Origin of the sequence: Hamadaea sp. NPDC051192 (genome assembly GCF_040682475.1) — a bacterium.
Classification (GTDB): Bacteria; Actinomycetota; Actinomycetes; order Mycobacteriales; family Micromonosporaceae; genus Hamadaea; species Hamadaea flava.
Window position 1 is genome coordinate 1 of sequence record NZ_JBFBAZ010000059.1, and the last position, 47626, is coordinate 47626.

Below are 47626 nucleotides of genomic sequence, written 5' to 3' on the forward strand. Positions count from 1 at the left end.
GTCTCCGCGGCGTACACGGAGGCCAACGTCGGCGGCGTACACGTGCCGCGCAACACCCTGCTGCTGCTGGCCGTCGTCCTCATGCTGGCGCCTCGATGTCCAGCGCCAGCGAGGACGCGTCCTCCAGGCTCATCGTGAAACCGCGCGCCCAGGCCGCGTCGAACGCCGCGTCGCCCAGGGCCGCCCGGCAGGCCGCCTGCTGCGTGGTCCAATAGGCGCCGAAGATCCCCGGTCCGCGGCACAACCGGGCCTTCGCGGAAGCTGCGGCTCCGAAGAGGGTCGCGGCGATCTCATTCTCACCACCGAGTACGCACCGCGCCGCCATCGCGCTCACCGCCACGCAGGCCCGCGAATGGAAGCCGTAGGACATCCGGGATCGCAGGGCGATGGACAGGTGATCGTGCGCCGCGACCAGGTCCCGGCGGCCCAACGCCGCCATGCCCAGGAGTAGGTCCACAGTGCGGCGTCCACGTTCGGCCGGACGCAGCGCCTCGACTGGGCGGGCCGTCGCGAGCAGTTCCGCGGCTTCGGCGTACGCCTCGCGCAGCCACAGCAGTTCGGCGAGGTTGTAGATGGCGAACAGGGCGTCGGCGGTGACCTCGCGCGGCCCGGCCCAGGCCAGCAGGTCCCGGCAGAGCTGCTCCGCCTCGGTCGCCTTGCCCAGGGAGACCAGCGGGCCGGGCTGACCGGCCAGCACCCGGGCGACCGTCCCGGCGTCCCCGCTGCGGCGCGCGGCGACCTCGGCGCGCTGGGCGAACCGGATCTCCTCGCTGGTCTCGCCGTCGGCGCAGGCGTGCATCGAATGCGAGTAGTACACGAGGGCCAGTTCGCGGTCGGGCACATGCTCACCCGTCTCGGCGAGCCGGGAGTACAGCCGGAAATGCCAGAGCCGGCCTTCCCGCGCCAGCCCGCGTTCACGCCACCACTGGTCCAGTCCACTCGCGATACGCAGCCCGAGGCGGGCGCTGCCACCGGTGACGCACCAGCGCAGGGCCGCCCGCAGTTCGCCGGCCAGCGGATCGAGGGAGTACATCGACAGCGTCACGGGACGCCCGTCGGCGCCCTGTTGCGCCCGCTCCAGCCGGTGCAGCGCCCAGCGAAGGTGGCGGTCGCGAACGGCCCGCTCCTCGCCCTCCGCGGTCAGGCAGCGCGCCGCGAACGCCCGGATCGGATCGAGCATCCGGTACTCCGACCGGCCGGTGTCCCGGCCGACCTGCAGCAACGACTTGTCGACCAACGTGGCCAAGGTGTCCAGCGGATCACCGTCCACCCACCACTCCACAGTCTGGAGATCGACCGGGCCGGCGAAGACGGACAGGCCCCGGAGCAGCGAGGCGGCGGCGGGCGGCAGCGTTCGGTAGGACCACTCCACAGTGGCCTGCAACGTCGCATGCCGGCCGCTCGGCTCGCCCAGCGCCAGCGCGGTGCCGTCGATCGCGCCCAGCGGATCGGGCGCCTTGCCGTCCAGTTCGTTCTCCAGCCGGTCGGCCAGCTCGCCCGCCGACAGCACACGCAACCGCGCCGCCGCCAGTTCGAGCGCCAGGGGCAGGCCGTCGAGGCGCGTGGCGACCCGGCCCAGCGACCGGATCTCCGACTCGGCCGGTACGCGTCCGCCGCGCGCCGCGGTCGTGCGCTCGATGAGCAGCGTGACGGCGTCGGCGCGTTCGGCGCCCGGCCCGGGTTCGAGGCCGAGCGGCGGAATCCGCCACACCACCTCGCCCGGTACGCTCAGCGGCTCCCGGCTGGTCGCGAGGACGTGCACGCCCCGGCCCGCCGTCAGCAGCTGAGCCAGGACCGCGCGTACGCCGGTGAGCTGCGCCTCGCACGTGTCGAGCACCAGCAGCATGCGGCGGCCGGCGGCGTACTCGACGAGGGTGTCCAGCACCGGCTTGCCCGGTTCGGGGCGCAGCCCGAGCGTGTTCATCAGGGTGAAGGCGACCAGGCCCGGGTCGCTGATGGTGGCCAGGTCGAGCAGCCACACCCCGTCGGGGAACTGTCCGACCAGGTCACCGGCGACCTCGACGGCGAGCCGGGTCTTGCCGGCGCCACCCGATCCGACGACCGTCACGAGCCGCTGGCGAGCGGCGAGATCGGACAGTTCGGCCCGTTCCCCGGCCCGCCCGACGAACGGCGTTATCGCCGACGGCAGGTTGTGCGCGGGCGCCTCGGAGGTCCGCAGTCGCGGGAAATGCCGGGCCAGTCCTGGTGCTACCAGCTGGAACAGCCGTTCCTGGCCGTCGAAGCCACGCAGTTTGTGCAAGCCGAGGTCCAGCAGCCAGGTCTGGTCGGGCAGCTGTCGCGTACGCGTGGCGGTCGCCTCCGACAGCAAGATCTGCCCGCCGTGGGCGGCATTGGCGACGCGGGCCGCCCGATGCACCTCGGCGCTCGCGTACTCCCCGGCATGGGCCTGGGCGAAGCCGGTGTGCAGTCCCATCCGGACGCGCGGCATGGCCTGCTCGCTCGGCCAGGCGTACGCCGCCAGCGCTCGCTGACCCTCGGCACAGGCCAGGACGGCCGCCGCGGGATCGGTGAACACGAAGAAGTAGGAGTCGCCCTCGGTGAACAGCTCGACGCCGTCGGCCTGCCGGAGAGCGGACCGCAGCAATCGCCGGTGCTCGGCGAGCACCGGACGATAGCCGTTTCCGAGCATCTGAGCCAGTCGGGTGGAACCTTCGATGTCCGTGAACAGGAAGGTCACCAAACCGCTGGGCAGACGCCGATCTGCCGACACGAAAACCTCCGCCCCCCTGGAAGTCGGTTCATGCTGTCCGACGCCGAGGTCATCGCGCCATCGCCGGAACGGACGGCAACTGATCCATCCAAGGTCCTACCCAGTTCGAGTGCGGTGGAGGCGAAGGCGACGCGTCGGTGGGATGGCGGCGGCGTGCATCTCACAAAACGAGGACCAGAGCGGCCGGATGTGGGCCGAACGGCCAGATCTGGCCGCATAGGCCATACTCGACGGCGTGACGACCCCTGAACCCACCCGCGAACCCGAGACCCCTCCGGCCGCGCCCGTCTCCGGGGAACCGGCCGGGGACCAGGTCGGGAAGCACGCCGGGAAGCACGTCGCCGACGAGTCCGCCCAACAGTCCGCCCAGCAGTCCGTGCCGAAGCTCCGGCCGGCGGTCGCGGCGGCCGGGCGCAAGGTCGCCGCCGGTGGGCGTACGGCGATCGGGGCGGCCCGGCGGCCGCAGGGCCGGCTCGTCGCGGGCGGCCTGTTCGTCACCGCCATCGTCACCGGGGTCGTGCTGGTGGCCGTCTGGCTCGCCCCCACCGGCGGCGTACCGGTGGCGCAGGAAAGCTCGGCGTCCACCGCGCCCACCTCGGCCGCGCCGAGCGGCACCGGCGAGGCGAGCTTCAGCCCCTTCCCGACCACCACGACCTCGCCGCTGCCGCCGAACTCCGGGCTCACCGAGTGGGCGGACAAGCTGGCCGTCAAGGTGGAGATCCCGCCGGTGGCACTGCGCGCGTACGCGTACGCCGAGTACGTGCTGACGAGCCGGAAGCCGAGCTGCAACCTGCGGTGGTCGACGATCGCCGCGATCGGCAAGATCGAGACGAACCACGGCCGGGTGGGCGCCTCCACGCTGGGTCCGGACGGGCGCGTACTGCCCCCGATCGTCGGCCCGGCGCTGGACGGCAAGGCGGGCCGCGCGAAGGTCGCCGACACCGACGCGGGCGCGTTGGACAACGACCGCGCTTGGGATCACGCCGTCGGACCCCTGCAATTCATGCCGACCGCGTGGCGCGCGTATGCCGTGGATGCGGACAGTGATGGGCTCGTCGATCCGAACGACATCGACGATGCGGCATTGGCAGCCGCCACGAAACTTTGCGAGGCCAATAAGGACCTCTCGCAAGCAGCGAATTGGAACGCCGCGATAAAGACGTTCCCCGATCTCTCGGCCAAGGTTCAGCAGGTTTTCGACGCTGCGAACACGTACGGCCAGAAGAGCCGGGCATGACATTGAGTAGTCGAGCATGCACTGTGGAGAAAACTTAGGCCTTCCCAAGGCACCTTGCAGCGTGCAAGCTGAACAGGTGAAGGTTCGCGAGTGGGATCCCCGAGTCGCGACGGCCACCGAGATATCCACCGTGGTAGAGACGCTCAATGCCGTGATGAGCGTCGACCTCCCCGATGATCCGCCGTGGCGCGATGTACTGATGCGTGAATATCTCTCGGTCACCATGCCGGGCGAGCGCAAGATCACCTGGATCGCCGAGAAAGAGGAAGGCGATCTCGCCCGGGGCGTCCCGCTGCTGGGCTTCGCGAGCATTCTGCTGCTCGGCGACATCGGCGTGGTCGAGTGCATCGTGCACCCCGAAATGCGCAAGCGGGGACTCGGCCGGACACTTCTGCACGCGGTGGTCAGCCGCGCCCATTCCGAGGGCTTCCAGGCGATCGGCGTCGAGGTGCCGGGGGGCACGCCCGGCGTCGAGTTCTACGCCGGCCTCGGCTTCCGCAAGGCCTTCACCGAGCAGCGCAGCGTGCTCGACCTCGACACCGTCGACTGGTACGCCCTGGGCGAGCTGGCCAACGGCGTCGCCACCGGCTACTCCATCCGGTTCTTCCCGGACTCGCCGCCCGACGAGCTGATCGAGGCGTACGCGACGGCCAAGGCCGAGGTGCAGGACGTCGATCTCGGCGATCTCGACCTGCGGCCCAGCTCCTACGAGCCGGACCGGTTGCGGGCGAGCCTGTCCTGCCTCCACGCGCGCGGGCTGCGCCCCTACATCGTCGTGGCCGTGCACGAGAGCACCGGCGTGGTCGCCGGGCTCACCGAGGTCGTGGTGCCCGAGCAGCGTCCGACGCGGGCCGATCAATACGACACCGTGGTGGTGCCGGAGCACCGGGGCTACGGCGTCGGCCGGGCGATCAAGGCCCGGATGCTGTTCGAGCTGCGCTCGGCGGTGCCGTCGCTGCGACAGGTGCAGACCTGGAACGCGGCGGTCAACGAACCGCTGCTCAAGGTCAACGCCGAGCTGGGCTTCGGCGCGGACCGCGACTGGCTCGAATTCGAAGCCGACGTGCCCGACCTGGCCGTCGCCCTCGGCATCGCCTGACCCGTCACCCGCCTCACCCCGCCGCTGCGGCGACCACCGGATTCTGCGGCGGCCACCGGATTCTGCGGCGGATCAGGGTTCCGTGTCGAATCTTGGGTCAAGATTCGACCTGGAACCCTGATCCAGTGCTCAACTAACGCGGCGAGCGGCGTCTACGGCCCAGTAGGTCAGGATCATCGAGGCGCCGGCCCGCTTGATCGAGTGCAGCGTCTCCATCATGACCCGGTCCCGGTCCAGCCAGCCGTTCGCCGCGGCCGCCTCGACCATGGCGTACTCGCCGCTGACCTGATAGGCCGCCACGGGCACGTCGACGCGCTGCCGGACGGCGGACACGACGTCGAGGTAGGGCAACGCCGGCTTCACCATCACCATGTCGGCACCCTCGGCGACGTCCAGCTCCACCTCGCGCAGCGACTCCCGCAGGTTCGCCGGGTCCTGCTGATAGCTACGCCGATCGCCCTCGAGCGACGACTCCACCGCGTCGCGGAACGGCCCGAAGAACGCGGACGCGTACTTGACGGCGTACGCGAGGATCGCGACGTCGGCGTACCCGGCCTCGTCCAGCGCCCGGCGTACCACGCCGACCTGGCCGTCCATCATCCCCGAAGGCCCCACCACGTGTACGCCCGCCGCCGCCTGCGCGACCGCCATCTGCGCGTACGCGTCCAGGGTGGCGTCGTTGTCGACCGATCCGTCCGCCGCCAGCACGCCGCAGTGCCCGTGCGAGGTGAACTCGTCGAGGCACAGGTCGCTCATGACCACCGTCGACGAGCCGACCTCGGAGACGACGTCGCGGACGGCGACGTTGAGGATGCCGCCCGGGTCGATCCCACCCGACCCGGTGGCGTCCTTGGCCTGCGGGATGCCGAACAGCATGATGCCGCCGACGCCCGCCTCGACCGCCTCGGCGGCGGCCTTCCGCAGGGACTCCCGGGAGTGCTGCACGACCCCGGGCATCGAGGCGATCGGCCGAGGTTCGGTCAAGCCCTCCTTGACGAACATCGGCAAGATCAGCTCGGCCGGATGCAGCCGCGTCTCACTGACCAGCCGCCGCATGGCGGGAGTGGTCCGCAGCCGGCGCGGCCGGATCTCCGGAAAGCCCATGATCTCCTCCTCCGAGGATCAGCGGAAGCGCAGTGCCGTCGGCCCCTGGACCTTGGAACCGCGACGGCTCTTGGCCGGCATGGTGGCGAGCTTCTCGCGCAGCTCGACCGCGTACGAGGCGAGCGCCTCGACGAGGTCCGGCACCGAGGCGTGCTCGGGCTGGACGTCGACCCGGAGACCGAACTCGATCGCCGTGTCGTGCGTCTTCGGCCCGATCACCGCGACGACGGTTCGCTGATGCGGCTTGCCCGCGATGCCGACCAGGTTCCGGACGGTCGACGACGAGGTGAACAGGACCGCGTCGAACCCGCCCTGCTTGATGGCGTTGCGGATCTCCTCCGGCGGCGGGGCGGCCCGGACGGTCCGGTACGCCGTCACGTCGTCGACCTCCCAGCCCATCTCGGTCAGCCCGGCGACCAGGGTCTCCGTCGCGATGTCGGCCCGCGGCAGCAGGATGCGGCCCACCGGGTCGAGCATCTCGTCGTGCGGGGCGAACTCGGCGAGCAGGCCTTCGGAGGTCTGCTCGGTGCCGGGGATCAGCTCCGGCTGGATGCCGAAGGACCGGACCGCTTCCGCGGTGGCCTCACCGATGCAGGCGATCTTCACGCCGCCGAAGTGGCGCGCGTCCAGCCCGTGCTCGGCGAACTTCTCCCAGACCGCCTTGACGGCGTTCACGCTGGTGAAGATCGTCCAGGCGTACCGGCCGTCGACCAGGCCCTTGATGGCGCGTTCCATCTGCGCCGGCGTACGCGGCGGCTCGACCGCGATGGTCGGCACCTCGCACGGGATCGCCCCGTACGCCCGCAGCCGCTCGCTCATCGCGCCGGCCTGCTCCTTGGTCCGCGGTACGAGGACACGCCAGCCGTAGAGCGGGCGGTTCTCCCACCAGCCGAGCTTGTCCCGCAGCTGGACGCCGGAGCCGACGGAGAGCACCGCCCGGCCGCTGAAGCCGAGCGCGGCGGCGACGAAGCTGTCGACGGTCGACACCGTCGTGTACTGCGTCTCACCGGTTCCGTCGCCGGTGATCGCGACCGGCGTCGACCCCTCGACGCCACTGGCCAGCAGCCCGTCGCGTACCGACGCGAGATCGCCGGCGTCGACGCTGAGCGCGATCGACCCACGGCGCAGGCCCGCCGCGAGGGCCGGGAAGTCGACCTCGGCGATGTCCTCGATGTCCGCGGTCGTGCGCACCCCGGCGAGCGGGACGCCCGAGTAGGTCGCGACGCCCGCGGCCTGGCTCACCCCCGGGACGACGGCGAAGCGGACGGCGGTCCGGGCCACCGCCTGGACCTCGCGGACCACGGACTCGTGGCCGAACGGGTCGCCGGAGACGAGGTGGACCGCGTTGCGGCCGGACTTGGCCTCGTTGAGGAGCACCTTCGCGACGTCGCCGGGCGCGCCCTCGGCGGGCGACCACTCGGCCTCGGCCGGGACCACCTCCCGCAGCGCGGTGAGGAGCGTGTCGGGCACGCCCCGGTCGTAGACGACGTGGTCGGCGTCGGCCAAGGCGTCGTAGGCCCGGCGGGTGACCAGGCCGGGATCGCCCGGTCCGGCTCCGACGAAGGCGATGTGGCCGGCCGGTTTACGGGTGCGGGTCATTGTGCACTCCCAGGTACAGCATCATTCTCATCCGTCTCCCCATCCCCCGACGGCACGCCGCCGCCGACGGAGAAGAGGCGATCTGCGCCCGCCGCGAGCAGGTCCGCGGCGAGAAGCCGGCCGATCTGATCGGCGTCGGCGATGGTGCCCGTGCGCGACAGCCGGATGGCGTGACGGCCGTCTTCGCTGAAGACCGCGCCGCGCAGGTAGATCTCGTCTTCACTTATCTCCGCCAGGCCCGCGATCGGCGCGGAGCAGCCGGCCTCGAGCTGGGCGAGCAGACCACGCTCGGCGGCGACGGCCGCCCGCGTGGCCGGGTGGTCGAGCGCGCTCAGCGCCGCCACCAGGTCGTTGTCGTCGGCCCGGCACTCCACCGCCAGCGCGCCCTGAGCGGGAGCGGGCAGCATCAGCATCGGGTCGAGCGCCTCGGTCGCCTCGGCGGACCGGCCGAGCCGATCGAGACCGGCCTTGGCCAGCACGATCGCGTCCAGCTCACCGCTCGCGACACGTCGCAACCGAGAATCCACGTTGCCCCGGATCGGGGTCGTCCGCAAGCCCAGTCCGAGCGCCTGGAGCTGGGCGATCCGCCGCAGGGCTCCGGTGCCGACGACCGAGCTGGGCGGGAGCTCGGCCAGGGTCAGCCCGTCCCGGGCGACCAGGACGTCCCGTGGGTCCGCCCGCTCCGGGACGGCCGCGATGATCAGGTCGTCCACCGGCGCGGTCGGCAGGTCCTTGTAGGAGTGGACGGCGAAGTCGATCTCCTTGGCCTGCAAGGCGTCCCGCAGCGCCGAGACGAACACTCCGACGCCGAGGCGCTGCACCGGCGCCGCCGACCGGTCGCCCGGCGTGACGATCTCCACGAGTTCCACGGTCCGGCCGGTCGCCGCGGTCACCGCGTCGGCGACCATCTGCGACTGGGCCGTCGCCAGGGCGGAACCCCGGGTCCCCAGACGAAGCTTCACTTCGCACCATCCTCTTGCCGGCTCGTGGCTCCCAGCCACCGCCCGGCTTCTTGCTCGACGGCCTCGGGCAGGCCCGCTTCCTGCGGGTCCGCGGGCGGTACGGCCTCGAAGATCACCGCGACGTTCTCCCCCTTGGGCATCGCGGTGCCGGTCGGCGCGGTCTCGCCGAACTGCGCGCCCGACGGCTCGCCCAGGCTTCCCGCCGGCACCGACAGACCGAACAAGTCCCGCAACAGCTTCGGGTACGCCTCTCCGCCCGGACCGGCAGCGAGCTGGCGGACGCGTACGGTCGGCTCGTGCAGCAGGCGCTGGACGATGCGGTGCATCGCGTGGGCGACCTCGGCGCGCTGCTCGGCGGTCAGGTCGGAGCGCCGCGCCAGGCGGCTCATCTCGGCCTCGACGAGTTCGTCGGCGCGCGCCCGGAGAGCGGCCACCGTCGGAGCCACCTGCGAACCGCGCAGCCAGGTGAGGAACGCCTCGACCTCGGCGGCGACGATCGCCTCGGCCTCCTCGACGATGTGCGCCGCGTGCCCGTGCGCCCCACCGGCTTCGGCGAGGTGCTCGATGTCGATCACGGTCACCCCGGGCAGCTGCTTCACGGCCGGTTCGACGTCGCGCGGCACGGCGAGGTCGACGATGATCGGCGTGGCGTCCGCCTCGGCGACCATGGACGCCGTCAGGACGTGCCCGATCGAGGCGGTCGCGGTCACCACGATGTCGGCCTCGGCCAGCAGCCTCGGCAGCTGATCGAACGGGGCCGCGTCGACGGCGTACAGCTCGGCGAGGCGCTCGGCGCGCTCCTGGCCGCGATTGACCACGGTCACCTTGTCGACCGAGGCCCGGGTCAGCGCCGAAACGGCGAGCGAACCCATCGCCCCGGCCCCGATGACGAGCGCCCGGGCGCCGGTGAGCGTGCCGGCCTGAGCCAGCGCCGCGGTCACCATGCTGCGCGGAGCCTGGTCGATGCCGGTCTCGGCGTGCGCCCGCTTGCCGACGCGCAGCGCCTGCTGAAGCAGTTCGTGCAACAGCCGGCCGACCGCCTCGGCTTCGGTGGCGGTGGCGTATGAATCGCGTAGCTGGCCGAGGATCTGGGCCTCGCCGACGACCATGGAGTCCAGGCCGGCGGCGACGCGATAGACATGCGAGACCGCGTCCGCACCGTGGTGGACGTAAAGACTTCCGGCGAGTTCGTCCGCGCTCACGCCGGACTGCTCGGCCAGGGCGGCGACGACCTGGCTGAGCCCGGGGTGGAAGGCGGGGACGGCCGCGTACACCTCGACGCGGTTGCACGTCGAGACGAGGGCGACCTCGGCGACGTGCGGTCCGGCGACGAGCCCGCGCAACAGCCGGTGCTGCTCGGCGGGCGGTACGCTCAGCCGCTCCAGCAGCGGCACGCTCGCACTGCGATGGGACGCGCCGACGACGATCAGGTTCACGCTGCCACCTCCCCAGGCCGGGCCGCGGATCCGCGCGCAACGCCATTGGCCTGTCCGTTGCCGTTGGCCTTGCGATGCTCGTGGAACGACAGGATCTGCAGCTCGACCGCGAGGTCGACCTTGCGCACGTCGACGCCCTCCGGCACCGAGAGCACACACGGGGCGAAGTTCAGGATGCTGGTGACTCCGGCCGCCACAAGCTGGTCCGCGACGCTCTGAGCGGCCCGCGCCGGGGTGGCGATCACTCCGATCGCGATCCGCTCCTCAGTCACCGTAACGGCAAGTTGGTCGATGTGCCGCACGGCGAGTCCGTGGACCATCTCACCTACGCGGGCGGGATCGGCGTCGAAGAGGGCGACTATCTCGAAGCCCCGGCTGGCGAATCCGGCGTACCCGGCGAGCGCGTGCCCGAGGTTGCCCAGACCGACCAGCGCGACGCCCCGGTGGATCGTGAGCCCCAGGACGTGCTCGATCTGCTCGACGAGGCGGGCGATGTCGTAGCCGACGCCGCGGGTGCCGTAAGAACCCAGGTGGGAGAGATCTTTGCGCAGCTTGGCCGAGTTCACGCCGGCCGCCGCGGCCAGCCCCTCACTGGAGGTGGTGTCCTGGCCGGCCTCGAGCATTTGGTGCAAAGACCGCAGGTACTCCGGCAGCCGAGCGACCGTAGCGTCCGGCAGATCCGGAAAGTCCGGACCCGCTCCGTTACGGGTACTCAGTCCGGCTTCTCCGCCGGAACGCTGCTGGCTCATGTGACTCCGTGCCGACTCGGCTTGCTTTCCCAGGACCCCACCACACGCACGCCGATCGGCTGTGCTATCGGGGGCCGTCGCGGTAACAGAGTAGGCGCTTGTGAAGACGTGCACAAATCGCGATCTTGATAGATCGCCCGGGTGAGGCGACGCAGCCAGCGCCCACCCGCGACATGGATGATCCCGAGAGATGCCCCCGCGGCACACATGCCCTCCATTCTCGAGATCGCGCATGCGGCAGGTGGGCGCTGCGAGTGCGATTATTTCGCAAGCAGGGATATTTCGGCCCGCGCCGCGCCGCCCCTCCATCCTGCGGTGCCGCATCCTCTCGATGTCACGCGCAGTGACGAAAGTCGCGTCCCGGAAGCCCCGTACGCCCACCGTGACGAGCGTTACGCCGAGCGCTCCGCGCCTCCCGTCGCCACTACGCTGTGCGACGTGAAGCACCTCGTCTGGGACTGGAACGGCACCCTCCTCAACGACTTGGGCCTGGTCGTCGCGGCCACCAATGTGGCGCTGACCTCCTCCGGCGGACAGCCGGTCACCGAGGACGAACATCGGCGCGACTTCCGCCGCCCGATCATCGACTACTACGGCTCCCTGCTGGGCCGGACCGTGGCGGCGGAGGAGTTCGCCCGGATGGACACGATCTTCCACGACGAGTACCGGATCGGGCTCCTGACGGTGGAGCTGGCCGCCGACGCCCGTGACGCGATCGCGACATGGACCGGTACGCAGTCCCTGCTGAGCATGTGGTTCCACCACGAACTCGTGCCGACCGTCGACCGCTTCGGCCTGACGCCGCACTTCGCCCGGGTCGACGGCCTGCGCGACCCGATCGGCGGCGGGTTCAAGGCCGGCCACCTCGCGGCCCACCTGGAGGCGCTCGGCATCGAAGGCACCGAGACGGTGCTCATCGGCGACTCGGTGGACGACGCGCACGCGGCCGCCTCGGTCGGAGCCCACTGTGTTCTCTACGGCGGCGGCTTCACCGATCCGGCGAAGCTGCGGGAGGTCGGCGTACCCGTGGCGAGGTCGCTGACCGAGGCGATCGCGCTCGCCTCCCGCTAACTGCGGGGGGTGCGTGGTTCCCGGCGTTGATCATGGACTTTGCCCCCTCGACACACCGCCGAGACCGCAGTTAACTCCATGATCAACGCGGAGCGGGCGCGGGGGTGGCGAGGTCGCGGAGCAGGCGCGCGCCTTCGACCCGCCAGTACCCGTGTTCCTTGCCGTCCAGCATGACCACCGGAATCCGGTCTCCGTACTCGGCTTCCAGCTCCCGATCGCCGGTAATGTCCACCTCGGTGAACGGCACGCCCAGCTCGCCCAGCGCGGTGACGGCGTCGGCGCAGAGGTGACAGCCGGGCCGGGTGTACAAGGTGACGCGGGGCTGCTCAGGCATCCCGCAAGACTACTTTGCGGACCTTGCCGATCGCCGAGTGCGGCAGTTCCGGGACGAACGAGATCTGCGTGGGGCACTTGAACCGGGCCAGGTTGCGTTCGCAGTGGCGGACCAGTTCCTCGTCGGTGACCGTGCTGCCCGCCGCGCGTACGACGAACGCCCGCACGGTCTGGCCACGGACCGGATCGGGCGCGCCGAGGACGGCTGCCTCGGCAACACCTGGGTGCATGCCGAGCACCAGCTCGACCTCGTACGGGTAGACGTTGAAGCCGTTGACGATGATCAGCTCGCCGATGCGGTCCACGAGGAACAGGTCGCCGTCCCCGTCGGCGTACGCGACGTCGCCGGTCGCCCACCAGCCGTCGGCGTCGGGGCCGCCGCGTCCGTCGGGCCAGTAGCCGGAGAAGAGGTTGTCGCCGCGCACGACGATCTCGCCGGGGTCGCTGCCGGGGCTGTCCGGAGACTCGTGTTCGAGGCCGTGGCCGTCGCCGTCGTCTTCCAGCGAGGTGTTGCCCGCCCGCCAGACGTCGTCGCTGGTGGAGGAGACCAGGCGCAGTTCGATGCCGGGCAGCGGCCGGCCGATCGAGCCGACTTTCAGCGCCGGGGCGGCCAGGGTCGAGGACACCACCGGCGCGGTCTCGGTCAGCCCGTACCCGATGTGCACGTCGACTCCGGTGATCGCCGTGAACTTGCGCGCGGTGACGGCTTCCAGCGGCGCCGCGCCGCACACCGCGACACGGACCGAGGACATCGGCGCGGCCGAGGTCAGGCTCGCCGCCCACAGCGTGTACATCGACGGCACGCCCACCACCACGCTGACACCCTCGTCGGCGATCAGCCGGAGCGACTCCTCGGCGTCGAAACGGTCGGTGAGCACGCCGCACGCGCCGTGGTAGGCCACCGCGCCGAGTCCGGAGTTCAGCCCGTAGGCATGGAACATCGGCAGCCCGAGCAGGGCCACGTCCGAACCGTCCAGCACCGGCGGGTCGACCGCGGCGAGCTGCACGTGGTTGGCGATCAACGCCCGGTGGGTCAGCATCGCGCCCTTCGGCGCGCCCTCGGTGCCCGAGGTGTAGAGCAACACCGCCAGGTCACTCGCCGCGGGTTGGCGCGGGTTCGGGGCCGAGTCCCGGGCGAGCGCGCGGGCCAGCGCCCGGCCCGCGTCCTCATTTCCACTGCACGTGTACGCCCAGCGCAGCGACTCGAGTTCGCTGCCGATGCCGGCGACGGCCGCGGCGACCGTGTCGGTCGCGATGAGCACACTGGCGCCGGAGTCGGCCAGCACATGGCGGAGTTCCCGGGGCGTGTAGCCGGGGTTGACCGGGACGGCGACGAGACCGGCCCGCAGCGCGCCGAAGAAGGACACCGCGAACTCGGGAATGTTCGGCAACGCGATCGCGACCCGGGCCGGGTGCCCGCCGCTGTCCGGCGCGCCGAGATTGCGCAGTCCGCCCGCGACCGAGTCCACTTGCGAGTCCAATTCGGACCAGGTCAGCGTACGCCCGTTGTGCCGCAACGCCGGCCGCTCCGGGCTCCGGCGAGCGGCGCGCTGGACATAGCCCGCGAGGGTGGCGTACTCGGCGACATCGGCGGCGATCGCATCCTGCACGTTCGGGAGTCTTCCACACGACGAAATTTCGCGGCACCCCCGCGAATGTCGTTCGTTGTAGAGATCAGATCCCCGTCTAGTCACCGCACGGTCACCCGGCGGGGTGAAACGCCGAGCCCGACGATCGCCCCCGATCTGCGATTTGTCTGAATCTTCTTGCAGCTCTAAGTATCTGGGAACGTGACCACGGCGTGTCTCGCAGGACACGCCGTGTAATCGACGAAGTAAAAACCGCACACGATGTGCGACGTCCGTGCGAAAGCAGCGGAAATACTCCCCCCGATGGCCGGACAGTTTTCGTGAACACGCACACCAGGGTGGGTTTGGCCCTATCATTCCGAGGGTCGGCTCACCCGTTTTGGCATGATCCGACACCCCTCAACCAGAGGAGGCCGCTGTGCCCGTTATTGCGCCGCACCCGTGCTTAGTGGGTGTTTGTCGGCTTATGGTGAGAGATGCCCCGTCTGCCGCCGCCTGCCCCTGCGGCTCCGCACACGGGCGCTCGGAGGTGACGGCATGACAACCAGTGCGTACTACGGCGTAAGCCCCGAAGTGTCCGCCGCACGGCAGGCACTTACCGAGGGTCTGGACGCCCTTCGCACTTCACTCAACGAACTACTTCTGAATCCGCTACTGAGCGTCACCTCGCGCGGCGAAGGCGCTACCGTCCGCCCGCGTACCCGGACCAAGACCGGCAACGACAGCGGCCACCACAATCCGGCCGCCAAGACCCCCGCCACGAAACCGATCGGCGGCCGGGTCAACGGGCGGCCAGTCGCGCCCGCCCAGGGCGGCGCGGTCACCGTGCCCGAATCGGAGACGACGCTGCTCCCGGTGCTCCCGGACGAGGACACCCAGCGCGTGGACCCGCCGGGGACCGGGCAGCCGCCCGTCTACCCGAGCCGGCCCGATCCGAGCGACGCCGCCGCCGAGGTCTGGGCGCTCGTCGAGCGGGCGCAGGCGGGCGAGGCCGCGGCATTCGGCCTGATCTACGACCGGTACGTCGACACCGTCTTCCGGTTCATCTACTTCCGGGTGGGCAACCGGCCGCTGGCCGAGGACCTGACGAGTGACACCTTCCTGCGGGCGCTCAAGCGCATCGGCAGCTTCACCTGGCAGGGCCGTGATCTCGGCGCCTGGCTGGTCACCATCGCCCGCAACCTGGTCGCCGACCACTTCAAGTCCGGCCGCTACCGCCTCGAGGTCACCACCGGCGACGTCCTGGACGCCGACCGCGAGGACCGGGGACCGGAGGGCAGCCCGGAAGCGGCCGTCGTCGACCACATCACCAATGTCGCATTGCTGACCGCGGTCAAACAGCTCAACCCGGAACAGCAGGAGTGCATCGTCCTCCGCTTCCTCCAGGGGTTCTCCGTCGCGGAGACCGCTCAGGCGATGGGCAAGAACGAAGGCGCCATCAAAGCACTCCAGTACCGAGCCGTCCGCGCGCTCGCCCGACTGCTTCCGGAGGGCTTCCAGCCGTGACCCCGCTCACCGCCCCCGCAGTGAGCCGAGTCACGCCCCGGCTCTCCGTAACCGAAGACCCCCCGCGGCCGTTTGACCGAGTACGACCGGAGCTCGTGGACACACTCCGGCAGTCCGCCGCGACCAGCGAAGGGGGGTGCCCGCTATGAACGCAGTCTTCGACCGGCGGCGCGCCGAGCGCTTCGCCCGACTCCTGGACGAGGCCAACGGCGGCCGACGTCACCATTCCCACTCCCGTCTAGACGCGCAGCTCGCGGAGTTCGTGACGCTCGGCGACCAGCTACGGGGCACGCATGTGCCCGGCCCGTCGCCGGACTTCCGGAGCGACCTGCGTGCCCAGCTGATGGCGACCGCCGAACGCGAGGGCATCGGGGTCACCGCGACCGAGCCGGAACCCATTCTGGTGAAGCCGGCCCGGTCGCGTACGCGCATCGCGATCGTCGCGGGCGTGGCGACCGGCACCCTCGCCGTCTCCGGCATCTCCATGGCCAGTGGCGACGCCAATCCCGGCGACGCGCTCTATCAGGTCAAGCGATCGACCGAGCGGGCGCAGCTGGCGCTGGCCAGCTCCGATCTGTCCCGAGGGCAGCTCTACCTGGAGTTCGCCCGTACGCGACTGACCGAGGCCAGTGCCGTCCGGTCCAACGGGGACGGCTTCGCCGCCGCCCTGGGCGACATGGACAAGGACACGATCGAGGGCGTACGCCTGCTGACCACGTCGGCGATGGGGCAGGGTGGCACCGCCGCACTCGACACCGTCGACCGGTTCGCCGCCGACCAGAAATCCTTGATGGGCCGGCTCACGGCGCTGGTCGATGGGCCGTCCCGGCAGCGGGCCGACGCGTCGACGACGCTGCTGGACGCCATCTCGGATCGCTCGCACTCGCTGCGCGCCGCGCTGGCCTGTGGGGCGAAGACGTCGACAGCGGACGCGCTGGGCCCGGCAGCGTCGCCGTGCCCGGCACCCGCTGGTCAGCAACCCGAGACCAACTTGCCGCGAAGCACCACGACCGTCACCCCGCGACCGGCGACGACGCCGACCGTGGGGACGAGCGGCGAGGCGACGACGCCGGCACAGATCGCTCCGTCCGCCTCGGCGACGCCGCAGCCGTCGGCGAGCACCGAGGGCGACGAGGGCCTGCTCGGCGAACTCGGCCGAATCCTGGGCGATCTACTCGGGAACTGATCACCGAACGGCCGTTCGGGATTCACCTTCGAGATTCGGGGGCGTCACCGCAGGGTGGCGCCCCCGATCGCATCCACCCGCTACGCTCGGAAGCGTGTTGCCGGAAACAGGAGGCGAAGCGGTCGTGACGGAGCCACGCGAGCGCGTCAAGGCGGCTGCCTTCTTCGATCTGGACAACACCCTCATGCAGGGCGCCTCGCTGTACTACTTCGCGCGCGGTCTCGCCGCCCGGAAGTACTTCACCACCACCGATCTGCTCAGGTTCGGCTGGAGCCAGGTGAAGTTCCGGCTGCTGGCGGCCGAGCACGCCGGAGACATCGCCGAGGCGCGACAGGCGGCGCTGGCCTTCATCGAGGGCTGGCGAGTCGAGGACGTCCGCCGGCTCAGCGAGGAGATCTTCGACGAGCTGATGGCGGAACGGATCTGGGCCGGCACCCGGGCCATCGCCGAGCAGCACATCGCCGACGGCGATCGGGTCTGGCTGGTCACCGCCGCCCCGGTCGAGCTGGGTGAGGTGATCTCCCGGCGACTCGGGCTGACCGGGGCGCTCGGCACGGTGGCGGAGATCCGCGACGGCGTCTACACCGGACGGCTGGTCGGCGAGATGCTGCATGGGCCGGCGAAGGAGACCGCCGTCCGGGCGATGGCCGCCGCCGAGGGCTTCGACCTCGCCGACTGCTACGCGTACTCGGACTCGGTGAACGACCTGCCGATGCTCAGCTCGGTCGGGCACCCCACCGCGGTCAACCCGGACGGCGCGTTGCGCCGGCACGCCCGGGCGCGTTCGTGGCAGATCCGCGACTTCCGCACCGGCCGCAAGGCGGCGAAGGTGGCGGTTCCGGCGACGCTGGCGGCCGGCGTCCTCGCCGGTGCGGTCGCGGCCGGCTTGGCGATCCGCGCCCGCCGCGACTGACCCGCCCCATTCGCTGCGGATCAGGGATCTCGGTCGAATCTTGGTGCAAGATTCGACCCGGAACCCTGATCCAGCGCCGGAAGCGTCAGCGGAGCGAGTGTAGATCCAGGACGTGCCAGGTCACGTCGTCACCAGTGCCGCTGCCCCACCAGACGAAGCCGCCCCGGCCCATGATCTGACCCACCCCGTCGGCGAGGTTGATCGTCCGGCGTTCGTGGACGTCGTACAGCAGGACCTGTTGGCGGGCCAGCACGGACGCACCAGCACCCTGTCGCGAGTAGACCTCCCAGCGGTCGAGCAGTCCTACGTCGACGAGCGCCGCGGTCACCGAGCCTGACGCCGCCCGCTGCCGATCGCCGCCGTCGGTACGCATCACGTCGATCCGGGTCGCGCCGCCGTCCCCGCCGAGCACCAGTACGCGGCACAGCACCGAACTGCAGCTGACCAGCTCCGAAGGCTGGTTCGGGATGGGGGTGCGGCGCCCCGTCTTCCAGTTGACCAGGGCGGTCGCTCCCCCACCGGCGGTCATCGCGCTGACCAGCCAGTCGCCGCCGACCGACTGCCAGCCGCCGTCGATGCGGCGTACCGAGACGTCGCCGCCGGACACCGGAATCGAGCGGATCTCCGAGGCCAGGGCATCGCCGGGCACCGCCGCCACCCAGTGGACCCAGCCGTCCCGGATGTGCAGGTCGTACTGCGAGTTGAAGAACGCGAAGTCACCCAGATCGCGCGTGAGGACTCGGGCGTTCGAGCCGTCCCGGCCGGCGATCCAGATCGCGGCGTCGCCCTGCCCGTCGTCCCCGGCGGTCTGCTCCAGCCAGGCGATCCGGTCGTCGCCCGAAGCGAAGCCGCCGAACTGGGGCGCCTCGTCCGCGCCGAGCGTGCGTACCGTGCTGATCCGGCCGTCCGGCCCGAGGATCACCAGGGCGCTCTGCCGGTCGTCGGACGGGGTGGCCGTGCCCAGGGAAGTCTGCTCGTCGAGGAACAACATCGGCTCGTACGCCCAGTCGCCGTCGACGTAGCCGGGCACGTCCACCACGGCGGCCGACGGGAAGGCCTCGGTCAGCGTCCAGTCCGTCCCCGGCGCGTGTGGTGCCGGGAGGGTGAGCAGGCGGACGGCGGCGGCCAGAGCGACGACGAGACCCGCCACTCCGCCGATCCGCAGCGTCGACCGCCGGCGGTGCTGACCATGGGGCACTTGAGACAAGCTACTGCTTACTGGGCGAAGGGATCCGGCCGCCGCTCCAGCAGCCCGTGGATCATCTCCTGGATGGTCTCCCGAACCTGGTCGGCCAGGTTGAAGACGACCATGGGATCGTCCGCCTGGTCGACGAGATCCTCGGTCGGGATCGGCTGGCCGAACTCGATCAGCCACTTGCTCGGCAAGGGGACAAGGCCCAGCGGTCCCAGCCACGGGAAGGTCGGCGTCACCGGGAAGTAGGGCGCGCCCAGCACCCGGGCCAGCGGCTTGATGTTGCCGATCAGGGGGTAGATCTCCTCCGCGCCCACGATCGCGACGGGGATGATCGGCACCCCGGTACGCAGCGCGGCGGACACGAAGCCACCTCGGCCGAACCGTTGCAGCTTGTAACGGTCGCGGAAGGGCTTGCCGACGCCCTTGAACCCCTCGGGGAAGACGCCGACGAGTTCGCCGCTCGAGAGCAGGCGCTCGGCGTCCGGCGTACAGGCCAGCGTCGCGCCCGACTTGCGGGCCAGCTCACTCAGGCCGGGCAGCTTGAAGACGAAGTCCGCGCCGAGCAGCCGCAGGTGGCGGTTGCCCTCCGACTCGTCGTGGCAGGCGATCGACAGCATCAGCGCGTCCATCGCCACGGTGCCGGAGTGGTTGCCGACGAGCAGCGCGCCGCTGTCGACCGGGATGTGCTTCGCGCCGAGGATCTCGGTCCGGAACCAGTCCCGCTGCAACAGGCGCAGCATCGGGTGGAAGACACCCTCGGTCAGCTCCGCGTCGAAGCCGAACTCGTCGACCTCGTACGCCCCGGACAACCGGCGGCGCAGGAAGGACAGCCCGGAGGCGACCCGCCGATCCCAGACGTCTTCCTGCTCGGGCAGATTCTCAGGAGAGGTCATTCACCGCACCTCCTGGCGTACCCGTTGGATCATGTCGAGGAAGGATTCCTCGGCCGCCGCCAGCCGTTCGGGGGTGACCAGCGCGCCGGCCTGGTGCGTGCGGACGAAGTCCGCGAAGGCGTCGGGAGTGGAGCGCGGCGTGAAGCCGAACTCGCGGACCAGGCGCGTGGTGTCGACGACGCGGCCGTGCACGAACAGGTCGATCTGGTCGTTGCTGATGAGCCCGCGGCCGGTCGCGGCGCTGACCGCGAGGGCCTGCTCGACGATCGGCAGCGCGATCCGACCCGCGCGGCGGATGGCCTGCGACAGCGTAATGACGCCGGGACCGGCCACATTGAAGGTGCCCGGGTGGTTTTCCAGCACCGAGCGTTCGATGATCTCCAGTGCGTCGTCCACGTGGACGAACTGCATCCGGGGATCGCGCCCGAGCACGGTCGGCACGGTGGGCCGGGCGAGGTAGCGCAGCAGCGCGGTCTCGGCGGTGGCCCCGATGAACGGAGCGAAGCGCAGGACCGTCGCGGTGACGTCGGGCCGACGGCGACGGAACCCGCGCACGTAGCTCTCGATGTCGAGGATGTCGCGGGCGTAGCCGCCGCGCGGCACCTCGCGCGGCTCGGTGTCCTCGGTGAAGACCGCGGGGTCGCGGAAGGACGCGCCGTACGCCGCGGTCGACGACCGCACCACCAACCGGCGCAGCGAATCGGCCTGCTGGCAGGCGGCGAGCAGCTGCATCGTGCCGATGACGTTCTGCTCTTTCATCGCCGCGCGACCACCCCGCGCCTGATCGGGCGAGGAGATGACGGCGAGGTGCACCACGGCTTCGACGCCCTGGTCGGCGATGACCTCGCCGGAGGCACGCAGATCCGCCTGGACGACCTCGACGGAGCTGTCCGCGAGCAGGTGTTCGACTTCGCCCTGAGGTGCGAACGAGTCGAGCCCGATCACCCGGCCGACCCCGGTACGCGTGGCGAGGGTAGCCGCGATCCGCGCGCCGAGGAACCGGCTCACGCCGGTGACCAGGACCACCTCGGGTCTCGTGGGTCTCGTCGCCATGCTCCCCCACCTAAGCCGAGCCCGGCCGTTGCTGGTCGGCAACGCACCGGGCTCAGGCACCCGCTTCAAGACGCCGGCGAGCCGGCGCGGGTCACTTGCCGAGACGGCGACGCTGGACGCGGGTCTTGCGCAGCAGCTTGCGGTGCTTCTTCTTAGCCATGCGCTTGCGGCGCTTCTTGACCACGGAGCCCATACGGCAGCCCTCTCATCACATGCTTCGGTTTCGCCCGGCGCGTATGCGCCACGGCGGAAGTTGGACATCTCGCTCCGCCCTCGGTCCGCGAATGCGCGAACGGGGCCGGAGCCGCTGTCCAGGGTAACCGCACGCATGTGTGTTCGTGAAACCGGGCGGTCATCCTCATGCGGCTTGGGAGAACGCGCCCCTCAAGTATTCGTGGACCGCGTGCTCGGGCACCCGGAAGGAGCGCCCGACCCGGACCGCGGTCAGGTCACCGGAGTGGACCAGCCGATAGACGGTCATCTTCGACACCCGCATCAGCGTCGCGACCTCGGCGACCGTGAGGAAGCGCACCTCCGCCAGCTCGTTGTCTTGTGGCGTCCCGCGCGAATTCATGCCTTTCCCCCATCCAGCGTGTAAGTAGAACGTTAGCGGGGCTCATGTGGCTAACGCGACAGCTTTCAGTAATCGCCCGAACACCCCCTGTCGCCATCACGGCGCCGCTAGGCCACTGCTAGGCATTGGATCAGGGATCGCGGTCGAATCTTGGGCCAAGATTCGACGCAGATCCGTGATCCGGGGGCTTAAACCAGACAGCGCGAAACGGTCATCCGGCGCGCGAAGGCTTATTCAGTGCGCAGGGCGACTACCGGGTCGAGCCGCCCGGCTCGCTGCGCGGGCACGACGCCGAAGATGATCCCGACGCCGGCCGATACGCCGAACGCGAGCGCGAGCGACCACCACGTGACCGTCGCGGGCACCGGCGAGAGAGCCGCCGTGATCAGCGAGGCGCCGACGCCGAGCGCCATCCCGAGTACGCCGCCGATGGTGGTCAGCAGCACCGCTTCCAGCAGGAACTGCACGCCGATGTCGCGGGGTTTCGCGCCGACCGCCTTCCGCAGCCCGATCTCCTTGGTCCGTTCCCGGACCGACACCAGCATGATGTTGGAGACGCCGACTCCGCCGACCAGCAGGGAGATCCCGGCGATCGCGGCGAGCACGGTCGTCAGCACGCCGAGGATGTCCGCCAGTACACCGAGGATCTGATCCTGGGTGACGGCGCTGAACTCGGTGTCCGGGTGACGTTTGCGCAGTTCGGCCAGGACCCGGTCGCCGAGTGGGCCGACCGACTCCGCGTCCGGCGCCTTGATCGCGAAGGCGTCGATCCGGTTCGTCCCGAACAGCCGCTGCGCCGTGCTGATCGGGATGTGCACCTCGGTGTCCCGGTCGACGCCGAGGCTCTGCCCGAGCGGCGCGAAGACCCCGATGACGCGGAAGCGTACGCCCGCGATCGTGATCTGGCGGCCGACCGCGTCCCGGTCGCCGAACAGCAGCCGGGCCGTCTTCGCGCCCAGCACGGCGACCCGCCGCCCGGTGTCGACATCCGTACGCGCCAGGTACGTCCCGCTGTGCAGGGTGCGTACGAACACCTTCGGGGTGGTCTCCATGACGCCGAGCACCGAGGTGAAGGTGGAGTTGCGCCCGGCTCGCACGGTTTCGCCGGAGGTGAGCGACACCGTCACCCGGTCCCGGTCGCCGACCGTCCGGATGACCGCGTTGAGATCGCCCGTGTCCAGCGGCGACGCGGTCGGCGCGGAGTTGAAGTCCACCTTGCCGGGCACCACGAACATCAGGTTCGCGCCGAGCCCCTCGACCTGCGACTCGACCTCGTTCTTCGTTCCGGTGCCGAGCGCGACCAGCACCACGACCGCGGCGACCCCGATCACCATGCCCAGCATGGTCAGGCCGCTGCGCAGCCGGTTGGCCCGCAACGCGTCCAGCGCGACCCGCCACGCCTCCGCCAGCCTCACGCCGCCCCGCCCTCGTCCGCCTCGATGACGCCGTCCCGCATGTGGATCCGGCGTTTGGCCCGCGCGGCCACCTCCCGGTCGTGGGTGACCAGGACCAGGGCCGCGCTCGACTCGGCGTTCAGCCGCTCCAGCAGCTCCATCACGGCTAGTCCGGTCGTGGTGTCGAGGTTGCCGGTCGGCTCGTCGGCCAGCAGCACGGTCGGTTCGGTCACGAGCGCCCGCGCGATCGCCACCCGCTGCTGCTCGCCGCCCGACAGCTGGTTCGGGCGATGATCCACGCGGTGCTCCAGGCCGACGCGCGCCAGCATCTCGCGGGCCCGCGCCCGGCGCTCGCGGGCGTTCAGGCCGCGATAGACGAGCGGCAACGCGACATTGTCCAAAGCGGTGGTACGCGCAAGGAGGTGGAACGACTGGAAGACGAAGCCGATGGTCTCGTTGCGGAGCTGAGCGAGTTCCGCGGGCGTCAGTGCGGCGACGTCGCGGCCGTCGATCCGCAAGGTGCCCGCCGTGGGCCGATCCAGCCCGCCGAGCAGGTGCATCAGCGTCGACTTGCCGGAGCCGGACGGGCCGACGATGGCCACATACGCGGCGCGCTCGACGGTGAAGGAGACACCCCGCAGCGCCGGAACGGTGACTCCGCCCAGGTCGTAGGTCCGCTCGATGTTCACCGCCGCGACGGCCGGGCTCACCTCGGCGGCCGTCACGGCAGTTCGTCTCCGGGATGGACCTTGTCCGTACCCCGGACGACCACGCGGTCGCCGGGCTGAAGTCCGTCGGTGATCTGCACCAGGTCCTCGCCGGAGACGCCGACGCTCACCGGTCGCCGCTCGGCTTTGCCGTCCGGGCCGCGTACCCAGGTCAGGACTTGGCCCTCGGCGGTGAAGACGGCGGCCGCCGGCACCGCGACGGCCGAGTTCGCCTGGCGTACGCGCAGGTGGGCGACCGCGTTCATGCCCGGCCGCGGCGTCGGGGCGCCGGCCGGCGGGGTGAGCGTCAACCGCACCCGGTACGCCACGCCACCGCGCGCGTTCGCCGTCGGCAGCACGTCGATGCTGGCCACCCGGGACGGGTAGCGGACGTCGGTCGCGGCGTCGAGTTCGACCTCGGCGTCCAGCCCCGGCTTGACCAGCAGGATGTCGGTCTCGTCCACCTCGGCCACCAGACCGAGTTCGCTGACGTCGACGACGGTGAGGATCGCCGTGCCCGCCGTCACCAGGCCGCCCTCGGGGACCGTCTGCGACACGCCGGGGATCGATGCGGTGCCACCGGTCGACGGAGTCTGCCCGCCGCCCGCCGCCCCCAACAGGGAGGACAGGTCGATTCCGCTCGTCGCCGGGGCGCTCGCGCCGCCGAGCTGGACGACGCCCGCGATCGGCGCACGCAGGGTCAGCGCGTCCACCGTGGCCTTGGCCAGGTCGTACGCCTGCTGCGCCTGAAGTTTCTGGGCGGCGCCCAGGGCGCTCATGGCGCTGCCGATGGACTGGAGACCGCGCTGCACACCGCGTACCGCCGAGGTCACCGCCTTAGACGCGGCGGCGTACTGCTGCTCGGCCGCGTCGACCTGAGCGAGCAGCGCCTTCTTCAGCGCCGGGTCGGCGATGTACGCCACCGCCGCCCGCGCCTGGTCGAACGCCTTGGCGGCGGCCTCGTCGAGGTGTTTGGCCGAACCGCTGAGGTCCACTCGGACCCCGCCGCCGCCCGTCGACCGCTTCGCCAGATCCAGCGCCTTCTTCGCGTCCCGCAGCCGCTGCTGGGCTGTCGGCGAGTCGACGACCGCCACGACCTGCCCCTTGGCGACCTGATCACCGGCCGTGACCGCGAGCCGGGCCAGCGTGCCCTCGGCCGGCGCGGTCAGCGTCGCGGCCGCCCGCGCCACCACCGAGGCGGGCGCGTCGACGATCTCGACGACGTCGGCCCGGCCCACCTCCGCCGTCGCGATGCCCTCGTCGTCGTTGCCGCAGGACGCGGCACTCAAGGCCACGAGGACGGTCACCGCCCCTGCCAACACCATCGGTCGCCGCACTCGCGTGATGGTAGTCAACTCGAGCATGTTTCACAGCGGGGCGAACGGTGGTCACACCGAGGAACGGATGAACTCCACGCAGCCGGCCTCCACTGTGGTCCACGACTCGCCGAAGATCGCCGGAGCGGCCTGGGCTTCCGTCTTGTGGTCGTGCACCACGGCGTCGAAGAACTCGCGCATCCGCTGCTCGCCGTACTTTTCGGCGAGGTGGCGTACGGCCAGGAAGGCGACCCCGTAAGCGGCGGCCGCCTTCGCGTCCCCGTCGCTGTCGCCCGGTGCGCTCACGGCCACCTTGCCGTCCCAGGAGCCCTCGACGAACTTCCTCGTCTCCTCGATGGCGCTGTAGCGGCTGACCGACGCGCCGTCCATGTCGGCGTACTCGGCGATGCCCTCGATCAGCCACCAGGCCCGGGAGCGGCTGCCGCCGGGCAGCGTCGCGGCGTGGGTCATCTCGTGCCGCAGCAGGTTGTCGATGAACCAGCCTTGGAGGTCCTTGCCGTTCAGCACGATGTTGGAGGCGTCGCCGACCTCGATGGTCACGCCGCCGGACCATTCCGGCGGATCCCAGTCGTACCAGGTCTTCCATTCGCTCGGACCGGCGTAGAAGATCACGTACTTGGTCGGCGGCTTGCCCTGGTACGCCAGCCGGTCGGCGACCTTCGCCGCCGCCTCGGCCTGCGTCCAGACGTTGTCCAGCAGCGACGCGTACGCCTTCGTGGTGGCCACCACGGTCCGGTCGCCGACCTTCGCGATGAGATCGCTGGCCTCCCACGGACGGGGCGAGTTCGCGCTGTCCTCCGGTTCCAGCGAGGTCATCAGCGCGGTGTCCGGATCGGCCAGCCGCCACGTGGTGAGCATCGAGAAGTCGTCGTCGTCGCAGGTGACTGCGCCGAAGCAGGGATGCCCGTCGACGCGTACGCGCCAGGTGGTCTCGAACTCCTTGCCACCGCTGGCGGTGATGGTCAGCAGGTCGTTGCCCCACGCGCCGATCTTCATGTTGCGCAGGGAGGCGTACTGCTTGCGGAGCTGGGCGACGAGAGTCGACTTAGCCGGGTCGACCACCTTCACGTAACCGGTGAGGTCGCCGCGCAACAGTGCATCCGACTGCTGGTCCAGCGCCGCCTGCACGCGGTCCTGCGCCCAGTTCTGGAAGACGGTCTGCGCGTCGCCGGGATTCGGGCGACGCGCCGGCGACCGGGACGCCTTCGGCGAGGCCTTCGAGGTGACCCCGGTGGACGCGGTCGGCTGCACCAGCGGATCCGCCGTCGACCGCGTCGCGACGTACGCCACCACGCCGACGACCGGGATGGCGCAGGCGATCAGCACCACGATGACGGCCAGGACGGCCACCCGGCCGAACCACGGTCGCTTGGGCGGGGGCGGTGGCGGGGCGTACGCACCCGGCCAGGGCTGCGTCGGATAGCCCGGCGGCGTCGAGTATCCCGGCGGGTAGGCCGGTGGCAGGCCCGGCGGCGCACCTTGTGGCGGCGCGGGCGGATACCCCGGTGCGGGCTGATACCCCGGCGTGGGCGGATACCCCGGCGCCGGCGGGTACGCAGGCGGAGCGGGATTCCCGGGCGCGGGCGGATACGTCGGGTAACCCGACGGCGGGTACACCGGCGCCCCGAGCTGTCCGGCCTGCCGTTGCTGGGGAATCTGCGGATTCCACACTGGCGGGACCTGGCCGGACGGGGCTGGGCCGGACGGAACCGAGCCGGGCGTGCCCGGATAGGACTGATTCAGCCCGGGGTAGGGATGCTGCGGCGGGATCGGTTGCGTCGGCGGCTGCGAGTCGGCGAACTGCGAGTCGGCGGGCTGCGGATCAGGCTGCGAGGGGTCCCCGGGGTGCACGGGCCGCAACGCTACTGGACGACCAGCCGAGCGCGGATCGTCCTTTCGGCCGATCCAGGCGACCTCTCAGTGCCCACTCAGGCCTGATCAATGCGCCGGTCACGCGGTTTCCCGAGGCGGGATGTCCCCGGAAACAGCCTGGCCGGCGCAATGATCAGGAAGGTCAACGCGCGATGATCAGGAAGGTCGGCGCGCGAGCGTGAGCGAGCGGGTCAGCGTCCGACGGGGACGGGAGCCTTCGGCGCGACGGCAGTGCTGGGCAGCGCCGCCACCTCGTCGACGGCCGCCTTCTTCCGCGCCCGATGCGCGGCCACGTGCGACCGCGTCGCGCAGCGCTCGGAGCAGAACCGGCGGCAGTTGTTGGAAGAGGTGTCGAGGTAGACGTTGCCGCACCGCTCGTCGGCGCAGACCCCGAACCGGGCGCTGCCGAACTCGCAGAGCCAGACGCCCAGCCCCCAGGCCGCACCGGCCAGGTACTCGGCGGAGGCGGAGGCGCCCCGGCTGGTGACGTGCATGTGCCAGTCCCCGGCGTCGTGACCCGAGATCCGCGGCTGGACCGGGAAGGTCTCCAGGAGCACGTTCAGTTCGGCCACAGCGTCGCCGTCGCGGCCGGCCGCGCCGGCCTCGAAGACGTCGCGGAGCTTCCGTTGAGCCCGCCGGAAGACCGCCATCTCCTTATCGGCGACCGACTCCCGCATCCACTCCCGGTCGTCCGCAAAAAGGGCACGAAGGTCGTCGAGGGTGTCAAGCCGGACATTGACCAGGTCAACGGCGGTCTTGGCGTACGCATCGAAGTCCACCCGACAAAGGTAGAGCAATCTTGACGGAAGTGGTGTGCCGAGGTTTACCGGAACCGTTTCCGACGGACGGGACGTACCTCACATCCGACCTCATCGCCGAATCGGAGATACGCTGCTGACATGCTCAGGTCGGTCATTCTCGCAGCGTCGCGGTCCGGCAAGGTCGAGAAGTTCGTCGGCTCCGCGCCGGTGAGCCGGGACGTGGTCAGGCGGTTCGTCGCCGGCACCGGTACGCCCGACGCCCTGCGGGTGACCGGGGAGCTGGCCGACTCCGGGCTCCGGACCACGCTGGACCACCTCGGCGAGGACACGCTGACGCCGGAGCAGGCGAGCGCCACCCGGGACGAATATCTGACGCTGCTCGCCGCGCTGCGCGAGGCGGGGCTGACCGGAGTCGCCGAGGTCAGCGTGAAGCTCTCCGCCCTCGGGCAGGCGTTCGACGAGGATCTCGCCGAGACGAACGCGCGCGCGATCTGCGCGGCCGCGTCCGAGGCGGGCACGACGGTCACCCTGGACATGGAGGACCACACCACCGCCGACTCGACGCTGACCATCCTGAACAGCCTGCGCAAGGACTATCCGAGCACCGGCGCGGTGGTCCAGTCGTACCTGCGGCGTACCGAGCAGGACTGCCGTGAGCTGGCCACCGCGGGCTCCCGCGTCCGGCTCTGCAAGGGTGCGTACTCCGAGCCGGAGCACGTGGCCTATCAGTCCGCGCTGGACGTCGACAAGTCCTACGTACGCTGCATGAACGTGCTCATGGCCGGGCAGGGTTACCCGATGCTGGCCACCCACGACCCGCGGCTGATCGCCATCGGCGAGGACCGGGCCCGGTGGTTCGACCGGGGCCCGGACGAGTTCGAGTTCCAGCTTCTTTACGGCGTACGCCCGGAAGAACAGCGCCGGCTCGTCCGGGAGGGTTACCACGTACGCGTTTACGTTCCCTACGGCACCGAGTGGTACGGCTACCTCATGCGGCGGCTGGCCGAGCGCCCGGCGAACATGATGTTCTTCGCACGGGCGCTCGCCAGCAAGAAGTAGCCGAGCTTCAAGAAGCAGCCGAACTCCCAGAAAGCCGAGCTTCAGAGCGACTCGGGCAGCTCCGGGTCCTCGTCCGAGGCCTGCCCGTCGGCGATCTCGCCGGTCACGAGGTAGATCACGTGGCGACCCGCGTTCACCGCGTGGTCGGCGTACCGCTCGTAGAACCGGCCGAGCAGCGCCGCGTCGATCGCCGCCTCCACGCCGTGCTGCCAGGACGAGCCGAGGATGACGGCGAACAGGTCGCGCTCCAGCGCGTCCATCACGTCGTCGTCGTGCTCCAGCTCGGCCGCGCGCTTGGTGTCGTAGCGGGCCAGCACCAGCGTGATCTTGCCGGCGATGCGGTCGGCGACCTCGGCCATCTCCGCGATCACGGTGGCCAGTTCGGCCGGGACGGCGGCGGCCGGGTGCCGGCGCAGCGCGGTCTTCGCGACGTGGTCGGCGAGGTCGCCCATGCGCTCCAGGTCGGTCGCGACGTGCTGGGCGGTGATCACCATGCGCAGGTCGCGGGCGACCGGCTGCTGCTGGGCGAGCAGGCGCAGGACCCGCTCCTCGACCTGGCGGTACAGCTCGTTGATCTCCGCGTCCCGGGCGACGACCCGGTCGGCCGCCTCCTTGTCCGCGGTGAGCAGCGCGTACGTCGCCTGGCGCATCTGGGTGCGGGCCGCCTCGGCCATGGAGACGAGCAGGTTGCCCACCTCGTGCAGGGCGGCGCCGAACGACTCTCGCATTTAAGGTCCCTGTGGGTCGGTTGTTGGTCGGTCGGGGGCCACGCTAGGTGCGCCGGGCGACCGTCAGATGAACAACGGTGAACGCCGAACCGCGCATAGGTGAACTTTGACTCCTGACCAGGTCGTTTTGCCCGGCTTTTTCTGTTCAGTCTGGTAAACAACCGGCTATCGTTCCAGCGTGTTCCTCCGCCGCTCGCCAGCCGCCCCAGAGGTGGACGCGCTCGCCGGGCTCGGTCGCAAGAGCCTGGACTCACTGCGCGTCGGCGTCGTCGTCCTCGACAACTCCGACCAGATCGCCTTGGCCAACCCGGCCGCCCGAGCGATGGGCCTGCTCCGCGCGGGCGCCCAGCCGGGCACCCCGGTCGCCCACCCCATCGTGCGTACGCTCGCCGGCCAGGTGCGGCGGACCGGCGTACGCCGTGAGGTCGAGCTGGACCTGCCCCGGGGCGCCGAGGGCAGCGACGTCGAACCGATGGGGGTCAGCCTCCGCGCGGTCGCCCTCGGCGGCGGCCTCGTCGCGGTCGAGGCGTTCGACGTCACCGACGCGCACCGGGTCGCCCGCGTACGCCGGGACTTCGTGGCCAACGTCAGCCACGAGCTGAAGACTCCGATCGGGGCGTTGCAGCTGCTCGCCGAGGCGATCCTGGACGCCACCGACGGCGAGCTCGACGTCGACTCCACCCGGCGCTTCGCCTTGCGGATGCAGCGGGAGTCGGTCCGCCTCGGCACCCTCGTCACCGAGCTGCTCGAACTGACCCGGCTGCAGGGCGCCGAACCGCTGCCTGACCCGGAGCCGGTCCAGATCGAATGGGTCGTCGCCGAGGCGGTCGACCGGTCGCGGACGGCCGCCCAGGCCAAGTCGATCGACATCGCCGTACGCGGCCGGCTCGACCTGAAGGCGTACGGCAGCGACAGCCAGCTCGCGACCGCCCTGGGCAACCTGATCGAGAACGCCGTCGCGTACTCCGACGAGGGCAAGACCGTCTCCGTGACGGTGCAGGGCGACGAGGAGAAGATCGAGATCGAGGTCGCCGACGAGGGCATCGGCATCGCCCCCGACGAGGTCGACCGGGTCTTCGAACGGTTCTACCGCTCCGACAAGGCGCGGTCCCGGGAGGCCGGCGGCACCGGCCTGGGCCTCGCGATCGTCAAGCACATCGCGACCAACCACGGCGGCCGCGTCGACGTCTCCAGCCGCGTCGGCGGCGGTTCGACGTTCACCCTGCGGCTGCCGGCCCGGCCGCCCGAGGACGAGTTCGGCCTGCCCCTGTCCGAACCGTTCTGAGCATGAGACTCACTGAGCACCGAGAAAGAGAGAAACACGTGGCACGAGTACTCGTGGTGGAGGATGAGGAGGCGTTCTCGGACGCCATCTCCTACATGCTTCGCAAGGAGGGCTTCGAGGTGTCGGTGGCGGCCACCGGCACGGCGGCGCTCACCGAGTTCGACCGCTCCGGCGCCGACATCGTCCTGCTCGACCTGATGCTCCCGGAGATGTCCGGGACCGAGGTCTGCCGCCAGCTGCGGGCCCGGTCGGGCGTTCCGATCATCATGGTCACCGCGCGCGACAGCGAGATCGACAAGGTCGTCGGGCTGGAGCTGGGCGCGGACGACTACGTGACCAAGCCGTACTCCCCGCGAGAGCTGGTCGCCCGCATCCGTGCGGTGCTGCGCCGCCGCTCGCAGGAGCCGGTCGACGCGGTCGGCGCGACGCTGAGCGCCGGGCCTGTCCGCATGGACGTCGAACGGCACGTCGTCACCGTCGGCGGGGACACCGTCCCGCTGCCGCTGAAGGAATTCGAGCTGCTCGAACTGCTGCTGCGCAACGCGGGCCGGGTGCTGACCCGGGGTCAGCTCATCGACCGCGTCTGGGGCGCGGACTACGTCGGCGACACCAAGACCCTGGACGTGCACGTCAAGCGGCTGCGGTCCAAGATCGAACCGGAGCCGTCGACGCCCCGGTACCTCGTCACCGTCCGCGGGCTGGGCTACAAGTTCGAGCCGTGATCCAGCCGCCCGGTAAGCTCCCTCGGTGCCCCCGGTCTGGAGACGTCCCGCCCTCGTGGCGTTCGCGCTCGGCCTACTCGGCGTCGGTTTCCGGGTTTGGCTGACCGCGCGTGACGCACCCCTCACCAACAGCGACGAGGCCACCATCGGCCTCGCCGCTCTGCACATCTGGCGTGGCGAGGACTTCCCGGTCTACTTCTACGGCCAGCACTACATGGGCACGATCGAGGCGTACCTGGCGGCGCCGTTCGTCGGCCTGCTCGGCCCGACCACGCTCGCGCTGAGACTGCCCACGCTCGCGCTGTTCGCGCTCTTCCTCCCCCTCATGTACGCCTTGGTACGCCGCGTCTACTCGCCGTGGCTGGCGACGGCGACGGTCGGCCTGCTGGCGCTGGGCTCCGACCGGATCGTGAAGAACCAGCTCATCGCCGGGGGCGGCTATCCCGAGACCTCGCCGATGCTGGTCGCGCTGCTGCTGGGGGTGCTGGCGGTGAGCCGGAGCGAGAAGCCTCGGCCGTGGCTGACCGGCGGCATCGGCCTCCTCGCCGGGCTGATCGTCTGGAATCACCTGCTGCCGTTGCCCTACCTCGCCGCGGCGGCCGTGCTGCTGCTCGTCTTCGCCCGGCGGCAGCTGGCCTCCCGGGCGGGCTGGACGCTGGCCGGCGGGCTGCTGCTCGGCGCGTTCCCGTTGATCTGGCACGACCTGCACAGCACGTTCTCGAAGAGCTTCCTGGCCGTGTTCTGGCACCTCCAGACCACCGGCACCGATCCGTCGGCGAGTGAACGGCTGTACGGCGGCGGGCTGATCGGCGTACCGCTGGGCACCGGGCTGTGCGCGCCGAGCCACTGCGCCGGCTGGCAGCTGTGGTGGGGTCCGGCGTACGCCGCCCTCCTCGTCATCGCCGCCGTGCTCGCCTACCGGTCCCCGCGTACGCCGGAAAGCGGGATGCGGCTGGCCCTGGCGGTCGCGGCGCTGATCACCGTCGTCTCGTACGCCCGGAACTCGGCGGCCGGCGACTCCCCGATCGAGAGCGCGCGCTACCTGAGCTGCCTGCTGATCTCGACGCCGGCCTGGCTGGAGCCGCTCTGGCGCGGCATAGCCGCTATCGCCCGGCCGAACTGGCAACGGCTCGTCGCGGGCGTCCCGCTGGCCGCCGGAGTGGCGATGGCCCTGTACGCCACGGTCGCGCTGGCCGTCCACGTGCCGGTGTACTCAGCCGCGGCGGCGAACCAGCCGAAGGTGATCGCCGCGCTCGCGGCGCACGACCAGACTCGCGTGTACGCCGACTACTGGACCTGCAACTGGATCTCCTATCAGACCGGTGAGGAGCGGATCTGCGCCGTCGTCGGGGACGACCTGACCGAAGGGCTCAACCGCTATCACCCGTTCTGGGACGAGGTCGGCGCGGCGCGGGTGGTCACCTACCTCGCCCCGATCGGGTCGCCGCTGGACACGACGCTGGCCGCGGCCTTCCCCGACCGGCCGGTGGAGACGGCGGCCGACTACCACCTCTACCTGCCGGCCGGGGAACTGCCGAATCGCCGCTAGGTGCGGCAGGTCAGGCCGGTCGGCGTACCGAGGCCGCCGGCGTTGAAGCCGAAGTACTCCGAGCCGCCGGGTGCGATGTCCGCCGCGTAGACCAACGGTGTCACGACGTAGTGGTTTCCCGTCTTGGCGTACGTCGCGCGCCACATCGAACTGATGCTCGTCCCGGTCGGCAGGTCGAACTCGGCCGTCCACGCCGGCACGGTCGCCGTCCCGTCGTTGTAGACGGTCACCTGCCCGCCGTAACCGCTGCTCCAGACCGAGGTCTGGGCGAACGCGCAGCGCAGCCCCACCACCCCGGACGGCGACGGCGACGGCGAGGCGGACGACGGGGACGGGGACGCACTGGACGGCGACGGTGATGCGCTGGGCGTACCAGTGAGGGAGAGCAGGAACAACGACGGGCCCGCATCGGTACGCGAAGCGTCGACGCCGTGGCCGTTGGTGTAGTCGGCCTGCTCGTGGTCGGCCCAGTCGGTGATCGGCGTGCCGCCCACGTCCAGATGCTGCCACGCGGATCCGGACCACCCGAATTGGTAGATCCGAGTGTGATCGGCGTAATACGCCGTGTAGGGCGCGGTGTCCGAGCCGAGTTGCTTGGTCATGGTGTTGCTGAAGAAGACGTTGCGCGGTCCGGACGAACCCGACCACTTGACCGCTTTCTGCCCGGCCGCCCACCAGATCGGGAACCAGTTCGAGTCGTCGGGACCGCCACCGCCTTCCTCGCCGCAGTTCGCCCGGCAGTTGGCCGATCGGTGGGCGTAGGGGACGGTCACGGTGTTCAGCTCGATCAGGTTGTTGCGTTCCCACCCGCCGTGGAGATTGAAGTCGGAGTCGGTGTCGTTGCCGATCGCGACGTTGCCCGAGGCGGACCACTGGAAGGTGAAGTGGCGCAGATTGCGACTGGTGTTGCCGGCATAGACCGAGTCCCACACCCGGGAACCGCGGAAGTAGCCGTTGCCGCCCTTGCCTTTGTTCCAGGCGCCGTCGAGATAGTTGTCCACAATGGTGAGATGGGCTGCCTCCTCGGTGACGATCGGATGCGAGCCGGTCATCGACGTACGGATGCCGCGTACCCAGGAGTTCGCCGCCCATTTGAAGACGATCCCGTGCATCTCTCCGGCCGGATCCATGTTCCCGTAGTTGTGGACGGCGTCGGCCGCGGACAGACCGGGCTCGGCCTGGGTCAGGTAGAGGTTCTCGAAACCGACGCCGACGACCGGATCGACCAATGGCGCGGCCTTCGAGTCGTACACCGTGCCGCCGATAGCGGCGGAGCCGTCCGACGTGGAGGTGATCGGGACGTCGTACTCCACCGGCTTGTCCAGGGTGATCGACTTCGCCGACGAGTTCACGGCGGTGATCGTGAAGATCTGTTGCCGCATGTGCAGGTTGCTCATCAGCGCCGTGTCGAAGACGTTCTGCGAGTTGTAGAACTTCACCGAGTTGGCGGCCCGGATGTTCACCATCGTCCCGGCGGTCAGCCCGGTCAGGCTCGCGACGTAGACCACGGAATCGCCGGTGCGCGCGGCGTAGGCGGTCTCGCCCGGCTTGGCGGCCAGCTTCTGCCCGGCCTTCCAGTGCACGTTGACCGTGCCCTCGAAAATGTCCTTCCGGTTGGCGGGCGCGGCGGCGTAGTCGCTCGCGTAGGCGCTGTGCACCTGACGCGACTGCACCCGGAACAGGCCACGGCCAGGCCAGAGCCAGCCGCCCTTGCCCTGCCCCGACACCATGCCGTCCTCGTCCCAGTCCGAACCGTCGTCGGTCAGCGTGTCGTAGCGCGTGTTCGCGTCCGGCTCGAAGACCAGGCGGGTCCCGGTCGCCGGGTCGTTGCCGGCCCCGCGCACGATCAGATAGTCCGCGTCCACGCCCAGTTGGCGGGTCACCTTCACGACGCCTGCGGGCAGCGTGATCAGCGACAGCTTCGTGAGACTCGCGGTCGCGGAGCAAGTGGTACGCACAAAGTCGATCGCGGATTGGAGACCGGTCGTGTCGTCCACGCCGTCGTCCGGGCGCACGGCGTACTGGGTGGCGAGTTCAGCCGGCGTGATCTGGCAGGCGGCGTCGGGATTCACTTCGCTGGCGCCGGGCAGGTTCGCCCCGTTGCGATACCCGGCCTTGCTCCAGTCATAGAGCCCGGCGACCGGCGTACGCCGATTGGCGCTGGACAGATCGAGCCCGGTGCGGGCGGCTCCGGGCGGGACGGCTTGGTCGGCGGCTTCGTCGGCGACGACCGAGCGGGTCAGCAGGGCGACGGACAGGAGCGTGGTGGCCGTCAAGGCGGCAGCGAGCGCGCCGGCAAGAGATCGGTGGGCGTCCATCATAAAAGACAGTTAATGGAACACTGTCCATACAGTCAACGACCGTTCGGAATATGGCATGCCGTCCACATCCGTGAACACGGTCGCTTACGTCGAGAGGTCGAGCTGGCGGAGGATGACGCCCTCGCGGAGCGCCCACGGGCAGATGTCGACGGCGTCGAGGTCGAGCCGATCCATCGCGGCGAGCGCCACGATCGCCCCGGCGAGCACCTGGTGCGACCGCTGCGGGCTGACCCCGTCGAGTTCGGCGATGGCGTCGGCGGGCATCCGCCGGATGAAGCCCAGGACCTGCTTCAACCCCGTGCGCGTCAACGACCGGGGTGCCCAGAGCCCCCTACCACTCGGGGCGGCCCCGGCGAGCCGGGCCAGCGACCGGAACGTCTTCGACGTCGCCGCGGCCCGATCGAACCCTTCCAGCCGGGAGACGTCCAACTCCTCCATCGTCGCCGCCACATACGCCCGCACCTCGTCGATGACGTACGCGGCCGGCGGATCCCCGGCAAGCCGATCGCGGGTGATCCGCCCGGCCCCCAACGGAAGCGAGACGGCGAAGGTCGGCTCCTCGTCGATGCCGGCCGCGATCTCCAGCGAACCCCCGCCGATGTCGAGGACGGCGAGCCGCCCCGCCGACCAGCCGAACCAGCGGCGTACGGCGAGGAAGGTCAGCCGGGCCTCGTCCGCGCCGGACAGGACTCGCAACTCCACTCCGGTCTCCGCGCGCACGCGCGCCAGCACTTGTGAGGAGTTGCGCGCGTCGCGTACCGCCGAGGTCGCGAAGGCCAGCAGTTCGTCGACGCCGAGCCGATCCGCGGCCAGGCGGGCGTCGCGGACCGCGGTGAGCAGGGCCTGTTCCCCCGCTGGAGTGAGCGAGCCGTCCGGGCCGAGTTGCTCGGCCAGGCGCAGCACCGCCTTCTCCGAGTGGGCCGGCCACGGATGAGCTCCGTGGTAGGCATCCACGACCAGCAGATGCACCGTGTTGGATCCGACATCGAGCACGCCCAGACGCACGGGAATACCGTACCGGGGACGCGCGTCGCCGTAGTCTGGGTGTGTGTCTATCAGCGAAACCACCCAGCGCCAAGGCGCGCCCGCGCCGCGCAAGACCTTGCCGGTGACGCCGGTGAACCCCCGCGACCGCGAGGTGGGGCTGGACTTCCCGCGTGAGTGGGTGGAGTTCGCCGACCCCGCCGACGACACGCAGCTCATCCGGGCCGACCTCACCTGGCTGCTGAGCCGGTGGAGTTGCGTCTACGGCAAGGGCTGCCACGGCATCATCAAGGACCGTGCGATCGAGGGCTGCTGCTCGCACGGCGCGTTCCTGACCGACGCCGACGACATCCGCCGCGTGAAGTCCGCCGTCCGGAAGCTGACCCCGGAGACATGGCAGCACTACCGCAAGGGCTTCAAGAACTGGACGGAACTCGACGAGCTGAACGACGAGGAGCCCGCCCGGCGTACGGCGACCCAGAGTGAGGACGGCCCGTGCGTCTTCCTCAACGACGCCGACTTCCCCGGTGGCGGCGGTTGCGCGCTGCACGGCCAGGCGCTGCGGGACGGCGTTCACCCGTTGGAGTACAAGCCCGACGTCTGCTGGCAGCTCCCGATCCGCCGCGATCAGAAGTGGCACAAACGCCCGGACGGCACCAAGGTGCTGATCACCAGCATCACGGAGTTCGACCGGCGCGGCTGGGGCGCGGGCGGGCACGACCTGCACTGGTGGTGCACCTCGTCGCCGGACGCCCGGGTCGATCGCACCCCGGTCTACGTCTCCTACGCGCCGGAGTTGATCGCGCTCATCGGGCAGCCCGCGTACGACGAGCTGGCTCGGCTGTGTGCGGCCCGCGCGAAGAAAGGCCTGGTCGCACCGCATCCGGCCGGCTGAGCAGCGCTCGGCTTCCCGGCACATTTCGTGAACCGGGCTAGCCTAGGAGGCATGCCCAGAGTTCCGGTGCTCCTCTCCAGTTCGTCCGTATTTCCCGAGCCCACCGCCGCCGCGTTCGAGCTGGCGGCCGCACTCGGATACGACGGCGTGGAGGTCATGGTCTGGACCGACGCGGTCAGCCAGGACGCCGGGGCGCTGCGCGGCCTCGCCGCGCACTACGGGGTCCGCGTGGGGTCCATCCACGCGCCCTGCCTCCTGGTCACCCAGCGGGTCTGGTCCAGTGACCCCTGGGTACGCCTCCGGCGCGCGGCGGCGTTGGCGGAGACGCTGGAAGCCGACACCGTCGTGGTGCACCCGCCGTTCACCTGGCAACGGGAGTACGCGCGTACGTTCGAGTCGGGGCTGCGGCTGCTGAACGAGCGCTACCCGCAGATCCGGTTCGCCGTCGAGAACATGTACCCCGTCCGCATGGCCCGGCGGGAGTTCGTCCCCTACTCCCCCGGCTGGGACCCCACCCGCACCGGGTACGCGGCGTACACATTGGACGTTTCGCATTGCGCGGCGGCCAAGATGGACTCGCTCGCGATGGCCGACGCGATGGGCGCCGGCCTGGCCCACATCCACCTAGGCGACGGCACCGGCGAAGGCCGCGACGAACACCTCGTCCCCGGCCGGGGCAAGCAACCCTGCGCGGAACTGTTGTCGTCGCTGGCCGAACGCGGCTTCACCGGGTCCATCGCGGTGGAGGTCGCGACCCGGCGCTCGGCCAGCCGAGCCGAACGCGAAGAGCTGCTGGCCGAGGCGCTGACCTTCGCCCGCCAACACCTCACCACCCCCGCCCCCCTCTAACCCCTAGGGAGGGGGTGGGTTAGACGGTGGCGTTGGTGGGGAGGGCGGCGGGCGCAGCCAGCAGCCGCGCGACCCGGCGTTCCCGCGGCCGGCTGGCGAGCAGGTGCCCGGCAGCGGCCGCGAGGCCGAGTACGCCGATGAGAACCCAGTGCACGTCCCCGAGGTGCTCCAGCGACCAGCCGCCGACCGCCGGGGCGACGAACCCGGCCGCCGGGAAGGTCAGGAAGAAGACCGCCTGGTAGCGGGCGCGCAGCCGGGCCGGGGCGAGTTCGGCGATGACTTCGGCGTTCGGCGGGGCGGCGATCATCGAGCCGAGGGTCCAGATCGCCGCCGCCATCAGGTACGCCCCGAAGACGTCGGCGAAGGTGAGCGTGAAGTAGCCGATCCCGGAGACGGCCAGCGACACCGCGAGGACTCGGCCCTTCAGCCGGCCTTGGATGAGCCGGGGCACGAAGAGCTGGCCGAGGACGATCAGCAGGCCCGGCACGGCTGCCACGATCCCGTACGCCGCCGGCGAGAGGCCGTCGGCGTTCATGGCGAGCTGCAGGATCGAGGTCTGCGAGTTGAGGATCGCCGCGATGAAGGTCAGCCCGACGAACGCCATGAAGATCGGGTCGGTGAGCGCCGTGCCGAGGCCGCCCGGGGTGGCCGAGCGCTTGACCTGCCCACTGGCCGGGTGTGGCCGGGAGCCGATCGGGCGGGCCGGCCAGGGCCGGGTCGCCCACGGCCGGGACGGGCGGCCCTGCCGCAGCATCAGCGTCTCCGGCACATACCGGAAGAGCACGTACGCCGTGATCGCGGTGGTCGCCGCGTCCAGGGCGAAGAGGAAGAAGAAGCCGACCTCGGCGATCACGCCGGCGAGCGCGGAGGCGATCGCCATGCCCAGATTGAACGCCCAGAACTGGAGGTTGAACGCGCGGGACCGGGATTCCTCGGGAACGATGTCGATGATGGCCGCGACGGTCGCCGGGCCGGGCATCGAGTGGAAGATCCCGATGAACAGGGTCAGCCCGGCGATGAGCCACAGCGGCTGAGCGAACGCGAGGGCAAGCATCAACGCGGCGGCGATGCCGTTCGCGGTGACCATGGTGGCGCGGCGGCCCCAGCTGTCGGCCAGTACGCCGCCGATCAGGCTGCCGCCCGCGCCGCCGATGCCGTACCCGGCGGTGACCAGGCCCGCCGCGGTGAGCGAGAGCCCACGCCCGGCGCTGAGGTAGAGCGGGAGGAACAGCATGCCGAAGGCGCCGATCCGGTTGACGAGGATCGCCGACCAGAGCGTCCAGAAGACACGAGGCAGTCCTCCGGCGGTCTGCGACCAGAAGCGAGAGAACAAGACGCGAAATCCTTACGAAACGGGGGTTGGCTGCCGGGACACAGCCGGTGGGGGTGGGGCGAGGATCGCGGCTCTGCGTTCGCGCGCCGGTCCCGAGGCTACCTGAGCTGCGGCGACGGCCAATCCGATGCCCGCGCACAGCAGCCAGAGGAAGGTGTTGCCGACGTGTTCTTGGAGGAATCCGCCGGCGGTCGGCGCGACGAACCCGGCGATCGACCAGGAGAGCGAGAACACGCCTTGGTATCGGCCGCGCAGGTCGGCCGGGGCGAGAGCGGCCATGGTGGTGGAGTTGGCCGGGGCGTTGACCATCTCGCCGAGCGTCCAGACGAAGACGGTGGCGGCGTAGAACAGCGGGGTGTTCGCCAGCGCGGTGAGCCCGAAGCCCAGCCCGGTGACGATCGCGGCGACGGCCAGCATCCGCGTACTGGTCATGCCCCTGGTGAGCCGGGGGACGAAGAGCTGCCCGATCACGATGAGCAAGCCGTTCAACGCGATCACGTAGCCGTAGGTCTGCCCGGAGATGCCGTCGGCGGCCATGGCGATCGGCAGCGTCGTGAGGTGCTGGAGGAAGACGAACGCGCCCAGGATGTTCAGCCCGGCGAAGATCAGGAAGACCCGGTCGGTGAACACGACCCGCAGCCCGCCCTTGGCGGCCGACGCCACCGCCGAGGCCGCCGACGAAGCGGAGGCTGCCGACGAAGTCGCGGCCGGGCGGGCGGACCGGGTCTCCCGCAACGTGAAGAACAGGAACGTGGCGGTGACGAGCGTCGTCGCCGCGTCGACCAGGAAGACCAGGTGGTAGTCGGCCGCGGCGGCCAGGCCCGCGAGCGTGGCGGCGAACGAGAAGCCGAGGTTGATCACCCAGTAGTTCAACGTGAACGCGCGCAGCCGGTCCTTCTCCGGGACGATGTCGATCAACATCGCGCCGAACGCCGGACGGGCGCCGTCGGCGAACACCCCGAAGAGGAACGCCAACCCGGCGATGCCCCAGTACGCCGAGGTGAAGGCCATCGCGAGCAGCGTCGCCGCCCCGGCGACCTGGCCGGTCAGCAGGGTGACCTTGCGGCCGATCCGGTCGGCGGCCACACCGCCGAGCATGTTGCCCAACGCGCCGCCGGCCGCCCAGACGCCCATGATCAGGCCGGCTTGGGACGGTGTGAAGTGCCGCACGGTCGTCAGGTAGATGGTGAGGAAGATGACGACGAAACCGCCGACGCGGTTGATCAGCGTCCCGGTCCAGAGATACCAGAACTGTCGCGGCAGACCACCGGTGGTGTCACGCAACCAGCGCCTCATCGCGTACCACCTCCGGCCGAGTGAGGTGCGTGGCCCGGCGCTCGCGCGCGGGGCCGGAGAGGAGATGACCGGCCGCGATGATCAGGCCGAGGACCCCGAGGCCGAACCACAGCGTGGCGTGCGGGGTGTTGTCCAGGACCAGGCCGCCGACGATCGGCGCGAAGAAGTTGGCGGCCGTGAAGCTCATCGAGGCGACGCCCTGGTAGCGGCCGCGCATCGCCGGGCTCGACAGGTCGGCGATGGTCGTGCCGTTGACCGGCGCGTTGATCATCTCGCCGAGCGTCCACACCACGACGGTGAGCGCGAGCGTGGGCACGCTGCCGGCCAGGCCGACCGCGCCCATCCCGAGCCCGACCAGCAGCGCCGAGGCGATCTGTACGCGATTACGCGGGTGCCGTCCGACGAGCTTGGGGATGAACAGTTGCAGCGCCACGATCATGACGCCGTTCACGGCGATGACCGAGCCGTAGTTCGCGGGATCGATCCCCTGGTTGACCATGGCGATCGGGATGAGCTTGCACGACTCGATGATCGACCACAGGCCCAGATTGAGCAGCACGTAGATCATGAAGACCCGGTCGCGCAGGACGAGCGAGAGCCCGCCGCCTTCCTTCGGCGCGGACAACGCCGGGCCGGGCGAGGTCTCGGGGACCTTCACCGCGATGATCACGGTGGTGATCGCGAGCACCGCCGCGTTCAGTACGAAGACGACCATGCGCGGGGTGTGCGCCAGTACGCCGGCCAGGAAGGCCGCGCCGGAGAACCCGAGGTTGATCGCCCAGTAGTTGAGGTTCATGCCGCGCATGCGCTTGGTCGGGCCGAGCACGTCGACCAGGGTCGCGCTGTACGCCGGTCGCCCCAGCCCGTTCCAGAAGCCGTAGACCAGCGCGGTGAGCGCGACGAACCAGGGTGTGAGGGTGATCCCGAGGGCGAGCGCGGTGACCACGCCCGCGATGTTGGCCAGCAGCAGCGTCGGCCGGCGGCCCCACCGATCGGCCAGGACGCCGCCCGCGATGGAGCCGAGCGCCATGCCGCCGCCGTAGAGACCGAGCACCAGACCGGCGAGGGTGGCGGAGAAGCCGTACCCCGAGACCATGTGGATCTCCAGGAACAGCACGGCCACCGCACCGAGGCGGTTGATCAGCGTGCCCAGCCAGAGATACCAGAAGGTGGCCGGAAGGCCACCTACCGTGTCGCCGGCCCAGGTGCGCAGGCTCCGCACGTGCCACCACCAGGAGTAATGAGCGTTTCATGAAGGACGCCTTACAACCTAGGCCAGCGTGCGTGACACGGTCACGTGATTTAGAACGTGTCCGTAGTCACTCTGTGTGCGTAGGGCAGGATGGCGTCTGTGTGCTTGGTCGATGCTGACCGGCTCCGCGACGAACCCGGGAAGGAACGTTCATGCCCGATCTTGAGAAGTCTCAGCTCGCCCCGCACCCTCGCCTGGCACCGCCGCCAGGCCCGGTCGTCCTGCTGGTCATGGACGGTGTCGGCGAGGGTCGGCACGACGCCTACGACGCCGTCTCCGTGGCTCGCACGCCTGCCCTCGACTCGCTCCACTCGGACGCCGCGTACCGGACGATCCTCGCGCACGGGCCCTACGTCGGGTTGCCGTCGGAGACCGACATGGGTAACTCCGAGGTCGGCCACAACACACTGGGCGCGGGCCGGATCTTCGACCAGGGCGCCAAGCGCATCGACATCGCGGTGGACTCCGGCGCCATCTGGACCGGGACCTGGCAGGAGATCATCGCGCAGGTGACGCAGCGGGGCACCGCGCTGCACCTGATCGGTCTGCTGTCGGACGGCAACGTCCACTCGAACATGACCCACCTCGCCGCCCTGATCGGCAAGGCTCGCGACCAAGGTGTGCACCGGCTGTACGTGCACGCTCTGCACGACGGGCGGGACGTGCCGGACCGGACGGCCGAGAAGTACGTCGCCGAGGTCGAGCAGGAGCTGGGCGCGGCGGCGAAGGCGACCGGCGGCGTCTACCGGATCGCGTCCGGCGGCGGCCGCATGGTCACGACCATGGACCGGTACGAGGCCGACTGGCGCATCGTCGAGCGCGGCTGGCAGGCGCACGTCCTGGGCACCGCGCGGCCGTTCGCCTCCGCCACCGACGCGATCGAGCAGCTCCGCAAGGAGACCCCGGGGATCAGCGACCAGCTGCTGTCCCCCTACACGATCGTCGACGAGGACGGCCGCCCGGTGGGCGCGATCCAGGACGGCGACTGTGTGGTGTTCTTCAACTTCCGCGGCGACCGGGCGATCGAGCTCTCCTGGGCGTTCACCGCCGGCGCGGACTTCGCGGGATTCGACCGGCAGCGGGTGCCGGACGTGCTCTTCGCCGGTATGACGCTCTACGACGGCGACACCGACATGCCCAAACTCCGGCTGGTGGAACCGGAGCCCGTGCCGGACACGATCAGCGAGCTGCTCGCGCGTACCGGAGTCACCCAGTGGGCCGGGGCGGAGACGCAGAAGTTCGGCCACGTGACCTACTTCTGGAACGGCAACCGCTCGGAGAAGTTCGACCCCGCCACCGAGACCTACTTCGAGATCCCCTCGGACCAGGTGCCGTTCAACGAGCGGCCCTGGATGAAGTCGGCCGAGACCGCCGACGCCATCATCGAGGCGATCCACTCCGGCCGGTACCGCTTCATCCGGGCCAACTTCCCCGGCGGCGACATGGTCGGCCACACCGGGAACTTCGAGGCGGCCGTCGTCGCGATGGAGTCGGTGGACCTGGCGATCGACCGGATCAATCGAGCGGTCAAGGCGGCCCAGGGAACGCTCGTCGTCACCGCGGACCACGGCAACGCCGAAGACATGGTCGAGCGGGACAAGCAAGGCGAGCCGGTGTTCCTCGCGGACGGCACGCCCCGTTGGAAGACCGCCCACAGCACGAACCCGATCCCGCTGATCATCGCCGACTACGCCGACCGTGACATCTCGTTCCGGAACGACGTGCCGAAGGGCGGACTCGCGAACGTCGCGTCGACCCTGATCGAGTTGCTGGGCTACGAGGCGCCGGCCGAATACGAACCGACCCTGCTGCAGTCCTGACAGCCGATGATGGACTTGTGGGGCGCCGCACTGCGACGCCCCACAAGTGTCAGATACGAAAAAGCCGGCGGCGGCTGGCGACGCTCACCCCCGTTAGCGTCGCCAGCCAGCGCGCCGGTTCAGGTGGCTACCGTCCCCCAACGGTGTCACGCCACCCATCCCCCAGCTCCTCGCTCGGCGCCAAAGTCGAAACAGATCAACTAGGCGAACCCCCGGTTTGCACAAGCGAGGCGCGTTACAGATCACGCTACGCCGGGCGTATTCCGTCGTCCACCGGTTTCCGTGTCTCTACTGTCACAATCTGTAACGGTGATCACACGGGTCTCCCGCTGTCCCGGAGATGAGCCACCAATTCCACCCGGCTGCGCACGCCGAGCTTGCGGTAGATGTTCGCGAGGTGGGTCTCGACTGTTCGCTCGCCGATCACCAGCCGTTCCGCGATCTCCCGCGCCGAGGCTCCGGCCGCGGCCAATTCGAGCACTTCCTGCTCGCGCCGGGTCAGCGTCCGGCCGTCCGGCGGCTCGAACCGGTCGATTCGGCGTACCAGGCCGGAAAGGCCGCGTTCGGCGGCGAACGTCCGCGCGCTCTTCACGTCCTGCGCGTCCGCGCGCAGCCGCGCCCGCTCCCAGCGAAGCCAGGCGAGCCACGGCGTGTGACCGACCACGCGCGTCGCGTCGTCCAGCCAGGCCGTGGCGCGCTTCGGGTCCGCTTCCAGTCGAGCTGCCATCAGCGCCGTGGGTCCGGCACTCGCCGTGGCCGGTCCCGCCACGATCCATTTCCCCTGATACGCCGAAAGAAGCGCACCGAGCCGGTCGGCGGCAGCGGCGTCGGGCTCGGCGGCGACGACGAACGCGATCGTCCAGGGGTCGAGGGGCTGAGCGGCCAGCTCCTCGATCAGCGCGCCGGCCAGTTCGTCGCGCCCGTCCGCGCGGGCGATCCAGGCCTGGGCGGCAGTTATCCATAGTGGACCGCCGACGTCCCGCAGCCGATCGCCGAGGTCGCCGGGGTCGCCGTCGAGCAACCGCAGTCCGGCGTACGCCGCGAGCCCTTCCAGGTCAGCCGTCACCGCGAGGTGCTCTCGGGCGGCGGCTGCCTTGCCCGCCAGGACGAGGCGATGCGCCGCGATCTCCGGTACGCCGTCCACCTCGGCCAGATGCCGGTCGGCCAGACCGAGGTCGCCGTCCCGCAAGGACAGCGCGGCCACCGCCCGGTGCGCCCGGCTCAGCAGTACGCCGTCGTCCAGCGCCCCGGCCTCACGAAGCGCCTGCCGCAGCTGGTCGGCGTCCGGCTCGACCTGGGCGAGCAGCGCTTCAGCCATCGCCCGGGGGTCGGCGCACTCGCGGGCCGCGGCCAGCGACTGCTCGGCGAGCGTGCGAGCCGCCGCTCCCGTCGACTCCAACGCCAGCCGGGCGCGCAGTCGCGCCACAGTAGACACGTCGGCTTCCTCGATCGAGTTGAGCAGCGCCAGTGCTTCGGTGAGCGCGGTCGCCCGCTGCGGATCGGTCGGCTCCGCCGTCGCACCCGACCCCGATCGCGGCCCGTACGCCAACGCCGCCTCGGCTAGCAGTCCGGCGTCCTTCGCTTGGCGGCCGAGGCGTACCGCCGCCGCGAAGGCGTTGCGGGCCTGCTCCCGATGCGCGGACTGTAGTTGCGCGGACCCGTACGCGACCAGCAGCCGGCCCAGGTGGCCGGGTGACCACTGCGCCCGGGAGGCCAGTTCCACCGCGACGGCGAACGCGTCCGCCGCCTCCGCCGGACGTTCGGCGGCCCGAGCGGACGCGACGGTCGCGGCGACCGCCCGGTCCAGGCGTTCGTCGCCGCCGAGCACCGCCGCGGCGACCAGGTGATGGGATAGCTCGGCCACAGTGGGGGCTCGTTCGCCCGCCCGCGCGCCGACGGAGAGCAACGCGTCGGCGACCGCCTCGTGCAGGCCGGCGGTCTCGGTCAGGCCGAGGGCGTCGTAGCTCAGCTCACGGACGAGCGCGGAATCGAAGGCGAAGACGCGATCGGTCACCGGCCGGATCAGCCCGGCCGTGATCGCCTCCTCCAGCGCGGGCAACGCGGCGTCCCCGGCGACTTCCTCCACGATGGACAGATCGAACTCCCGGCCGACGACCGAGGCGATCCCGAGGACGTGACGGGCGGGCTCGGTCAGCGCGGCCAGGCGGCCGGTGATCGGGGCCGTCGCCGACTCCGGCCAGCGCAGGGCGACCCGGCGCCGCCCGTCGTCGGACTCCCGCAGCTGCCCGGCGATCGCGGTCAGCAGCGCAGGGCTGCCGTCGGTCCGGCGGCGCAGCTGCGTCGCGAGCGCCTCCGGCACCGGCCAGGCGACCGATCCGGCCAGCATCTCGCCGACCTCGTCCCGGCTCAACCCCGGCAGCCACACCCGGTACGCGGCCGGACCGGACGGCAGCGTCTCCGCCACGGCTGGGCGTACGACCGCGACGACGAGCGTCGGGGTCGCGGACGGCTGATCTGCGTACTCGGCGAGCAGGGTCAGCGTCTCCTCCGCGGCGCGGTGCAGGTCGTCCAGCGCGACGAGCACCGGCCCGGCCTCCGCGAAGACCTGGGACAAGGCGGCCTGCGCCGACCAGACGTCGTCCACAGCCGACGGCGAACCGAGGTCGGCCAGCACGCGCTGCCACGGCCAGAGCGCGGGCGCGCCCGCGGCTCGGGGCGGCGCCACGCGTACGTATCGAAGTCCCGGAGTCCGTCGATGGAACTCCTCCAGTAGCCCGCTCGCCCCCCGGCCAGGTTCGGCGATCAGCAGCACCACGCGGAGCCGCCGCTCGTCGACGACCGCACGGGCGTGCCCGGCAAGAGCCCCCAGCTCCACCGCGCGCCCGACGAATCGCACGTCCTCACCCCCACCCTTTCCGGCGACGCTATTCACTCCTGCGGCCGACCGGCCATCCTCCGCCCGGAGGGTACCCAGAGCGGTACGGATGGCAGTACGGAGAACCCGCGCATGGGAAAGTTCCGTACCCGGCCCGATGACCACCGAGCGGCTCGCTTCCTACCTTCGTACTCGTTCCTGGCAAGCCCCCAGACAGCCACCGAGAAAGGATCGAAGGACATGTCCCAGTTCCGCGACGTGATCGCGCGGATGGCGGTGGACGCGGAGTTCGCCCGGCATGCGCGATCCCACCCCGACCAGGTGGCCGCCGAGTACGGGTTGACCTCCGAGGAGTCCGACCGCCTCCGCGGCCTGGCCGACGCCTCCACGGGCAGCGGCCCGCAGGCGCTCGGCGTACGCCTCTCCAAGAGCGGCGTGACGACCGGCGGGTTGGCGACCGCCCTGACCTCCGGCCCCGACCTGCACGTGGACGCACATGTGGCGCCCGAGGTGCACATCGCACCGCACATCGTCACGCCGGCCGACGGCGGCCACGACGGTCCGGGCGACTCGGGCGGCGGCGACTCCGGCCCGGACGACGGCCCGAGCACCACCCCGCCCGGCGGCAGCGAATCCCCGTCCGGCGGTGGCGGTACGCCGTCCCCGGCCATCATCGTCCAGGGTGGACTGCACCCGACCCCGGACGGCGCGGGTGGCGGCGACGGCGGCCACGGCGGTCTGGAGATCGGGCCGAAGCAGGACGACCCCGCGCCACCGCCGCCGAGCAGCCTGCACCTGACCCCGGGCGCGCTGCACCTCACCGGTGGCGACGACGGACCCGGTGGCGGTCCCAGCGGTGGACCGGGTGGGCTCCCGACTCCGCCCACGCCGCCCAGTGGCGACCCGACGCCGATGAACCTCGTCCTGCCCGACCTCGGTCACACGGATTCGCCGGACCCGACCGTTCCCGGCGGCGATGCCCCGCAACCGCTGCGACTCATCGGTGACCTGGACTTCGGCACCGGTGACGGCGGCTCGGACAGCGGCTCCGACGGCGGCTCGGACGGCGGTCCCGGCGGCGACTCCGGCGGTGGCGAGGAGCTGGCCACGTTGCCGCCCGGCGGTCGGCTCGCCGGCCTCGTCGGCTCCGACTTCCACCTGCCTGACCTCGGCAACCTCAGCGACGGCGACAGTGGTGGCGAGGACGGCAGCCCTGACTTCGGCCCGGACAGCGACGGCGACGGCGTGCCCGACTTCATGGAATCGCTCCCCGACATCTTTCCGACGATTCCCGGCACTGGTGACGGCTCGGACGGCGGTGACGCCCCGGACGGCGGGCTGCCGGACTTCGGCCCCGACTCCGACGGCAACGGCCTCCCCGATTCGCTCGAAGGCC

36 protein-coding genes and 4 pseudogenes are annotated in these 47626 nt (G+C 70.8%); 14 read left to right on the plus strand and 26 right to left on the minus strand.

Annotated features, from left to right (window positions below):
- Positions 1-79: 79 nt before the first annotated feature.
- Complete coding sequence (locus AB0M47_RS23795; RefSeq protein WP_363417623.1) at positions 80-2731, minus strand: adenylate/guanylate cyclase domain-containing protein; 2652 nt, start codon at positions 2729-2731, stop codon at positions 80-82.
- Positions 2732-2966: 235 nt separating this feature from the next.
- Here AB0M47_RS23795 and AB0M47_RS23800 point away from each other — a divergent pair, with 235 nt between their 5' ends.
- Positions 2967-3968, plus strand: coding sequence for a lytic murein transglycosylase (locus AB0M47_RS23800; protein ID WP_363417626.1), 1002 nt, complete (start codon positions 2967-2969; stop codon positions 3966-3968).
- Between the two features lie 76 nt (positions 3969-4044).
- Positions 4045-5067, plus strand: a complete 1023-nt coding sequence (locus AB0M47_RS23805; RefSeq protein ID WP_363417629.1) for a GNAT family N-acetyltransferase — start codon at positions 4045-4047, stop codon at positions 5065-5067.
- A 129-nt stretch (positions 5068-5196) separates the two neighbouring features.
- Here the strand turns inward: AB0M47_RS23805 and hemB are convergent, their stop codons facing one another.
- Genes hemB through AB0M47_RS23830 form a run of 5 tightly spaced genes read right to left on the minus strand, consistent with a single transcriptional unit; the run spans position 5197 to position 10917 of the window.
- Positions 5197-6171, minus strand: coding sequence for a porphobilinogen synthase (gene hemB / locus AB0M47_RS23810; protein WP_363417632.1), 975 nt, complete (start codon positions 6169-6171; stop codon positions 5197-5199).
- Positions 6172-6189: 18 nt separating this feature from the next.
- Positions 6190-7770 (minus strand): uroporphyrinogen-III synthase, encoded by a 1581-nt coding sequence (locus AB0M47_RS23815; RefSeq protein ID WP_253759925.1) that lies wholly within the window; start codon positions 7768-7770, stop codon positions 6190-6192.
- Complete coding sequence (gene hemC / locus AB0M47_RS23820; RefSeq protein ID WP_363417635.1) at positions 7767-8732, minus strand: hydroxymethylbilane synthase; 966 nt, start codon at positions 8730-8732, stop codon at positions 7767-7769. The genes AB0M47_RS23815 and hemC overlap by 4 nt, the downstream gene beginning before the upstream one ends.
- A complete protein-coding gene (locus tag AB0M47_RS23825) occupies positions 8729-10168 on the minus strand; it encodes a glutamyl-tRNA reductase (protein ID WP_363417637.1) in 1440 nt (479 codons plus the stop codon). The genes hemC and AB0M47_RS23825 overlap by 4 nt, the downstream gene beginning before the upstream one ends.
- Entirely contained in the window at positions 10165-10917 is a 753-nt protein-coding gene (locus tag AB0M47_RS23830) for a redox-sensing transcriptional repressor Rex (RefSeq protein WP_363417640.1), read from the minus strand. The genes AB0M47_RS23825 and AB0M47_RS23830 overlap by 4 nt, the downstream gene beginning before the upstream one ends.
- A gap of 429 nt (positions 10918-11346) precedes the next feature.
- Between AB0M47_RS23830 and AB0M47_RS23835 the strand changes: the two genes are divergently transcribed.
- A complete protein-coding gene (locus AB0M47_RS23835; protein ID WP_363417713.1) occupies positions 11347-11988 on the plus strand; it encodes an HAD hydrolase-like protein in 642 nt (213 codons plus the stop codon).
- An 82-nt stretch (positions 11989-12070) separates the two neighbouring features.
- Here AB0M47_RS23835 and AB0M47_RS23840 read toward each other — a convergent pair whose 3' ends face one another.
- Complete coding sequence (locus AB0M47_RS23840; protein WP_363417643.1) at positions 12071-12322, minus strand: glutaredoxin family protein; 252 nt, start codon at positions 12320-12322, stop codon at positions 12071-12073.
- Entirely contained in the window at positions 12315-13931 is a 1617-nt protein-coding gene (locus AB0M47_RS23845; RefSeq protein WP_363417646.1) for an AMP-binding protein, read from the minus strand. The genes AB0M47_RS23840 and AB0M47_RS23845 overlap by 8 nt, the downstream gene beginning before the upstream one ends.
- A gap of 516 nt (positions 13932-14447) precedes the next feature.
- On the opposite strand from AB0M47_RS23845, the gene AB0M47_RS23850 reads away from it, so the two are divergent.
- From AB0M47_RS23850 to AB0M47_RS23860, 3 genes and pseudogenes are all read left to right on the plus strand, one after another.
- The gene (locus AB0M47_RS23850) at positions 14448-15416 is read left to right on the plus strand and encodes an ECF subfamily RNA polymerase sigma factor, BldN family (RefSeq protein WP_363417649.1); all 969 of its coding nucleotides are present in this window, start codon (positions 14448-14450) and stop codon (positions 15414-15416) included.
- A 145-nt stretch (positions 15417-15561) separates the two neighbouring features.
- Positions 15562-16380 (plus strand): annotated as a pseudogene (locus tag AB0M47_RS23855) (DUF5667 domain-containing protein); the annotation flags it as partial.
- 346 nt (positions 16381-16726) lie between these two features.
- The gene (locus AB0M47_RS23860) at positions 16727-17515 is read left to right on the plus strand and encodes an HAD-IB family hydrolase (protein ID WP_363417652.1); all 789 of its coding nucleotides are present in this window, start codon (positions 16727-16729) and stop codon (positions 17513-17515) included.
- Between the two features lie 85 nt (positions 17516-17600).
- Here AB0M47_RS23860 and AB0M47_RS23865 read toward each other — a convergent pair whose 3' ends face one another.
- The 10 genes and pseudogenes from AB0M47_RS23865 to AB0M47_RS23910 form a co-directional block, all read right to left on the minus strand.
- Complete coding sequence (locus AB0M47_RS23865; RefSeq protein ID WP_363417655.1) at positions 17601-18713, minus strand: hypothetical protein; 1113 nt, start codon at positions 18711-18713, stop codon at positions 17601-17603.
- Between the two features lie 17 nt (positions 18714-18730).
- Positions 18731-19603 (minus strand): lysophospholipid acyltransferase family protein, encoded by an 873-nt coding sequence (locus tag AB0M47_RS23870; protein WP_363417658.1) that lies wholly within the window; start codon positions 19601-19603, stop codon positions 18731-18733.
- Positions 19604-20656 carry an NAD-dependent epimerase/dehydratase family protein gene (locus tag AB0M47_RS23875; protein ID WP_363417661.1) on the minus strand — a complete coding sequence of 351 codons (1053 nt, stop codon included), beginning with the start codon at positions 20654-20656 and terminating at the stop codon, positions 19604-19606.
- A 91-nt stretch (positions 20657-20747) separates the two neighbouring features.
- On the minus strand, positions 20748-20849 hold the full coding sequence (locus AB0M47_RS23880) for an AURKAIP1/COX24 domain-containing protein (RefSeq protein WP_007465623.1): 102 nt from the start codon (positions 20847-20849) through the stop codon (positions 20748-20750).
- A gap of 165 nt (positions 20850-21014) precedes the next feature.
- Entirely contained in the window at positions 21015-21230 is a 216-nt protein-coding gene (locus tag AB0M47_RS23885; RefSeq protein WP_363417665.1) for a helix-turn-helix domain-containing protein, read from the minus strand.
- 230 nt (positions 21231-21460) lie between these two features.
- On the minus strand, positions 21461-22645 hold the full coding sequence (locus tag AB0M47_RS23890) for an ABC transporter permease (protein ID WP_253759906.1): 1185 nt from the start codon (positions 22643-22645) through the stop codon (positions 21461-21463).
- A 14-nt stretch (positions 22646-22659) separates the two neighbouring features.
- Positions 22660-23334 (minus strand): annotated as a pseudogene (locus AB0M47_RS23895) (ABC transporter ATP-binding protein); the annotation flags it as partial.
- Positions 23335-23345: 11 nt separating this feature from the next.
- Positions 23346-24668: an efflux RND transporter periplasmic adaptor subunit gene (locus AB0M47_RS23900; protein WP_363417670.1), complete on the minus strand. Its 1323-nt coding sequence runs from the start codon at positions 24666-24668 to the stop codon at positions 23346-23348.
- A 51-nt stretch (positions 24669-24719) separates the two neighbouring features.
- Positions 24720-26519, minus strand: a complete 1800-nt coding sequence (locus AB0M47_RS23905; protein ID WP_363417673.1) for a hypothetical protein — start codon at positions 26517-26519, stop codon at positions 24720-24722.
- Between the two features lie 212 nt (positions 26520-26731).
- Positions 26732-27319: a CGNR zinc finger domain-containing protein gene (locus AB0M47_RS23910; protein ID WP_363417675.1), complete on the minus strand. Its 588-nt coding sequence runs from the start codon at positions 27317-27319 to the stop codon at positions 26732-26734.
- A gap of 120 nt (positions 27320-27439) precedes the next feature.
- On the opposite strand from AB0M47_RS23910, the gene AB0M47_RS23915 reads away from it, so the two are divergent.
- The gene (locus tag AB0M47_RS23915; RefSeq protein ID WP_363417678.1) at positions 27440-28360 is read left to right on the plus strand and encodes a proline dehydrogenase family protein; all 921 of its coding nucleotides are present in this window, start codon (positions 27440-27442) and stop codon (positions 28358-28360) included.
- 41 nt (positions 28361-28401) lie between these two features.
- Here AB0M47_RS23915 and phoU read toward each other — a convergent pair whose 3' ends face one another.
- The gene (gene phoU / locus AB0M47_RS23920) at positions 28402-29088 is read right to left on the minus strand and encodes a phosphate signaling complex protein PhoU (RefSeq protein ID WP_363417681.1); all 687 of its coding nucleotides are present in this window, start codon (positions 29086-29088) and stop codon (positions 28402-28404) included.
- A 178-nt stretch (positions 29089-29266) separates the two neighbouring features.
- On the opposite strand from phoU, the gene AB0M47_RS23925 reads away from it, so the two are divergent.
- Genes AB0M47_RS23925 through AB0M47_RS23935 form a run of 3 tightly spaced genes read left to right on the plus strand, consistent with a single transcriptional unit; the run spans position 29267 to position 32644 of the window.
- Positions 29267-30373, plus strand: a complete 1107-nt coding sequence (locus AB0M47_RS23925) for an ATP-binding protein (RefSeq protein ID WP_363417684.1) — start codon at positions 29267-29269, stop codon at positions 30371-30373.
- Positions 30374-30411: 38 nt separating this feature from the next.
- Positions 30412-31095 carry a response regulator transcription factor gene (locus AB0M47_RS23930; RefSeq protein WP_253759892.1) on the plus strand — a complete coding sequence of 228 codons (684 nt, stop codon included), beginning with the start codon at positions 30412-30414 and terminating at the stop codon, positions 31093-31095.
- 25 nt (positions 31096-31120) lie between these two features.
- A complete protein-coding gene (locus AB0M47_RS23935; RefSeq protein ID WP_363417687.1) occupies positions 31121-32644 on the plus strand; it encodes a hypothetical protein in 1524 nt (507 codons plus the stop codon).
- On the opposite strand, the gene AB0M47_RS23940 is transcribed toward AB0M47_RS23935, so the two are convergent.
- Together AB0M47_RS23940 and AB0M47_RS23945 are read right to left on the minus strand one after the other, a co-directional pair.
- On the minus strand, positions 32641-34965 hold the full coding sequence (locus tag AB0M47_RS23940) for a cellulose binding domain-containing protein (protein ID WP_363417690.1): 2325 nt from the start codon (positions 34963-34965) through the stop codon (positions 32641-32643). The genes AB0M47_RS23935 and AB0M47_RS23940 overlap by 4 nt on opposite strands.
- An 84-nt stretch (positions 34966-35049) precedes the next feature.
- Entirely contained in the window at positions 35050-35970 is a 921-nt protein-coding gene (locus AB0M47_RS23945) for a Ppx/GppA phosphatase family protein (RefSeq protein WP_363417693.1), read from the minus strand.
- Between the two features lie 103 nt (positions 35971-36073).
- On the opposite strand from AB0M47_RS23945, the gene AB0M47_RS23950 reads away from it, so the two are divergent.
- Together AB0M47_RS23950 and AB0M47_RS23955 are read left to right on the plus strand one after the other, a co-directional pair.
- The gene (locus AB0M47_RS23950; protein WP_253763791.1) at positions 36074-36844 is read left to right on the plus strand and encodes a hypothetical protein; all 771 of its coding nucleotides are present in this window, start codon (positions 36074-36076) and stop codon (positions 36842-36844) included.
- 51 nt (positions 36845-36895) lie between these two features.
- Positions 36896-37693, plus strand: a complete 798-nt coding sequence (locus tag AB0M47_RS23955; RefSeq protein WP_363417696.1) for a sugar phosphate isomerase/epimerase — start codon at positions 36896-36898, stop codon at positions 37691-37693.
- A gap of 19 nt (positions 37694-37712) precedes the next feature.
- Here the strand turns inward: AB0M47_RS23955 and AB0M47_RS23960 are convergent, their stop codons facing one another.
- From AB0M47_RS23960 to AB0M47_RS23970, 3 genes are read right to left on the minus strand one after another with little or no spacing between them, the layout of a single operon-like run.
- Positions 37713-39026: an MFS transporter gene (locus AB0M47_RS23960; protein ID WP_363417699.1), complete on the minus strand. Its 1314-nt coding sequence runs from the start codon at positions 39024-39026 to the stop codon at positions 37713-37715.
- A 12-nt stretch (positions 39027-39038) separates the two neighbouring features.
- Positions 39039-40322: an MFS transporter gene (locus AB0M47_RS23965; RefSeq protein WP_363417702.1), complete on the minus strand. Its 1284-nt coding sequence runs from the start codon at positions 40320-40322 to the stop codon at positions 39039-39041.
- Positions 40303-41544: an MFS transporter gene (locus AB0M47_RS23970; protein ID WP_363417705.1), complete on the minus strand. Its 1242-nt coding sequence runs from the start codon at positions 41542-41544 to the stop codon at positions 40303-40305. Before AB0M47_RS23970 ends, AB0M47_RS23965 begins: the two co-directional genes overlap by 20 nt.
- Before the next feature lie 182 nt (positions 41545-41726).
- On the opposite strand from AB0M47_RS23970, the gene gpmI reads away from it, so the two are divergent.
- On the plus strand, positions 41727-43394 hold the full coding sequence (gene gpmI, locus AB0M47_RS23975) for a 2,3-bisphosphoglycerate-independent phosphoglycerate mutase (RefSeq protein WP_363417707.1): 1668 nt from the start codon (positions 41727-41729) through the stop codon (positions 43392-43394).
- Between the two features lie 49 nt (positions 43395-43443).
- Here the strand turns inward: gpmI and AB0M47_RS23980 are convergent.
- Both AB0M47_RS23980 and AB0M47_RS23985 read right to left on the minus strand, forming a co-directional pair.
- Positions 43444-43515, minus strand: a pseudogene (locus tag AB0M47_RS23980) (hypothetical protein); the annotation flags it as partial.
- 192 nt (positions 43516-43707) lie between these two features.
- The gene (locus AB0M47_RS23985; RefSeq protein ID WP_363417710.1) at positions 43708-46251 is read right to left on the minus strand and encodes a LuxR C-terminal-related transcriptional regulator; all 2544 of its coding nucleotides are present in this window, start codon (positions 46249-46251) and stop codon (positions 43708-43710) included.
- Between the two features lie 219 nt (positions 46252-46470).
- On the opposite strand from AB0M47_RS23985, the pseudogene AB0M47_RS23990 reads away from it, so the two are divergent.
- Positions 46471-47626, plus strand: a pseudogene (locus tag AB0M47_RS23990) (hypothetical protein); the annotation flags it as partial.

Bases quoted from the DNA above. Each gene is read 5' to 3' on its own strand.
- AB0M47_RS23830 (WP_363417640.1), bottom strand. From the start codon at position 10,917: ATGAGCCAGCAGCGTTCCGGCGGAGAAGCCGGACTGAGTACCCGTAAC.
- hemB (WP_363417632.1), bottom strand. From the start codon at position 6,171: ATGGGCTTTCCGGAGATCCGGCCGCGCCGGCTGCGGACCACTCCCGCC.
- AB0M47_RS23915 (WP_363417678.1), top strand. From the start codon at position 27,440: ATGCTCAGGTCGGTCATTCTCGCAGCGTCGCGGTCCGGCAAGGTCGAG.
- AB0M47_RS23885 (WP_363417665.1), bottom strand. From the start codon at position 21,230: ATGAATTCGCGCGGGACGCCACAAGACAACGAGCTGGCGGAGGTGCGC.
- AB0M47_RS23940 (WP_363417690.1), bottom strand. From the start codon at position 34,965: ATGATGGACGCCCACCGATCTCTTGCCGGCGCGCTCGCTGCCGCCTTG.
- AB0M47_RS23850 (WP_363417649.1), top strand. From the start codon at position 14,448: ATGACAACCAGTGCGTACTACGGCGTAAGCCCCGAAGTGTCCGCCGCA.
- gpmI (WP_363417707.1), top strand. From the start codon at position 41,727: ATGCCCGATCTTGAGAAGTCTCAGCTCGCCCCGCACCCTCGCCTGGCA.
- AB0M47_RS23880 (WP_007465623.1), bottom strand. From the start codon at position 20,849: ATGGGCTCCGTGGTCAAGAAGCGCCGCAAGCGCATGGCTAAGAAGAAG.
- AB0M47_RS23875 (WP_363417661.1), bottom strand. From the start codon at position 20,656: ATGGCGACGAGACCCACGAGACCCGAGGTGGTCCTGGTCACCGGCGTG.
- AB0M47_RS23870 (WP_363417658.1), bottom strand. From the start codon at position 19,603: ATGACCTCTCCTGAGAATCTGCCCGAGCAGGAAGACGTCTGGGATCGG.
- AB0M47_RS23955 (WP_363417696.1), top strand. From the start codon at position 36,896: ATGCCCAGAGTTCCGGTGCTCCTCTCCAGTTCGTCCGTATTTCCCGAG.
- AB0M47_RS23815 (WP_253759925.1), bottom strand. From the start codon at position 7,770: ATGACCCGCACCCGTAAACCGGCCGGCCACATCGCCTTCGTCGGAGCC.
- AB0M47_RS23840 (WP_363417643.1), bottom strand. From the start codon at position 12,322: ATGCCTGAGCAGCCCCGCGTCACCTTGTACACCCGGCCCGGCTGTCAC.
- AB0M47_RS23965 (WP_363417702.1), bottom strand. From the start codon at position 40,322: ATGAGGCGCTGGTTGCGTGACACCACCGGTGGTCTGCCGCGACAGTTC.
- phoU (WP_363417681.1), bottom strand. From the start codon at position 29,088: ATGCGAGAGTCGTTCGGCGCCGCCCTGCACGAGGTGGGCAACCTGCTC.